This window comes from Micromonospora sp. bgisy143 (assembly GCF_057708145.1).
Genome location: NZ_JBYIRN010000001.1, coordinates 1 through 56,687 on the forward strand (window position 1 = coordinate 1; position 56,687 = coordinate 56,687).

Below are 56,687 nucleotides of genomic sequence, written 5' to 3' on the forward strand. Positions count from 1 at the left end.
ACCTACCGCCGGGGAGACCTACCGCCGGGGAGACCTACCGCCGGGGAGACCTACCGCCGGGGAGGCCTACCGCCGGGGAGGCCTACCGCCGGGGAGGCCTACGCTGGGGACCGCCGGCGGACGCCTACCGCCGGGGCGCTACGAGGAGCCGGTCCATATCCGGGGCAGCTCGACAGCGCTCGCACAACCCCCGCCAGCCCGGCGCCCGCCGGCCGCTGAGCCGGCCCTCGCGCAGGCTCTCAGACGGGGACAGCGTTGTCCGACGCACGAGACGCCCGACGCAGGCCGTAGAGGGTCAGGGTTGCGGCGGCCAGCAGCGGGGCGCCGTCGCGGACCAGGCCGTCCAGGCCCAGCAGCCACCAGCACAGCGGCAGGTCCACCGCGAGTACGCCGAGCGTGACGACGACCAGCAGACCGCGTGCCCAGTCCTTGCCGCGCATCAGGAACGCGGTGCAGAACAGCACGGCGTAGCTGGCCGCGATGCCGGCGCCGAACCAGAACAGCACGGCCGGCACGGCGGAGAGGCGGTCGTCCAGGATCGCGCCACCGGCCACCAGCGCCGGCACCAGCATCAGTGGGCTGTAGGTGAACGCCGCCACCCGGCTGGTCAACAACCAGGCGCTCGCCTGTGGACGACGTGGCGGCGTCTCCCGCCACGAGATGCCGGTCCTGTCGATGACCAGGCGGGGCCGATGCCGGACCAGATGCTCGGCGAGCGCCGACGAGCGGTAGAGCAGCCAGACCACCGCCACACACAGTGCGGTGAGGACGGCGAAGCCGAGCAGTCCCGGCAGCGGCGGCACCCCCTGCCGGGGCACGATCAGCCGGCCGACGGCGAAGATCGTGGTGACCGCGAGGATCAGCCCGAACGGGCGGGCCGCAGTCCGGCCCCGGCGCACGTGCCCGATCAGCAGCAGAAAGCCGAACGAGCGCAACATGGCCCAACCGGTGCGTACCGCCAGACCGAAGCCCTGCTCCGGGGCGTACCACCAATTGAGCAGCTCGACCACGACGGTGGCCGCCGCCGTGGTCGCGAGCAGAAGGGTGAGCGCCCGGACGGCGGACGGCCGCCGGACCTCGGTCTCGGCGGCCGTCCTCATGGGATCCGTTGTTGCCCGCGGCGGGCGAGGTTCACACCTACCGCTGGGGCTGCGCCGCGTCCAGTCGGGCGCGCAGCGCGTCCAGCTCGGCCCACAGCACGCCGGGCAGCTTGTCACCGAACTTCTCGAACCACTCGGTGATCATCGGCAGCTCGTTGCGCCACTCATCCGGGTCGACCTTCAGCGCGATCCGGACGTCCTCCGGGGTCATGTCCAGCCCCTCGACGTCGAGCGCGTCCTGCGCCGGGACCATGCCGACCGGGGTCTCGACCGCGTCGGCCGTCCCCTCGATCCGCTCCACGATCCACTTGAGCACCCGGGAGTTCTCGCCGAAGCCCGGCCACAGGAACGAGCCGTCCGGGTCCTTGCGGAACCAGTTGACGTAGTAAATCTTCGGCAGCTTGGCCTCGTCGCCGTCGGCGCCCTTGCCCATCTCGATCCAGTGCCGGAAGTAGTCGCCCGCGTGGTAGCCGATGAACGGCAGCATCGCCATCGGGTCGCGGCGGACCACGCCGACCGCGCCGGACGCGGCGGCGGTCGTCTCGGACGAGAGCGTCGCGCCCATGTAGACGCCGTGCACCCAGTCGCGGGCCTCGGTCACCAGCGGAATGGTGTCCTTGCGGCGACCACCGAAGAGGATCGCGTCGATCGGTACGCCGTTCGGGTCGAAGTACTCGTCGGCGAGGATCGGGCACTGCGTGATCGGGGTGCAGAACCGGCTGTTCGCGTGCGAGGAGAGGCTGTCGCTCTCCGGCGTCCAGTCGTTGCCCTTCCAGTCGATGAGGTGCGCCGGAGGCTCGCCCATGCCCTCCCACCAGATGTCACCGTCGTCGGTGAGGCCCACGTTGGTGAAGATCGAGTTGCCCCGGTCCAGCGTGCGCATGGCGTTCGCGTTGGTCTTCCAGTCGGTGCCGGGCGCGACGCCGAAGAGGCCGTACTCCGGGTTGACCGCGTAGAGGCGACCGTCCGGGCCGAATCGCATCCAGGCGATGTCGTCGCCGATGGTCTCGACCTTCCAGCCCGGGATGGTCGGCTCCACCATGGCCAGGTTGGTCTTGCCGCAGGCCGACGGGAACGCGCCGGCGATGTGGTGGACCTTGCCCTCCGGCGAAGTGATCTTGAGGATGAGCATGTGCTCGGCGAGCCAACCCTCGTCCCGACCCATCACGCTGGCGATCCGCAAGGAGTAGCACTTCTTGCCGAGCAGCGAGTTGCCGCCGTACCCGGAGCCGTACGACCAGATCTCCCGGGTCTCCGGGAAGTGCGAGATGTACTTGGTCTCGTTACAGGGCCACGGCACGTCCTGCTGACCCGGGGCGAGCGGAGCGCCGATCGAGTGCAGCGCGTGCACGAAGTCCGCGTCGTCGCCCATCGCCTCGAGGATCGCCGCGCCCATCCGGGTCATGATGCGCATCGAGGCCACCACGTACGGGCTGTCGGTGATCTCGACACCGAACATCGGGCTCTCGGCCTCGACCGGGCCCATCACGAACGGGATGACGTACATGGTGCGACCGCGCATCGAGCCCCGGTACAGCTCGGTCATCGTCCGCTTCATCTCGGCCGGCGCCATCCAGTTGTTGGTGGGGCCGGCGTCCGCCTCGTCGACGGAGCAGATGAAGGTGCGCTCCTCGACCCGGGCGACGTCGGACGGGTCGGTGCGCGCGTAGAACGAGTTCGGCTTCTTCTCCGGGTTCAGCCGGATGAGGGTGCCGGACTCGACCAGTTCATCGGTGAGGCGACGCCACTCCTCGTCGGACCCGTCCACCCAGACGACCCGCTCGGGGGTGGTCAGTTCCGCGACCTCACGGACCCAGGCAAGCAGTTTCGGATGGGACGTCGGGGCCTGATCGATACCCCGCACTACAGCCGGAGCAACCATGACACATCTCCTTGTGGTCGACGCTGACCGATCTATGGGATGCACGAGTCTCAGCGACGCGATGCGCCGCCTTCGTGGAAACCTGGGATTGGGCTCAGCGTAAACCGGGCAGCCTTCCGAGTCAGTGGGACTGGTTGTGAAGAACTGCACAAGGTACGGCCACGCTGCGGCATCACGATCTGATACCCGCTTTCCTGCGCAGTTTCACGCAAATCTTGTTGTGCACCCCGGTCGACGCGCGTTGCGGTCGGGCCGTCAACCCACCCCGCCGACCGGTTGGGGGATTCCCGTTCCGAGGCGCGTCAGTCCTCCCGACTGGTTACGCTGCGTTCAACAGCGGCACACCGACTGAATGGGCCGCGATGGGCGACGATGTCCCCCTCGCCGTTGCTCCCCCGCCGACACCTTCACAGCCGGTAGGCTCGCCCCGTGGCCGCCACGATGACCGGGGAGCAACCGGGCCCCCGGCAGACCCGACCGGGTCTGGTCCGCGCACTGATCGACCGCTTCGGTCACCTCGTGCGCGAGCTGAGCAAGTTCGCCACCGTGGGCGGGATCGCCTTCCTCATCGACTTCGCGCTGTTCAACTACCTGACCACCGCGCGGGGCATGGAGCAGGTCACGGCCAAGACGATCTCGACCGTGATCGCCGCGACGTTCGCCTTCCTGGGTAACCGCTTCTGGACCTGGCGGCACCGCCAGCGCAGCAACCCGGCTCGGGAGTATGCGCTGTTCTTCTTCTTCAACGCCGTCGGCCTCGGGATCGCGGTGGCCTGCCTCGCGATCAGCCGGTACGGGCTCGGCAGCATCTGGCCGGGCGTGTTCCAGACGCAGCTCGCCGACAACATCGCCAGCTTCGTCGTGGGCACCGGCCTCGGGACGCTGTTCCGATTCTGGTCCTACCGGCGGTTCGTCTTCGTCGAAGCGGGAACTCCGATCGTTCCGCAGGTGGAGCGCGACCGGGATCACGGGGCGTGACCCGTCGCCCACTTCGTCCGGCCGGTGACCGCCGGCTTCACCGACTGCCCTAAGGTGTTTCGCATGCGTCTTGTCCGTCTGCTGCCTGAGCGCTGGCAGAAGTTCATCCACGAGGCGCTCAAATTCGGCATCGTCGGCGGCATCAACACCGTCATCAATTACGCGGTGTTCAATGTCCTTGCACTTACCGTTTTCGTCAACGGTCAGTTGAAGGCGACCGTGATCGCGACCATCGTCGCCACGATCACGTCGTATCTGATGAATCGCCACTGGACGTACCGGGATCGCCCGAAATCGGCGCTTCGCCGGGAGTACGTCCTGTTCTTCCTGTTCAACGGCGCCGGCCTGCTCATCGAACTGGGCGCGGTGGCCGCGGCCAAGTACGGGCTCGGCGTCCACGGCCTGCTGGCGCTGAACGTGGCGAAGACCGCCGGTGTCCTGCTGGCCACGCTGTTCCGCTTCTGGTCGTACCGGACCTTCGTCTTCCAGCCCGTCACGCCGGCCGAGGACGCCACCAGGACCGAACCCACCTGGCACGACATCCCGCGCGACGAGTGGGACACCATGGCCGAGATGGACCCGGTCGCCGAGCTGGCCGAATCGGTCTCCGAGCTGGAGGAGGCTCAGTCCGCCGACCGGCCCAAGCCGACGCCCGGCCCGACCGGCGCCGCTCCCGTGCAGGGACGGCCGTTGACCGCCGGTCTCCCCGCCGACCTGGAGGCGGAACTCGCCGCGGAACTGCACGCCGGCACTCGTCGCGCACCCCGCCGGTGACCGCTCCCGCCCTCCGCTCCGGCACCGGAGCGCCCGCCGAGCTGTTCTTCGAGGACCTCGTCCCGGGACTCACCGTCGACCTCGGGACGGTGACCGTGGACGGCGACGAGATGCGGGCCTTCGCCCGGCGCTTCGACCCGCAGTGGTACCACGTCGACCAGGAGCTGGCCGAGGCCAGTCGGCACGGCGGCGTCATCGCCAGCGGCTTCTACACGGTCAGCCTGTTCATGCGGGCGTACGTCGACCACCTGCTGTCCCGCGCGGCGGCGGACGCCTCCCCCGGTCTGGAGGAGCTGCGGTGGCTCGCCCCGGTCCGCGCCGGCGACCGCCTCGCCGTCCGGGTCGACGTGATGGGCGCGCGCCCGTCGGACGCTCGCCCGGGGCTCGGCACCGTCATCCTCACCGGCACCATGCTTCGCCTCGGCCCGGACAACCAGCCCGAGCAGGAGGTGCTGCGGACGCGCTTCCGCGGCTGGTTCGCGCTCCGGCCGGTCCCGCCGAGCACCGGCTCCGGGCCGTCCCCGACCGACCCGGCCTCGGCAGGGTCCGTGGTTGGGGAGCAGCCCTCCACAGGAGCGGCCTCGCCCGGCCCGACGCAGGCCGGGCCGGCGCAGAACGGCCCGGCGCAGGCTGGCCCTGCGCAGAACGGGCCGGCACAGAACGGCCCGACGCAGGCTGGCCCTGCGCAGAACGGGCCGGCGCAGAACGGGCCGGCGCAGAACGGGCTGTCCGAGGCGGGGCCGGTGCAGGCCGCTCCGGTGCAAGCCGGGCCAACCCAGCCGGGACCGGCACAAGCCGCTCCGGGGCAGGCCGGCCCATCTCAGGCTGGGCCATCTCAGGCCGATCCGGTGCAGGCCGGGCCGGCGGCGGCCGGGGCCGGGGCCGGACAACAGTCCTGACCACCCCGGCCCGGTGCTCGGGCCGGGGCGGTCAGCGCCGATCCGGGATCAGCTCGTGGTGTCGCGCAGCGGCTTGCCCTCGCGCATGTCGGCGAGGATCTCGCGCATCTCCCCGTCGCCCAGCGAGTGCTTGTCGTGCTGCGCCTCGACCAGCTCGTAAAGGGTGGTCTGCACCCGGCCGACCCCCGGCACGTCCTTCAGCACGGACTGGCCTCGTTCGCCGGCGGACTCGATGGTGAGGGTGCCGCAGCCGAGCAGCCGCTCGAAGAAGTGCTGGTTCATCGAGTGGTCGTTGATCCGGGTGAGCGGAAGGTCCCGCCGGTCCCGGGAGAACACCCCCTGCTGCAACAGCACGCGCTCGTTGGTGAACAGGTAATGGGTGGTACGCCAGACCAGGAACGGCCACAGACCGAGCCAGAGGACCGCGACCAGGCCGATCCCGCCGATCACGGCCAACGCGATCGAACCGCCGGAACTCTCGGGCAGCAGGAGCACGCCGACCACCACCGCGGCGATGGCGAGGACCAGCACCAGGATCGGCCGGACCAGAGCCTTCCAGTGCGGGTGCAGGTGCAGCACGACGTGCTCGTCCTTCGTGAGCACGTCTTCGGGGAACGCCACGACAACCTCCAACGCCTTTATTTTGTCGCGCCGACGGTAATCCCCAGAAGCCCTCCCACAACATCCGCCACGCGGCCCGACCCCACCTTCCGCGATCTTGCACTTTCGGTTGCCGTTACGCGGCCTTGAGCCCGATACGGCACCACAGAAAGTGCAAGATCGCCGCTGGGAAGGGGGCGGGGCGCGAGGGAAGGCGCTCAGCGGAGGTGGAGGACGTCTCCTGCTGCTATGGCTTGGGTTTGGGTGGGGGTGGTCAGTTGGAGTTGGCCGTCGTTGTCGATGCCGGTTGCGGTGCCGGTGCGGGTCTCGCCGTTGGGGAGCAGGACCCGTACCTCGCGGCCGATCGTCGCGCAGGAGGCCAGGTAGGCGTCCCGCAGGCCGCTCGCCTGGGCGTCCCCGCCGGCGGTGCGCCACCGGTCGTACCAGTCCGCCACCGAGCGCAGCAGCGCCCGCAGCAGCGGGTCCCGGTCGGTGGCCGCCGCGCCGGCCAGTTGCAGCGAGGTGGCCGGCAGTCCGGTCGGGTTCACCGGCAACTCGTCGGCGCGCAGGGTCACGTTGAGGCCGATGCCGAGGACGATGGCGGGCGGTTGGCCTCCGGAGCGCCCCGGCACCGCCTCGGCCAGCACACCGGCACACTTCGCGTCGCCGATGAGCAGGTCGTTGGGCCACTTCAGCGCGGCGTCCAGCTCGGCCAGCCGGGCCACCGCCTCGACCAGCGCGACGCCGGCGAGCAGCGGCAGCCAGCCGTACCCCGTGGGTGGGACGGCCGACCAACCGCGGTCCGGCACGGCGTCGCCGGGCCGCAGCAGGACGCTTGTCGCGATGCCCGCGCGCGGCGGCGACTGCCAGACGCGGCCGCGCCGACCGCGCCCGGCGGTCTGCCGCTCCGCGACCACGACCAGGCCCTCCGGCTCGCCCGCGACGGCGGCCTCGGACACGTCCGCGTTGGTGGAGCCGGTCTCGGCGTACAGCTCCAGGCGGGTCCACGGTCCGTGCGGCGCGACCAGCGCGCGCCGCAGCCGGGCCGCCGACAGCGGCGGTCGGTCCAGATCGGTGTACGGGGAGCCTGGCATCCCGTCAGCCTACGGCGGCGACCGGCCGGGGCGTTGAGGCGTACTGCACAGCCGCCGCGACCTGAACCATCGTTATATTCCCTGGGTGACTACCGAGACCGGGACCAACATCCACAGCACTGCCGGCAAGCTGGCGGACCTGGAGCGCCGGGTCGACGAGGCGGTGCACGCCGGGTCGGCGCGCGCGGTCGAGAAGCAGCACGCCCGGGGCAAGAAGACCGCCCGCGAGCGGATCGAGATGCTGCTCGACGAGGGCTCCTTCGTCGAGCTGGACGAACTGGCCCGGCACCGGTCCACGGCCTTCGGGCTGGAGCGCAACCGCCCGTACGGCGACGGCGTGGTGACCGGCTACGGCACTGTCGACGGCCGGCAGGTGTGCGTCTTCGCGCAGGACTTCACCGTCTTCGGCGGCTCGCTCGGCGAGGTCTTCGGCGAGAAGATCGTCAAGGTGATGGACCTGGCCATGAAGATCGGCTGCCCGGTGATCGGCATCAACGACTCCGGCGGCGCCCGCATCCAGGAGGGCGTGGTGTCGCTCGGCCTGTACGGGGAGATCTTCTTCCGGAACGTGCGGGCGTCCGGGGTCATCCCGCAGATCTCACTGGTGATGGGGCCCTGCGCCGGCGGCGCGGTCTACTCCCCCGCGGTCACCGACTTCACCGTGATGGTCGACCAGACCTCGCACATGTTCATCACCGGTCCTGACGTGATCAAGACGGTGACCGGCGAGGACGTCGGCATGGAGGAGCTGGGCGGGGCCCGCACGCACAACACCCGCAGCGGCAACGCGCACTACCTCGCCAGCGACGAGGAGGACGCGGTCGACTACGTCAAGGCGCTGCTGTCGTACCTGCCGTCGAACAACCTCGACGAGCCGGTCGTCCTCGAGGCCCCGGCCGAGCTGGAGGTCACCGACGAGGACCGCGAGCTGGACACGCTCATCCCGGACTCGGCCAACCAGCCGTACGACATCCACACCGTCATCGAGCACGTCCTCGACGACGGGGAGTTCCTGGAGGTCCAGCCGCTCTACGCGCAGAACATCGTCATCGGCTACGGCCGGGTGGAGGGTCGCCCGGTCGGCGTGGTCGCCAACCAGCCGATGCACTTCGCCGGCACCCTGGACATCGCCGCCTCGGAGAAGGCCGCCCGGTTCGTGCGCACCTGCGACGCGTTCAACATCCCGGTGCTGACCTTCGTCGACGTGCCCGGGTTCCTTCCCGGGACCGGCCAGGAGTGGGACGGCATCATCCGCCGGGGCGCCAAGCTCATCTACGCGTATGCCGAGGCGACCGTTCCCAAGGTCACCGTGATCACCCGCAAGGCGTACGGCGGGGCGTACGACGTGATGGGCTCGAAGCACCTCGGCGCGGACCTCAACTTCGCCTGGCCGACCGCACAGATCGCGGTGATGGGCGCGCAGGGCGCGGTGAACATCCTCTACCGCTCCGAACTGGCCGGCGCCGAGGACCCGGCGGCGGTCCGGGCCGAGAAGATCGCCGAGTACGAGGACACGCTGGCCAACCCGTACGTGGCGGCCGAGCGCGGGTACGTCGACTCGGTGATCGCGCCGCACGAGACGCGTACCCAGATCGTCCGGGCGCTGCGCGTCCTGCGCACGAAGCGCGAGACCCTGCCCCCCAAGAAGCACGGCAACATCCCGCTCTGACCCCGGCACCCGGTCGCGGTCGCGCGTTGGCGCGGTCGCGCCTCGCGCTTGATCCGCGCAACTTCGGGGAAACTGCTGCTTCCCGGCGCCGGGAGGCAGCAACATCCCTGAAGTTGCGCGGAGTCAGCGGATCAAGCAGGGTCAGCAGGCCGGGTTGGCGGCGGCGCACAGTCGTCGGGCAGCCACCCGGCCCAGCGCCTCCAGATCCGCTTCGCGCAGTCCGAGGTCCGGGCTGGGTTCCAGCACCGTCACCAGGTCGCCGACCCGGACCACCACGGTCATCCCGACCGGGCTGGAACGCTGGAGCGTCCTTCCGGAGGGCGGACCACCGGGGGCGAACGGGACGTGCCGCACCAGAATCGACTCGTCACCGGCGAAGTTGCTCGCCGCCGTCTCCCAGGCGTGCCTGCTCTCGTTCGGCGTCGTCTCGCCGGTCTCCACGACCGACTCGGAGAGATGCCACTCGGGGCAGGCGTCGAGCAGCGCCCTCAGGTGGGTGAAGAGTCGCGCTCCGACCAGCGGATCGAGTCGATAGACGTCCTGACTGAGTTCGACCCGCACCGGAGCGCGGCCATCCTTCGTGGGTGACAACAGGGTCTGCGAGCGCGAGTACCGGGAGTACGCGGGAACCGCCGGCACGCCCCGGTCGTCGCCGCACCTCTGCAATGTCGGATCCAACCGGACGGCCTCGCCGAGGCCGGCTTCACCGAGCGGCACGGCGCTGCTCACCGGCACCTCGGAGACCGGCAGCAGGGAGTCGAGTGGGATCTCCGCCCGGGCAGGGCTCTGCGTCGACGTAGGCGCGGCGGCGTCGGGCGGAGCCGACGTGCGCTCCCTCAGCGCATATGCGGGCCCGGTCACCGCCGCGAGCACGGCGACGGTCGCCAGCGCTATCGTCCGACGACTGCGCCGGCGGGCCCGGGCCCGGATCTCCCGCGGCTCCGGCCACTGCACGTCACTCAGGTCGCGCTGGATCCGATCGATGAACGTCGGGTCGTCACGCATCGGTGGCCTCCTCCAGGTCAGCGACGGCGAGCAGGCCGGCGAGCGCGGCACGCCCCCGGGAGAGGCGGGCCTTGACCGTGCCGACCGGGGCGGCGGTCTCCCGCGCCACCTCGGCGACCGGCATGCCCACCAGGTAGTACAGCGCGATGGCGACACGCTGCTCCTCGGGCAGCCGACGCAGGGCGGCGACCACCTCGACGGTGTCGGTGCCCGGCCCGGGGACGGTCTCGGTCGCCCCGTGCCGCAGGTACGCGCGGGCGCGACTGCGCAGGCTGCGCCACCGACTGACGGCGATACGGCTGGCCACCACCCGTACCCACGCTTCCGGATCGTCGTACCCGCTGATCGTCGACCACCGCTGCCAGGCCCGGATGTACGCCTCCTGCACCGCGTCCTGGGCCTCGATGCGATCGCCGGTGAGGGCGTAGACGAAACCGAGCAGCCGTTGTCGGCTCCCCCGGTAGAACTCGTCGAACCCGTCGACGTCCGGCACCCGCTACCTCCCCGTGTCGGTCGCAGGGAACACGCACCGGGCGGGGCGGTCGGTTGCCCGGTTCAGGCGATCATCTTCTCCAGCTCGGCGAGCGGGAACGTGCCGGCCGCGATCCGTTTGCGGGCGGCCTGCCGGACGGCCCGCTGCACGGCCACGTTGGCCGGCGTCGGTACGCCGTGCAGCCGGCCGAGCAGCGCGACCTCCCCGTTGAGGTGGTCGACCTCGGTCGCGCCGGTGCCCCGGGCGAGGCTCTGCCAGGTGGAGCCGCCGGATCGGTCCGCACCGCCCACCGGGCGCTGCTGGACCAGGTCGCCGCGTTCGGCCCGCTCCTCCTGCGGGGAGGTGTGTCCGATGCCGGCGGCGGCGAGCACGGCGACGCCCTCGGCGCGTACCCGTTCGAGGAGGGCGTCCGGGATGTCCTCCCCGAGCAGCGCCTGGAGGCCGTTGCCGAGGTTGCTGAGCAGCTTGCCGTACTTCCAGCGCAGCACGTCCGCACGGACCGGCGCGACGAAACCGGCGGCGGTCAGGTCGGCGGCGATCTCCCGGTCGGTGTCGTCGGCGCCGCCCGGGTAGCGGCCGATGTGGAGCATCCCGGGATGCGGGTACCCGTTCGCCACCACCACGCCCGGCTCCAGGTGGGTGGCCGGCAGCCAGACGCAGACCGGGTGCACGTCGGCGAAGAGCCGCAGGGCGGCCCGCTCGTTCGCCACTCCGTTCTGCGCGGTGACCAGCGGCAGCCGCTCGCCGGCCGTACCACCGCCGACGACCGGCGCGTCCACCCACGCCGCCAGCGCGGCCTCGGTGTCCTGCGACTTGACGGTGAGCACCAGCACCGTGTCGGCGGGCAGCGGCCGGTCGCCCGGACCGTCGACGGCGGCGAGCCGGGCGGTCACGTCGCCGTCGGGCTGGCGCAGCGTCAGGCCGCGCTCCCGGATCGCGTCCAGGTGCGCCCCGCGGGCCACCAGGGTCACGTCCCGGTCGGCCTGCGCCAGCCGCACGCCGATGGTCCCGCCGACCGCGCCCGCCCCGATGATCACGTATCGCATGTGCCCATTCTGCCCGGGTGGGATCAGAGGGTCAGGCCGGCGTCGGTGAGGATGGGGCCGGTCAGCAGGAGGGCGCCGGCCACCAGGGCGACCAGGTTGACCAGGGCGAAGAAGACCACCCAGAAGAACGCCGGGAACGGGGTCAGCCCGGCGAGCTGGTCGGCGTCCGAGGCGGGCATCCGGCCACGCGAGCGCAGGCGTTGCAGCTCCACCACCGGCCGCACCCCGCCGAGCAGCAGGAACCACACCCCGGTGTACGCGAAAGCGGCCTGCACCTGCGGCGTCGCGTACCACGAGACGGCGAATACCACCGCCCCGGTGACCAGCAGCGACACCACACCGAACGCGTTGCGGATCATCACCAGCATGGCCAGCAGCAGCGCCACCGCGACCCAGAGCAGCAGGGTGATCCGGTTACCGCCGAGCAGCCAGGCGCCGGCCAACCCGATCAGCGGCGGGGCGACGTACCCGGCGAGCAGGGTCAGGATCATGCCGGGTCCGGTCGGTCGGCCTGCGGAGAGCGTCAGACCCGAGGTGTCCGAGTGCAGCCGGATACCGCGCAGCTTGCGACCGGTGAGCAGGGCGACGAGCGCGTGCCCGCCCTCGTGGGCGATGGTGATGGCGTTCCGGGCGATCCGCCACGGCAGCCGGGTGGAGACGACCACCAGCGCGACTGCCGCGGTGATCAGCACCAGCAGCGGGGGCGGGTCCGGCTGCGCGCCGAACAGCGTGTCCCACATGTCGCCCAGTCCGTCGATCGACATCATGGGGCGCGAGCCTACCGGCGGCGTTCCGTGTCGCTGCCGAGGCACCGGCTGATGACGCGTCAGGCCGTTTGAACGAGGAGGGGATCGCGGGTGAGACCTGTGTCCGTGGAGCATCACGTCGGCCCGTGGACCGAGGTCGACTACTTCGCCCTGGGTGAGACCCCGGACCGGATCGAACTGCTCGACGGGAGCCTGCTTCTGAGCCCGGTCCCGACCAAGCGGCACCAGTTGGTGTCACGGCGGCTGGCCGACCACATCGCGAGTGCCGTCAGCGATTTTGCGGTCTTCAACGCGGTGAACGTCCGTCTCACGGTGGACCGGATAGTCATCCCGGACGTCGTCGTCGCAGACACCGACGACGAGGGCACGGCGGCGGAGGCCGCCGAGGTGGTGCTGGTGGGCGAGGTCGTCTCGCCAGGCAATGCCGCTGCGGACCGCCTGCTCAAGATGCAGCTCTACGCCATCGCACGGATCCCCTGGTACCTGCTGGTCGAGCAGGATGGTGACGGTCACTCGTTGCGCCTGTACCGGCTCGACGGCGAGCACTACGTCGAGGACCAGGTCGCCAAGGCCGGCGAGACGTTGAGCATCGCGGAGCCGTTCCGCTGGCAGCTCGACCCGGCCACGCTGCGCTGATCCGTTCGACTTCCGCCACCGGGGCGATCGTAGCCCGTCGATGAAAGTTTTCTCTACAACTCTTGCGATCAAGGGCACTTAGCTCCAAAGATGGGCGTCAATAGACCGGCGTCCCTGGAGGCACTCATGGCCCGTACCCGATCATCGCTGCGCCGCGCGCTCGCGGCCGGCCTCACCGTCCTCGCCACCGCGGCGGCGACCCTGGTCACGACCGCCGGCCCGGCGGCGGCGGCCACCACCGCCGGCGTCGACGTGTCCCGCTACCAGGGCAGCATCAACTGGACCAGCGTCCGGAACGCCGGCATCGAGTTCGCCTTCATCAAGGCGACCGAGGGCACCAGCTACAAGGACCCGAACTTCAACACGAACTACGTCAACGCCTACAACGCCGGGGTGATCCGCGGGGCGTATCACTTCGCCCGGCCCAACATCTCCGCCGGCTCGACCCAGGCCGCCTACCTGGCCTCCAACGGCGGCGCCTGGTCGGCGGACAGCCGTACCCTGCCGGCCGCGTTGGACATCGAGGGGAACCCGTACAGCGGCGGCTACTGCTACGGCCTCAGCACCACCGGGATGCGCAACTGGATCCAGGACTTCCTGAACACCTACCGCTCGCGCACCGGCCGGTACGCGGTCATCTACACCACCACGAGCTGGTGGAACCAGTGCACCGGCAGTTGGACCGGCCCGTGGGCCAACCACCCGCTCTGGCTGGCCCGCTGGGCGAGCGCGCCGGGCACGCTGCCGGCGGGCGCGTCGGTGTGGAGCTTCTGGCAGTACACCAGCACGGGCGCCGTGTCCGGGATCAGCGGCAACGTGGACCGCAACTACTGGAACGGCGACCGGAGTCGCCTGATCGCCCTCGCGAACAACACCTGATCGGGCCGTTGGCGGCAGCGGGATCGACTATCACCTTCACGGTGCACAATCGGTCCGGCTGCCGCCACACCACCGGTTACGGGTCAGGCCCGCCGTCGGCTCAGGGCCGGCACCTGGCTCTCCTCGGAGGCCAGTGCGCCCCGCCGGGTCAGCCGCCACGCGCCGACCCCGCCGACGGCAACGGTCACGACGCTGAGCAGTGCGATGAACGCCGGCATGCCCATGGCGATCAGCAGCAGGACCGCGTCGCCGAAGGCGACGAGCATCCACAGTGCCAGCCGGGGCCGGGCGTCCCTCCGTCGGTAACCCATGTCGTACCTCCTTCCGTCGTCGAAGGTCAATTACCCACGACGACGGAAAGTCATGCGAATGAGTTTCAGTCCTGGCGGTCGGGCACGAAGCCCTTGGCGATCCGGTCGAAGTTCGGCAGGTTGGCCTGCCAGTCCTTGTCCGCGACCTCCCACCGCAGGGCGTACCCCCGGTTGCTGGCCGTCACGAACCCCCGGTTGCGAACGTGGATCCGCTGCCCGTCACGCGTCTCCAGCCACTCCCAGTCGCCGCAGGTCTTCCAGAAGTCGCACGGCTTGATGCTGAGGTACTGGTAGTTCTTGACGATCTTCTTGCGGTCCGGTTCGATGCGCTGCCAGTCCTTGACGGCGTCATCCTTCGGCGTCGACGTCCACTGCACCAGCAGTTCGCCCGGTCCGTTCGACTGGTCGAAGACGACCGTGAAGCTGTCGGGTTGGCTACGCACCCACCCGTCGGGAATCGGCAGTGTGAAGCCGGCCGGATCCTTGTGCAGCTTCCAGCCCGCCGGCAGCGCGTTCGGGTCCACCGACGGCGTGGCCGAGGGTGTCTGGCTGGCAGCGGCGCTCGTTGGCGGGGGCGCTGCCGGGGCGGAGGACTGCGGTGCCGCGGAGGTGGCGGCGGCGGTCGTCGGATCGGCCTGCGGGGTGTCGTTGTCGTCGCCCTTGGTCAGCATCGGCACGATCACCACGAGGCCGACAAGCAGCAGGGCCACCAGCGCGCCGATCAGCACGTTCCGGCGGGTGTTGTTCGGCTTCGTACCGTCGAACTGCGGAACCGCCGCGCGCCCCGCCGGACCCACCGGTGGCATCACCGACGTGGGCGTCGAGGGTTTGCGCTGCTCCGGCGTCACCGGCGGCGGCCCGTCGACGGCCGTCGGCTCGTCGTCGGCGCTTGCCGTCGTACCGTCATCGGGTTTGTCGCCGGCGGCCGGCACCGTCGCGGTCGGCTCAGCCTCGGACGGGCGGTCGATCTTCGCCGTCGGCTCGGCCGGCACCGCCGCCGTCGGGTCCGCGGCGGGCGGCACGACCTCCGTCGGCGTCGCGTCGACCGCCGCCGGCCCTGCCGCCGCTGCGGCTACCGGCCCCGGGGTACGCGGCGCAGGCGGCGACACCGGACGGGCGGCGCTCTCCTCGGCCGGCCGTGGCGCCGGCACGAGCGGCGGGCGCGGCTCACGCGGACCGTTCGGCCCCGGCCGGCGTACGCCGTCGAGCAGCGAGATGGCCCGCGTCCGCTTGCCACCCGCACGACGCAGCATCCGTTCCGCCACCTCGGCGGTGATGCGCTCCTTCGGGTCCTTCTGGAGCAGCCCGTTGAGCACCGGCCTGAGCGGGCCGGCGTTCTTCGGCGGCGGCATCGGCTCGGTGGCCAACGCGGCAAGCGTGGCGATGGCGGACGGTCGCGCGTACGGCGACTTGCCCTCCACCGCCGCGTACAGCGTCGCGCCCAGCGACCACAGGTCGGCCTCCGGACCGGCGGTGCCCTCCCGGGCCCGCTCCGGCGAGATGTACGCGGGCGAACCGAGCACCATGCCGGTACGGGTGACGTTCGGGTCACCGGGGATCGTGGCGAGGCCGAAATCGGTCAACACCACCCGGCCGTCCTCGCCCAGCAGCACGTTGCCCGGCTTGACGTCGCGGTGCATGACGCCCGCCTTGTGTGCGGCGTTCAGCGCGCCGAGCACGCCCAGGCCGATCTCGACCGCGCGGGCCGGCGACACCGGACCGTCCTCGGCGAGGGTGTCCTGCAACGACCTCGACGCCACGTACTCCATGACGATCCACGGGTCACCATCGGTCCGCAGGACGTCGAAGATGCGTACCACGTTGACGTGGTTGAGTCGGGCGATGGCCCGCGCCTCGCGCAGCGACCGTTCGCGCATCTCGCGGCGTTCCTCGTCGGTGAGGCCGGGCGGCGGCACCAACTCCTTGATGGCGACGTCCCGGTGCAGCACCTCGTCGCGCGCCTTCCACACCCGACCCATGCCGCCCTGGCCGAGCGGCGACAGAAGCCGGTATCGGTCAGCGACGAGTTGGGGAAGCGCGTTCGACATCGCTGAGACGGTACCCGGACCCGCCGACGCTCACACCGCCGGCACGCCACTGTGCGCTTCACGTGACTTCGGGCCGCGTACCCTGTGGGCATGTCTGCCGAAGAGCCGCTGTTCCGGGTCGTGCGTGGCGTGCCCACCGCCGAGGAGCTGGCTGCCCTGGTCGGGGCGGTCATCGTCCGGTCCCGGCCGACCACCGCACCCGCGCCGGCGACCGCTTCCGCCTGGGCGCGCAGCGGCCGCCCGGCGCGCCCCGACAGCTGGCGCGCGTCCGGCCTTCCTCGCTGATCCCGGCTCTCAGCCTTGCGGGGCTGCCGGGATCGCGGCGCAGCCGTTAACCTCACTGAGGGAAACGGTGTGGTGACGGAAAGGGAGGGCCGATGATCCCCGAAGAGGACCAGCCGGCGCCCTGGCTGCACGGCTACGGCGGCATCGAGGCCGACATCCGTCAACTCCGCGACTTCGCCGACCGACTCGCCGCCGAGGTCGAGAGCAACTACGCGCCCCACCTGTCGTACATCGCCGACGACATGTCCGCGAAGGTGCCCAACCCCTGCGACGCGTTCGTCGAGCTGGTCACCTTCCTGCACGCCCACCACGAGACGCAGCAGGCCACGACCGACATGGTGTACGCCGTCCGCGGCGCCACCGGCCACCTGGCCGCCGTCGCCGACCGGGTCGCCACCCAGTACGCCGACAGCGACGCCTTCTCCGCCGCCCGGGCCGTGGACGTCCACCGCGCCCTCGCCGACCCGGGGACCGTCCTGTCCGGCGGCCGAACGCCGACACTGAGCGACCCCACCGGCCCCGACAGCGAAAGGCCGGTGGTCCTGCCGTGATCGAGCGTGGCGGTGGCCGCACCTCCGGCCAGACCGACTGGCACCTGATGGACCTCAACAGCATGTGGGCATGCCTCCAGGACCACGACACCACCAACCACTGGAAACAGGTCGCCGGCTGGCGCAAGGTCTGCGACCTGGCCCAGATCCACCTCGGCCGACTCCAGGAGTACCGGCGAGGCCTCGCCGAAGCATGGCCGCCCGAGACCAGCGCCGCCTCCGGCACGTACCTCGCCCAACTCGACGACCTCATCGCCAAGGTGCGCCACACCCACGACGCCGCCGCCGCCAACTACACCGCGCTGTCCGCCGCCACCCAGGCCATCGGCACCACCCGCGCCGAGCTTCGCAAGCTCCACGAGGAGTACGCGACCAAGCTCCAACAGAAGCGGGCGTACGAGGCCACCGCCGCCGACCCCAAGGCGATCATGGGCAATCGGGTCGTGGACGCGCCCGTGACGGACAGCGACCTGGAACGGCTGAACGTGCAGGCACGGGCGATGATGTTCAACCTCAGTGGCGAACTACAACAAGCCCAAGCCACCCTCCGTCAACCCCCACCGAGACCGGCCCCTCGGGTTGATGACCAAGTTCCCGGGACGGCCTGGGATACAGCACCTGTGATTCCTCCGATAGTTTCCGCGCCTATTGGTGTATCGCGAACACTGCCGGTGGTACAGCGATTCGAGGATAGCTTTCAGGCTGGGCGGTTGCCCATAGAGGCAGGCATTGGTCCCGTGCTCGGCGGCAGCAGCACTCCAAATACCCCACCAATCCAGGAGTCGCCGCGGACTTCACAGCCCGTTGCTACTTCAACCCCCACTGTCGGAGGGATACCAACGCCAGGGCCCATATCTACAGCGCCCCTAGGCACACCTCAATCGCCAATCGGCAACGGTAGGGCTGTCGGCGCACCGGTATCCGGACTAGCCAAGGGCAGCCCTTCCTCATCCCCCCGAGCGATGCCTCCGGGCGGTTTGATTGGAGCGCCACCTGGTGTCGGCCTCGGCCAACCTAGTGCAAACGCTAGCCCTATCCGCCGGGTCAATCCGGTCGGAGGCGTTATTGGGGGTGGTGGAGCCGGCACCGCGCCAGCCGGAGGCGCGGGTTCTAGGCCAGATGCTCGGCGCGGTCTGACCAGCCTGAACGGCGTCCCTCCATTCAGTCCACCCGCCAACAACAGCAATCAGGGCACAGGCTCCAATTCCAGTGGACCGGCCCGTCGAGGCTTCACCGACACCAGTAATCGAACGACAAAACGGGATCCGGATCATCCCTGGGAGACTGATCGAGGCGTTTCACCAATCGTGCTTCCGTCAGAAGAGAAGGGGCCAATCGACCCTGGTCCCGCCATTGGTTTCCATCGGTGATTATCAAATCGACTCTTCAACTACTGGCAGCGGTGGCCCTTTCGGGGATCATTCAAGCACCACCCGGCCAGGCGCGTAAGAACCACGACGGGCAATGGCATATTTCAAGTCTGAGGGTTGAGGCTGCACAGCAGATCACCCAAGGCGACGGCGTTATCGTGGCGGTGCCCGACAGCGGGGTCAGCCCTCATCCAGATTTACAGGGAAGCGTTCTTCCAGGTGCGGACGTAATCACAGGTGCCGGCAATGGTTACGCCGATAAGGACGGCCACGGAACTGGGATGGCCGGTCTAATCGCAGCCCACGGCAGCGGCGCCGAGGGTGCGCTCGGCATAGCCCCGAAGGCGAAGATCCTACCGATCCTCTGTTCGCCGGCGGGCCAGGATGGCGAAACAGACGCACTGGCGGCAGCAATCGAGTTCGCTGTGAACAATCGCGCTAATGTAATCAGCATTTCAATTGTCAGCGGCGCTAGCGCACGCCTTCAAAGAGCGATCGAAATGGCCTTAGCGGCGGATATTTTAGTGGTAGCGGCAGCAGGAAACGCGCCCAGATCGGATATTGTGGGTTATCCCGCGCGCCATCCCGGAGTGGTAGCGGTTGGCGGGATCGATCGAGACGGAAGCCATGCAGCGTTCTCAGTGACTGGGTCGGAGATTGACGTCGTTGCACCAGCAGTAGACATCTACAGCACGAGTATTGACGGCAAGTATCGAAGGGGCACCGGCACTTCTGATGCGACGGCGATTGTGGCCGGAGCGGCGGCGTTAATCAGGTCCAAGTATCCCTACCTGCCAGCGCAGGAGGTGGCCCACCGGCTTACGGCCACGGCCGTTGACAAGGGTCCGCCCGGCCGGGACGACGAGTACGGCTACGGCGTGATCGATCTTGTGGCTGCACTGACGGCAGACGTACCCCCGCTGGGGTTTGAATCGGTGAGCGCGCCAGCCACCACGGCCGATGCTCGACCAGACGACGACGCCGGCTCGACGGTTCGTGGCCTTGCCACCCTCGGTGTGATTGTCGCCGTCGGCGTCGGGTGGGCGTTCGTGGCGCGGCGACGGCGGCGCGGTGACGATCCACCGCCCCGCATCAGTCGCTAGGCGGGCCGGGCGCCTCGATCCACTCGGGTTCCTTGAGATCGGGGGGTCCAGCGGCGTGGGAGGCCCCGGTTTGCAGGAAGCCGAGTGGATCACGGCAGCGGGCGGCCCTTGATTGACTCCACGTCGCCGATGTGGGGGTTTTCGTGCGGGTTGATAGCGCGACATCGGCGATGTGGAGTGGATCAAGCGCGCGGACGCGGACCAAGCGCGCGGACCCGGGCACAGGCGCGGGCGCGGACCAAGCGTGCGGACCCGGGCACGGGCGCGGACGCGGACCAAGCGCGCGGACCCGGGCACGGGCGCGGGCGCAGACTCGGACGCGGGGCACCGGCGCGGGGCGCTGATGGGTGTCAGGTCTGGCGGGCCGGTAACGTCGGGCTGGTGTCTGAGACTCTGCCGCTGCGCCTCGTGCTGGCCTCTGCCAGTCCTGCTCGTCGAAAGTCGCTCCGAGCCGCCGGCATCGAGCCGGACGTGCTGGTCAGCGGGGTGGACGAATCCCTGGTGGTGACCGATCGGGCCGAGGATCTGTGCCTGGAGTTGGCGCGGCTGAAGGCAGAGGCGGTGTTCACCCGGCTGAATCTCGCCACCACGTCGCACGGCCCGAGCGCCACCACGCCGCACACCCCAAGCGCCACCACACCGCACGGCCCGAACGCCACCAGCAGCCCGAACCCCAGCAGCACCAGCCCGAGCCCCACCAGCACGAGCACCAGCACCAGCACCAGCACCAGCACCAAAACGGACCAGCGAACCCTGGTCATCGGATGTGACTCGGTGCTCGAGTTCGACGGGGAGATTCTTGGTAAGCCGGCCGATCCGGAGGACGCCACCCAGCGCTGGTTGCGGATGCGGGGGCGCAGTGGAGTCCTGCACAGCGGGCACTGTCTGATCGACGGTGTAACCGGGCGACGGGCGGAGGCGGTCGCCTCGACGGTCGTCCACTTCGCGGACATCAGTGACGACGAGATCGCCGCGTACGTCGCCACGGGCGAGCCGTTGGCGGTGGCGGGCGCGTTCACCATCGACGGATTGGGCGGGCCGTTCGTGGAGCGGATCGAGGGTGACCCGGGGACCGTCGTCGGGTTGTCGATGCCGTTGCTGCGCCGGCTCCTCGCCGAACTGGGTCTGCAGATCACGGACCTGTGGACAAAGGTCGCGCCGGGCGGCCAATCGGTCGAGCCGCTCGGTAACGTCCGCTCATGACCACGAAGTCGATCCCGCTCACCGACGAGTTGCACGCGTACCTGGTCGCGCACGGCGCGCCGCCCGACGAGATCATCCGAGATCTGGCCGAGGAGACCCGGTCGGTGCTGCCGGAGCACGCCAGCATGCAGGTGGCGCCGGAGCAGGCCGCGTTCCTGACGTTCCTGACCCGGCTGCTCGGCGTACGGCAGGCCGTCGAGGTCGGCACGTTCACCGGCCTGTCGGCGCTGGCCATCGCCCGGGGCCTGCCCGAGGGTGGACGGCTGACCTGCTTCGACATCTCGGAGGAGTACACCGGAATCGCCCGGCGTTACTGGGCCCGCGCCGAGGTGCAGGACCGCATCGAGCTGCGTATCGGTCCGGCCGGCGACACGCTGCGGGAGTTGCCGCAGGAACGCCACCTGGACTTCGCGTTCATCGACGCCGACAAGACCGGGTACCCGGTCTACTGGGCCGAGTTGGTGCCTCGGATGCGCCCGGGCGGGGTGATCGCCGTCGACAACGTGCTGCGCGGCGGTCGGGTGATCGCGCCGCAGGACGTGAACGACCGGGCGATCGCGGCGTTCAACGACGAGGTGCTGGCCGACGTACGGGTGGACCTGGTGATGCTGCCCATCGCCGACGGCCTCACCCTCGCCCGGGTGCGCTGAGCGTCGCTCTGATCGACTCGGGTTCCTGGAAATCGCGGCATCCCCGGCGGTGGAACACCCCAACTTCCAGGAACCCGAGTCGATCAAGCCGGACCCGGGCCCGTGCCAGGCCGGGCTCGCCCGTGCCAAGCCCGGGCCGGGCCCCGGGCCAGCCCGGCCCCGGGGGCGGGCGTCAGCGGACGCTGCGGGCGAACTGGCGGGCGGCCCAGAAGACGCCCAGCGCGGCGAGGACCGCGGTGATGGTCAGGCCCTGCCAGACCTTGTCGCTGGCCAGGTCGCCGGCGAACAGCGCCCGGGTGCCGTCGACCGCCCAGGAGAACGGGTTCCAGTCGGCGATGCCCTGCAACCAGCCCGGCGCGTAGTACAGCGGCAGCAGGATGCCGGAGAGCAGCAGCACCGGCTGCGCCACGGTGTTCATCAGGGGGGCCAGCGCGTCCTCGCTCTTCACCTTGAGCGCGACGCCGTAGGAGACGGCCGAGGTCATCAGCGCGATGAGGGCCAGCATCAGGTACGCCAGCAGCAGGTCACCGATGAACACCCGCAGGTCGAACAGGAGCGCGAGCAGGGTGATGATGATCGCCTGCACGATGAGCGACACCACGTCGCGCAGCGAACGGCCGAGCAGCAGGGCGAGCCGGCTGATCGGGGTGACCCGGGAGCGCTCGATGACGCCGGCGCGCAGTTCGGCGATGAGACCGAAGCCCTGGAACAGGCCGCCGAAGATGGCCAGCAGCACCAGCAGGCCGGGTACGAAAATCTTGTAGGCGGCGGCCTGGGTGGGCGCGTTCAGGGCCGGCTTGAGCAGGGGGGCGAAGAGCAGCAGGTACATCACCGGCTGGAAGACGCCGACGAAAACCCAGACGGGGTTGCGCAGCAGGAGCAGGATCTGCCGCTGGAAGATCAGCCACGTGTCGCGGGCGAGTTTCATGAGTCGTCTCTCCGGGGGTCAGGACTCGCGCAGCGAGCGGCCGGTCTTGGTCAGGAAGACGTCGTCCAGGCTGGGCCGGTGCAGCTCGATCGAGCGCAGCTCGAGCCCGGCGTGGTCGAGTCGGCGCAGCACCTGGGGAATGGCGGTGGCGCCCTCGTCGACGTAGAGGCGTAGGCCGCCCTCGTCGGCGGTCTCCAGCTTGTTGACGTACGCCTCGCCGTCGAGCGCCTTGGTGGCCTGCGGAATGGCGGCCGGGTCGAGGCCGACGAGCACCACGTCGCCGGAGATCTCCCGCTTGAGCTCGGCCGGCGTGCCCTCGGCGACGACCTCGCCGTTGTCCATGATCGCGATGCGGTCGCAGAGGGCGTCGGCCTCGTCCAGGTAGTGCGTGGTGATGAAGACGGTCATCCCGTCGCTGCGCAGTCGCCGGATCTCGTCCCACATGTGGGCGCGGCTCTGTGGGTCGAGGCCGGTGGTCGGCTCGTCCAGGAAGACGATCTTCGGCTCGTGAATGATGCCGAGCGCGATCTCGACCCGTCGGCGCTGGCCGCCGGAGTAGGTCTTGCACTTGCGGTCGGCGTACTCGGTGAGCTGGAAGGCCTCCAGCGCGCGGACCGCGCGCTGCTGCGCGTCGGCCTTGCCGATGCCGTACATCCGGGCATGCAGGACCAGCTCCTCGCGGGCGGTCGACTCGTCCCAGGTGCTGCCGCCCTGCGGCACGTACCCGATCCGGCGGCGGACCTCGGCCGGGTCCTTGCGCAGGTCGGCCCCCGCGATGGTGGCCTCGCCGCCGTCGGGCTCGATCAACGTGGCGAGCATCCGCAGCGTGGTGGTCTTGCCGGCGCCGTTGGGGCCGAGGAAGCCGAAGATCTCGCCCTCGGCGACCTCGAGGTTGACGCCGCGCACGGCGTCCACCGTCTTCGTCTCTCGACCCGCGCGGGAGCGGAACGACTTCCGCAGCCCCCTGGTCTCGATCATTTCTGCTCCTGGTCGGTCGGTTGGGCCGGCCGGGCCGGCCGTCGAATATCCGGGCCGGTGGGGCCGGCCGTCGAGTGGGACGACGCCGGACGGCGCACTCCCCCGCTGTGCCGACAGCAGGCTAACGCGATATAGCGTTTGTAGTCAACGTTGATTATTTCGCGTTAGGGTCGGGCCTCTCCTCGCCATCCCGCCACCCCGGCCAACCATCCGCGTTCTCCAGCTCAGCAGGCAGGTACGACACTCCGGACTCGACACGTTCCGCGATCCGGTCACACCAGGCGATCTCTGCCTCCGCGCGTGCGGACCAGAGTTCCACCATCCAACTGACGTGCGCCGGCTTGGCGTTACGGATCCAGTCCGACTCCAGCGAGGCACGCATTGACGCCACGTTGGCGCGCAGCAGGTTGGCGCGGTTGCGCAGCGCTGCCACCGCCTCCGAACGGGGCATCGCCGGCAGAAAGGAGAACGCCGCCGCGAACGGGTCCAACGGCTCCGACAGTCCCCACCAGAGGCCCCGGAGCAGCGTCTCGAACTCGTCGTCCCCCTTCGGCGTGACCTCGTAGGTGGTACGCGCCGGACGGGCGCCGACCTGCTCGGTGGCGACGGCGCGCAGCAGTCCCTCCTCGGTGAGCTTGCGCAGCGCGTGGTAGATCGAGCCGGGCTGCACGTTCGCCCACTTGTCGGCGCTCCAGCTCAGCAGCTCGCGGCGCACGTCGTAACCGTGCACGGGCTGCATCCAGCGCACCAGGCCGAGGATCATCATCCGAGTCGCAGACACCAGACAAGCGTAATAGCCAAGTTTGACTAAGCTCAGTGCCCCATCCCACACTGAGCGATCGTTAGGGGCCGACCGGGGTGGCCGATACACTCCCCGTCAGTAACCTGCCGGGAGGAGCCACGAAGGTGCGCAAGGTACTGATCGCCAACCGCGGCGAGATCGCCGTCCGGGTCATCCGCGCCTGTCGTGACGCCGGCCTCGGCAGCGTCGCCGTCTACGCGGACTCCGACCGCGACGCCCTGCACGCCACGTTCGCCGACGAGGCGTACGCGCTCGGCGGGGACAGCGCGACCGACACGTACCTGCGCATCGACAAGCTGCTCGACATCGCCGCCCGGGCCGACGCCGACGCCGTACACCCTGGTTATGGCTTTCTCAGTGAGAACGCCGACTTCGCCCAGGCCGTCATCGACGCCGGGCTGACCTGGATCGGCCCGACCCCGCAGGCGATCCGCGACCTGGGCGACAAGGTGACCGCGCGGCACATCGCGCAGCGCGCCGGCGCGCCGCTGGTCCCCGGCACCCCCGACCCGGTGGGCAGCCCGGACGAGGTGATGGCGTTCGCCGTCGACCACGGCCTGCCGGTCGCCATCAAGGCGGCCTTCGGCGGCGGCGGTCGGGGCCTGAAGGTCGCCCGCACCATGGAGGAGATCCCCCAGCTCTTCGAGTCGGCCACCCGCGAGGCCGTCGCCGCGTTCGGTCGGGGCGAGTGCTTCGTCGAGCGTTACCTGGACCAGCCCCGGCACGTCGAGGCGCAGGTCCTCGCCGACCAGCACGGCAACGTGATCGTGGTGGGCACCCGGGACTGCTCGTTGCAGCGCCGGCACCAGAAGCTCGTGGAGGAGGCCCCCGCGCCGTTCCTCACCGACGCCCAGCGCGCGCAGATCCACGAGAGCGCCAAGGCGATCTGCCGCGAGGCCGGCTACCACGGCGCCGGCACCGTGGAGTACCTGGTCGGCAAGGACGGCACGATCTCCTTCCTGGAGGTCAACACGCGGCTTCAGGTCGAGCACCCGGTCACCGAGGAGACCGCCGGCATCGACCTGGTCCGCGAGCAGTTCCGGATCGCCGACGGCGAGAAGCTGCGGATCACCGAGGACCCGACGCCGCGCGGACACGCGATCGAGTTCCGGATCAACGGCGAGGACCCGGGTCGCAACTTCCTCCCCGCACCGGGCACCGTCACCGCGCTGCGCCTGCCCAGCGGCCCGGGCGTGCGGGTGGACACCGGCATCTCGGCCGGTGACGTGATCGGCGGCAACTTCGACTCGCTGCTCGCGAAGGTGATCATCACGGGTGAGACGCGGACCGAGGCGCTGGAGCGCGCCCGCCGTGCCCTCGACGAGATGGTCGTCGACGGGATGGCCACCGCGCTGCCGTTCCACCGGCTCGTGGTGCGGGACGAGGCGTTCACCGCCGAACCGTTCACCGTGCACACCCGGTGGATCGAGACCGAGTTCCACAACACCGTGCCGCCGTTCGCCGCCGCCGCCGGCATCGCCGACGCGCCGGCGGAACGCGACACCGTCGTGGTCGAGGTCGGCGGCAAGCGCATCGAGGTCAGCCTCCCCGCCGGCTTGGGCGGGAGTACGACCACAGCCGCACCCGCCTCCCGCAAGCCGACCCGACGCGGGGGCGGCGCGAAGGCCGGCGTACCGGTCGGCGGGGACGCGCTCACCTCCCCGATGCAGGGCACCATCGTCAAGATCGCGGTCGCCGACGGCGACACCGTGGCCGAGGGCGACCTGGTGGTGGTGCTCGAGGCGATGAAGATGGAGCAGCCGCTGCACGCACACAAGGCGGGTACGGTCAGCGGGCTCGCCGCCGAGGTCGGTGCCGTGATCACGGCGGGCGCGCCCATCTGCACGATCTCCTGACCGGCAAGGGGTCGGGCACGGCCGGTCGCGGGGGTGGTTTGCGGCACCGACGTGGGCACGGGTGGCCGGGGCCGGCAATGATGGCCGGGTGCGGTTTCTTAACGGCGCGGCCCCCGCGCACGACCTGACCTACACCGACGTCTTCATGGCGCCGGCCCGTTCCGACCTCGGCTCCCGCCTCGACGTGGACCTGTCCACCGGCGACGGCACGGGCACCACCATCCCGCTGGTGGTGTCGAACATGACGGCGGTCGCCGGCCGGCGGATGGCCGAGACGGTGGCCCGGCGGGGCGCGATCACCGTGATCCCGCAGGACATCCCGATCGAGGTCGTGGCGAACGTCGTCGCCTGGGTCAAGCAGCGGCACCTCGTCTACGACACGCCCATCACGCTGGGCCCGACCGAGACCGTCGGCGACGCCATCCACCTGCTGCCGAAGCGGTCGCACGGCGCGGTGATCGTGGTCGACGAGGCCGGCCGCCCGATGGGGGTGGTGACCGAGGCGGACACCATGGGCGTGGACCGCTTCGCCCAACTGCGCCACGTCATGTCGACCGAGCTGCACACGGTGCCGGCGGACGCGGATCCGCGTACGGGCTTCGACCGGCTCTCCGCCGGGCGGCGTCGGCTCGCCCCGGTGGTGGACGCCGACGGCCGACTCGTCGGGGTCCTCACCCGGCAGGGCGCGCTGCGGGCCACCCTCTACACGCCCGCTGTGGACGACCGGGGTCGGTTGCGCATCGCGGCGGCGGTCGGCATCAACGGCGACGTCACCGGCAAGGCCGCCGCGCTGCTCGAAGCCGGGGTGGACACCCTCGTCGTGGACACCGCGCACGGCCACCAGGCACGCATGATCTCGGCGTTGCAGGCGGTCCGCAAGCTGGACCCGGGCGTGCCGGTGGCGGCCGGCAACGTGGTCACCGCCGAGGGGGTACGCGACCTCGTCGAGGCCGGCGCGGACATCATCAAGGTCGGCGTCGGCCCGGGCGCGATGTGCACCACCCGGATGATGACCGGCGTGGGCCGGCCGCAGTTCTCCGCCGTCCTCGACTGCTCGACGGCCGCCCGGCAGCTGGGCCGGCACGTCTGGGCCGACGGCGGCGTACGTCACCCGCGGGACGTGGCGCTCGCGCTCGCCGCCGGCGCGTCGAACGTGATGATCGGCTCCTGGTTCGCCGGCACCTACGAGTCGCCCGGCGACCTCTACACCGAACCGGACGGGCGGCGGTACAAGGAGAGCTTCGGGATGGCGTCGGCGCGGGCGGTCAGCGCCCGTACCGCCGACGACAGCCCGTACGACCGGGCCCGCAAGGCGGTGTTCGAGGAGGGCATCTCCTCGGCCCGGATGTACCTGGACCCGAACCGACCCGGCGTCGAGGACCTGATCGACGAGATCATCGCCGGGGTGCGCAGCGCCTTCACCTACGCCGGCGCTCGCAACCTGACGCAGTTCCACGAGCGAGCGATCGTCGGCGTCCAGAGCGCAGCCGGCTACACCGAAGGAATGCCCCTCCCCACCAGCTGGTAACCCCCCTCCCCCACCCACCCACCCACCCACCCGGGTTGATCATGAAGTTATTGCCATGACACGCCGACGCGGGCAGCAATAACTTCATGATCAACCGGGGAAGGGCGGGGGCAGGGCGGGGTGGGTTAGGGGGTTAGGGGTTCAGCCGGGCCAGGACTTCCCGGGCGGCCTTGCGGGGGTCGTCGCCTATCCGGTCCGGTAGGGCGCCGGACAGCCAGAGGGTGGCGAAGCCGTGGGCGATCGACCAGGCGGCGAGCGAGTCCCGGCCGATGTCGCCGGATGCTGCACGGGCGGCCACCCCTGAGCGGAGGGCCGATCCGGCGCGCTCGCGTGCGGCGGTCAGCTCGGGATCGTCGGGCCGGTGCAGTTCGGGGCGGAACATCACCTCGAAGTACGCGCGGTGCGCCACGGCGAAGTCCACGTACGCGACACCGGCCGCCAGCAGGTCGTCGCCGGCCGCTACCAGTGCCTGGGCCAGCCGGTCGAAGCCCTGGGTGGCGAGGGCGGTGAGCAGGCCCGCCTTGTCGCCGAAGTGATGGGCGGGCGCGGCGTGCGAGACGCCGGCCCGGCGGGCGAGGTCGCGCAGGCTCAACGCGGCAGGTCCGACCTCCCCGATGGCCTCCAGCGCCGCGTCGAGGAGGGCGCGACGGAGGTCGCCGTGATGGTACGCACGCGTCTCGGTCATGCCCGAATCCTAATCTTGTCATTGACAAGATGCCATCGGCGACCGCAATCTTGTCACCGACAAGTTTCGTGCGAGGAGGATTCCGATGGCACCCCTGATCGCCCTGATCGTCGGCACCACGCTTGCCCGACTGACCGGCCTGGCCGGTGTCACCGCACTCGACGGTTGGCACCCCGCACTGCGGGTGGGACTGGCCCTGATGTTCGTGGTGACCGGCATCGCGCACTTCGTCGGCCGACGCCGCGCCGACCTGATCGCGATGGTCCCGCCGCAGCTGCCCCGACCGGATCTGCTGGTCACGCTCACCGGCGTGCTGGAACTGGCCGGCGCGGCGGGGCTGCTGATCCCGGCGACCGCCCGCCTCGCCGCAGCCGGGCTCGGCCTGCTCATGGTCGTGATGTTCCCGGCCAACGTCTCGGCCGTACGCCGCGGACTGACCCTCGCCGGACGTCCGGTCACCCCACTGGGGAGGCGCACAGTCCTGCAACTCGTGTTCGTCGCCACCGCTGCGGTTATTTCGTTTGGCCCCTGACTATCAGGGGGCTAATCTGCTTCCGTGGAACTCATCACCCTCCAGGATGTGCCGCTCGGCCGGCTGCTGGTGGTGGCCGGGCACCTCGTCGGGCAGCGGTGGAACCGCTACCTCGCCGAGGAGCACGGCCTCACCCAGGCCGGCATGATCACCCTGATGACGCTCGCCCGGCACGGCGAGCTGCCCCACCGCCAGGTCGCCGAGAAGGGCTTCGTCCGTCCGGCCACCCTGACCGGCATCGTCGACACCCTCGAACGCGACGGCCTGGTCGAGCGCCAGCGCGACGACAGTGACCGGCGCAGCATCAAACTCGCCATCACCCCCGCCGGCCGGGAGCGGGTCGCCGCCCTCGGCGCCCTCATGCACTCCGGACGCCCGCTCACCTCGGTCGACGCCGACCCGGCGAAGGCCCAGGTGATCCGGGAGTTCCTACTCGAAGTCATCGGCAGCGGAGACGACCCGCGGCTGACCGGACGACCCACCGACGCGGAGGAACCGTCGTGCTGATCCGACTGTTACGCGGCCAACTGCGCCCGTACTCCAGACCGCTGTTGGCGGTGGTGCTGCTCCAGTTCGTGGGCACCATGGCCTCGCTCTACCTGCCCAGCCTCAACGCGGACATCATCGACAAGGGGGTGGCCCGGGGCGACACCGGCTACATCGTGCACACCGGCGGCTGGATGCTGCTGGTCAGCCTGATCCAGATCGTCTGCTCGATCGCGGCCGTCTACCTGGGCGCGCGGGTCGCCATGGGTTTCGGTCGGGACGTCCGGGCCCGACTGTTCGGGCACGTCAACAGCTTCTCCGCCCGCGAGGTGGCCCGGTTCGGCGCACCGTCGCTGATCACCCGCAACACCAACGACGTCCAACAGGTGCAGATGCTCGTGCTGATGAGCTGCACCATGCTGGTCGCCGCACCGATCATGAGCGTCGGTGGGGTGGTCATGGCGCTGCGCGAGGACATCGGGCTCTCCTGGCTGATGCTGGTCAGCGTGCCGGTGCTGGCCGTCGCGTTGAGCGCGATCATCCGCCGGATGGTGCCGGGCTTCCGGCTGATGCAGACCCGGATCGACACGGTCAACCGGGTGCTGCGCGAGCAGATCACCGGCATCCGGGTGGTCCGCGCGTTCGTCCGCGAGCCGTACGAGACGCAGCGTTTCGGCGTCGCCAACGCCGACCTGACCGCCACCGCCCTGCGTACCGGCCGGTTGTTGGCGTTGATCTTCCCGGTGGTCATGCTGGTGCTGAACGTGTCGAGCGTGGCGGTGCTCTGGTTCGGCGCGCAGCGGGTCGACTCCGGGGCGATCCAGATCGGCGCGCTCACCGCGTTCCTGGCCTACCTGATGCAGATCCTGATGGCCGTGATGATGGCCACCTTCATGCTGATGATGGTGCCCCGGGCGGCGGTCTGCGCCGAACGCATCGTCGAGGTGCTGGACACCGACTCCTCGGTGGTTCCGGCCGCCGCGCCGGTCACCGAGCTGCCCAGCCGGGCCGAGTTGGAGCTGCGCGGGGTGCGCTTCCAGTACCCGGGCGCGGTCGAGCCGGTGCTGCGCGACATCTCCTTCCGGGCCACCGCCGGCACCACCACGGCGATCATCGGCAGCACCGGCGCCGGCAAGACCACCCTGCTGTCGCTCATCCCCCGCCTGGTCGACGTCACCGACGGCGCGGTGCTGGTCGACGGGGTCGACGTACGCGAGTTGGCCCCCGACGAGCTGTGGAAACGCATCGGGCTGGTGCCGCAGCGGCCGTACCTGTTCACCGGCACGGTCGCCAGCAACCTGCGCTACGGCAACCCGGACGCCACCGACGAGGAGCTATGGGCGGCGTTGGAGATCGCCCAGGCCCGCGACTTCGTGGCCCAGCTGCCCGGCGGGCTGGACGCGCCGATCGCCCAGGGCGGCAGCACCGTCTCCGGCGGTCAGCGCCAACGCCTGGCCATCGCCCGGGCACTGGTCCGGCAGCCGGAGATCTACCTGTTCGACGACTCGTTCTCCGCGTTGGACCTCGGCACCGACGCCCGGCTGCGGGCGGCGCTGCGACCCGTCACCGCCGACGCGGCGGTGGTGATCGTGGCGCAGCGGGTGTCCACCATCGTCGACGCCGACCAGATCATCGTGCTCGAGAACGGAGGGGTCGTCGGAGTGGGACGACACGCGGAGCTGTTGGAGACCTGCCCGACGTACGCCGAGATCGTGGCCTCCCAGCAGACGGCGGAGGTGGCGGCGTGAGCGAGCAGACCGAGCCGCGCGCTGCGGCCGTACCCAATCAGAAGGCCGGCGGTGACACGCCGCAGGCCGGCGGCGACGGGCGGACGCCGAAGCGGCTGCCGGCGGGCCGGCCGGGCGGCGGCCCGCCGTGGATGAGCGCGGGGATGCCCGCCGAGAAGTCGATGAACTTCGGGCCGTCGGCCCGACGCCTGCTCGGCCGGCTGCGCCCGCACCGGCTGCACCTGGCCGCGATCATCACGCTCGCCGTGGTGAGCGTCGGTTTCAGCGTGGCCGGCCCGAAGATCCTGGGCCACGCCACCGACATCATCTTCAGCGGGGTGATCGGTCGGCAACTGCCGGCGGGCACCACCGCCGACCAGGCCGTCGACGCGGCGCGGGCCGGCGGCAACGAGAGCTTCGCCGACATGCTGGCCCGGATGGACGTGGTGCCCGGGACGGGCATCGACTTCGACGCGCTGGGCCGGGTGCTGCTGCTGGCGCTCGGGCTCTACCTGGCGTCGAGTGTGCTGGCGTGGTGGCAGGGCTGGCTGCTCAACGGGGTGGTCCAGCGCACGGTGCTGCGGCTGCGCGCCGAGGTGGAGGAGAAGCTCAACCGGCTGCCGCTGCCCTACTTCGACCGGCAGCCCCGCGGTGAGCTGCTCAGCCGGGTCACCAACGACATCGACAACATCTCCACCAGCCTCCAGCAAACCCTCAGTCAGCTGCTCACCTCGCTGCTGACCGTGGTCGGCGTACTCGGCGTGATGTTCTGGATCTCGCCGCTGCTGGCCCTGGTGGCGCTGATCGCGGTGCCGCTGTCGGTGCTGGTCACCCAGCGCATCGCCAAGCGCTCGCAGAAGCAGTTCATCGCGCAGTGGACGCACACCGGCGCGTTGAACGGCCAGATCGAGGAGGCGTACACCGGGCACGAGCTGGTGAAGGTCTTCGGCCGGCAGCGTGAGGTGGAGGCCGCCTTCCACGCCAAGAACGAGGAGCTGTTCCGGGCCAGCTTCGGCGCGCAGTTCATCTCCGGGATCATCATGCCGTCGATGATGTTCATCGGGAACCTGAGCTACGTGGCGATCGCCGTGGTCGGCGGTCTGCGGGTGGCCTCCGGGGCGATGAGCCTCGGTGACGTGCAGGCGTTCATCCAGTACTCCCGCCAGTTCACCCAGCCGCTCACCCAACTCGCCTCGATGGCCAACCTGCTCCAGTCCGGGGTGGCGTCGGCCGAGCGGGTCTTCGCCGTACTCGACGCCGACGAGCAGAGCCCCGATCCGGCCCAGCCGGCCCGGGTCGTCGACCCGCACGGCCGGGTCGAGTTCGAGCACGTCTCGTTCCGGTACGCGCCGGACAAGCCGCTGATCGACGACCTGTCGCTGGTGGCCGAGCCGGGGCACACCGTGGCGATCGTCGGCCCGACCGGCGCCGGCAAGACCACCCTGGTCAACCTGATCATGCGCTTCTACGAGCTGGACGCCGGCCGGATCACGCTCGACGGGGTGGACATCACCACGCTCCGCCGCGACGACCTGCGTGGCCGGATCGGCATGGTGCTCCAGGACACCTGGCTGTTCGGCGGCACCATCCGGGACAACATCGCGTACGGCCGTCCCGACGCCACCGAGGAGGAGATCGTCGCCGCGGCCCGGGCCACCTTCGTGGACCGGTTCGTGCGCAGCCTGCCCGACGGCTACGACACCGTCATCGACGAGGAGGGCAGCAACGTCAGCGCCGGTGAGAAGCAGCTCATCACCATCGCCCGGGCGTTCCTCGCCGAGCCGTCCCTGCTCATCCTCGACGAGGCCACCAGCTCGGTGGACACCCGTACCGAGGTGCTGCTCCAGCGGGCGATGGCGGCGCTGCGCTCGGACCGGACGAGCTTCGTCATCGCGCACCGGCTCTCCACCATCCGGGACGCCGACCTGATCCTGATGATGGAGGACGGCCGGATCGTCGAGCAGGGCACCCACGAGCAACTGCTCGCCGCCCACGGCGCGTACCACCGGCTGTACCGCTCGCAGTTCACCGGCGCGGTGGTCGACGAGGAGCCGGCCACCGCGGCGCAACCGGCGTCGGTCTAGCCATGTCGGTCCGGGAGCAGATCCGCCGAGCGGGCGGCGACCTGCCCGCCGATCAGGGCGAGCGCGGCGTCCGCCGGCATCGGGTCCAGGACACGGCCGTCGCGCAGCCGGAGGGCGAGCGCGCCGACGGCGGCCTCCCGGGCGCCCAGCACCCCGAGGTACGGGACGCGGCGGCGGGCCGCGTCCCGTACCCGGGCGCCCAGCGAGCCGGCGGCGTCGACCTCGACCCGCAGTCCGGCGTCGAGGGCTCGCCGGGCCAGGTCGGCCGCCGCGTCGGCCTGCCCGCCGTCCACCGGCAGCACCACCAACTGGACGGGCGCGTACCAGGCCGGGAACGCGCCCTCGTGCGCCTCGATGAGGTACGCGAACAGCCGTTCCATGCTGCCGACCAGGCTGCGGTGCAGCAGCACCGGCCGACGCCGGCCGCCGTCGGAGTCGGTGTACGACAGGTCGAACCGCTCCGGCTTGTCGAAGTCCACCTGGATGGTGGAGATGGTCGACTCCCGGCCGGCCGCGTCGACGATCTGGATGTCGATCTTCGGGCCGTAGAAGGCGGCCTCTCCGGGGGCCTCGACGTACTCCACCCCGGCCAGCGCGCCGCGCAGCAGGTCCTCGGCGCGGGCCCACTGGGCGTCGTCGCCGACGTACTTCTCGCCCGGCCCGCGCAGCGACAGCCGGAACCCGGCCGGGCGTACGCCGAGCGCGGCGTGCGCGGCGCGGATCAGTCCGAGGATCTCGGCGACCTCCGCGCCGACCTGCTCGGGGGCGCAGAAGGTGTGTGCGTCGTTGAGGGAGATGGCGCGTACCCGGGACAGCCCGCCGAGCACCCCGGAACGCTCCGCGCGGTACATCCCGCCCAGCTCCGCGACCCGCAGCGGCAGCTCCCGGTAGGAGCGGCCTCGGGCCCGGAAGACCAGCGCGTGGTGCGGGCAGAGCGCCGGCCGGAGCACGAACTCGTCGTCGGCGCTCAGCCGCAGCGGCGGGAACATGTCGTCGGCGAAGTAGCCGAGGTGGCCGGAGAGTTCGAAGAGTTCCCGCTTACCCAGCGGCGGCGAGTACACGTGCTGGTGGCCGGAGCGGCGCTCCAACTCCCGGACGTACTCCTCGACGGCGTGCCGGGCGGCGGCGCCCGCCGGCAGCCAGATGGGCAGGCCGGCGCCGGCCAGCGGATCGGAGACGAACAGGTCCAGCTCGCGGCCGAGCCTACGGTGGTCGATCATGTCGGGCTCCTGGATCGGGTACGACCCGGAGGCGACCTGGACACCGAACGCCGAACGGCCCCCGGGGGCGGATCGCCCCGGGCCTGGTCGACGGTGGTTACGTCAGCGCGGCACGCCGGGGACACCCGGCGTCGTCGTCATCACTACCGCGCTGCGCATGCCGCGACGCTACCCGTCGGGCGGTCGGGGACGCACCCGGATTTGCGGCGGCGGGAAGGGAGGCGGGCCGCCGGCGCGGGACCCGCCGGCGGCCCTGAGCGGCCCGCATCGTCAGGAACGGGGGACCCGGCGTGCTGGGCCGCGCCGACCACGGTACGCCGACAGGGGCCGATCCGGCGACCGTCCCGGGCCGGGTCGGGGCCGTCACCAGGGGGTGCCTGCCTCGTTGGAGCAGGGTGGCTCTGTGGTGTCGGCGGTCACGACGCCGCGGGGCCGTCCACGGTGACGCCGGCCATGCCGTCAGGCTCAAGACACCCAATCGGCCGCATCCGGCGAGGTGGCAGGCGTGCCCGAACTACTGACTGACGTCGCGTCTCCGACGTGGGCGTATCTGGTGCTGCTCGGGCTACTCATCGCCGACGCCTTCGTACCCGTCATCCCCACCCAGCTCGTCATGATCACCAGCGGCGCGCTGACCGTGTACGGCGGACTCAGCCTGCCGGTCACCATCGCCGTCGGCGCGCTCGGCGTGTTCGCCGGTGACCTCGCCTGCTACCTGCTCGGCCGGCTCGCCCCGGACCGGCGGGCGCCCCGGCACAGCGAGCCCAGCCGCGCCCGCCGCGTGGCCAGCCGGGTCACCCAGGGACTCCGACAACCCGGTCCACTCGTTATCCTGCTGTGCCGGTTCGTGCCCGGCGGGCGGATGGCCGCCTGCTTCACGGCCGGCCGCAGCCGCTACCCGTACCGACTGTTCGCGCTCTACGAGACGATCGCCGCGCTGGGCTGGGCCAGCTACGGCGCGCTCATCGGGCACCTGGGCGGTGCCGCGCTCACCGAGTCGGCCTGGCGGCTGGCCATCATCGCCGCCGCGGCGGCGGCCGGTTTCGCCGCCGCCGGATGGGCGATGACGGTGGTCAGCGCCCGCCACGCCCGTACCGCCACCCAGGTCCCCGTGGACTGAAGGCGCACCCTCCGCGCTCCGCGATCTTGCACTTCCTGTCCGGACAAATTGGGTCGGATAACCGCATAACGTCGACCGAAAGTGCAAGATCGCGGGGGCCAGGGTCAGGACCAGGACCTGCCTCTAGGGGTGGGTTTTGGGGGCGAAGTCGGTGGCGGTCCCGGATCTGGCTGGGGTGCTCACGGCGACAGGCTGAGGCATGCCTGGAACCCGGAGCACCGGCCTGCTCGCCCTCGGCGGGATCGCCGTGGCGGCGCTGCTCACCGTGATCGGCCATCTGGAAGTCAACGACGACCTCAACCCGTGGGCGCTGACCATCAGCGACTTCGCCGTCTCCGACCGGGGCGGCGTCATCGACGTCGCCATGGTGGTGCTGGCCCTCGCCACCGTGGCACTGATGTACGGGCTGCGCCGTACCGGCCCGCCTCCCGGACGGGCAGTGGAGCTGCTGCTCGGCGCGTGGGTGGTGGGGCTGCTGCTGGCTGCCGTGGTGCCGACGAACGAGCCGGGCACCGCCATGACCGCGTCCGCTTACGTGCACCGGTACGCGTCGGTGGTCGCCTTCCTGGCCCTGCCGATCGGCGGTTGGCTGCTCGCCCGGCGCCCGGACCTGACGTCCGCCGCCGCCAGGCTCCGTACCCTCGTCGTGCTGAGCCTGGTCCTGGCGGCGGGGATGGTCTGGTCCGCCTACCCCGGCGACCGGATGCTGATCGGTCTGGCCGAACGCCTCCTGATCCTCACCGAGGTAGCGGTCCTGGCGACGGTGGCGGTGACCCAGACCCGGCGTGCACCCGTCGATCATGGAGTCGTGGTGTCGCCCAAAGGGGGTGTGGTGGCGCAGAACGGCCACCACAAGTCCATGATCGACGAGAACGACTACTCCAGCTCGTGGAGCATGAGCTGGCGGGCGGACTCGGTGATGGAGCCGGAGAGGCTGGGGTAGATGGTGATCGTCTGGGCCAGCTCGTTGACCGTCAGATTGTTCTCCACGGCCATGGTGATGGGCAGGATCAGCTCGCTGGCCTTCGGCGCGACCACCACGCCGCCGATCACCTGACCGCTGGCGGGCCGGCAGAACAACTTCACGAAACCGTCGGAGAGGTCGTCCATCTTGGCGCGGGCGTTGCCGGAGAGCGGCAGCATCACCTGCCGGGCCGGCACCTTGCCCGCGTCGACCTCGTCCTGCGAGACGCCGACGGTGGCCAGCTCCGGGTCGGTGAAGACGTTCGCGGCGACGGTCCGCAGCCGCAGTGGGCGGACGGCCTCACCGAGGGCGTGCCACATGGCGATCCGACCCTGCATGGCGGCGACGCTCGCCAGCAGCAGCACCCCGGTGCAGTCACCGGCGGCGTAGATGCCGGGCACGTTCGTCCGGGAGACCCGGTCGACCGTGACGTAACCGCCCCGGCCCAGCTCCACGCCGTACTCGGCCAGGCCCAGATCGGCGGTGTTCGGGATCGAGCCGACCGCGATGAGGGCGTGCGAACCGGTGACCCTGCGCCCGTCGGAGAGCTCCACCTCGACCCCGTCGGCGGTACGGCGCACCGCGTCGGCCCGGGAGTTGTTGAGGATGTTCATCCCCCGGTTGCGGAACACCCGCTCGATGGCTGATGCCGCGTCGGCGTCCTCGTGCGGCATCACCCGGTCGCGGCTGGAGACGAGGGTGACCTCCACCCCCATCGCGAGGTACGCGCTGGCGAACTCGGCGCCGGTCACGCCCGAGCCGACCACGATCAGGTGCTCCGGCAACTCCGACAGGTCGTACACCTGACGCCAGGTCAGGATGCGCTCGCCGTCGGGTACGGCGGTGGGCAGTTGCCGGGGCGTCGAGCCGGTGGCCACCAGCACGGTGGACGCGTCGATCGGGTACTCCTCGCCACCGTCGGCGGGCGTGACGATGACCCGGTGGGTGTGCCCGAGCGCGTCGTCGCCGAGGCGGGCGGTACCGGCCACGAAGGTGACACCCGCCTTGAGCAGCTTGGCGTGGATGTCGGCGGACTGCGCCAGCGCCAGCCGCTTCACCCGCGCGTGCACGGCCTGCGCGTCGACGGTCACCGCCTCCAGGCCGTCCGAGTGCACCCCGAACTCCTCGGTGTCCCGGTAGCCGGTGACCACCTGGGAGCTGGCGATGAAGGTCTTCGACGGGACGCAGTCGGAGAGCACGCACGCCCCGCCCGCGCCATCGGCCTCGACGACGGTGACATCGGCGTCCAGTTGGGCGGCGACCAGTGCCGCCTCGTACCCGGCCGGCCCACCGCCGATGATCACGATCCGGCTCACAGAGCCATCCTTTCGCTCGCGACTGCGGGGCTCCGCTGCGCTGCACTCCTCGCGCTCACCACGTTCGCCCCTCGTTGATGCTCACAGTGACTTTCTTCTCCCGAGCGCATCCGACACGCACAGTCGTATTCTCCCCCACCCGTCCGCCGGGCTATCGTCATCGCCGTGGGTCATCACGCCGCCTACGGCTCAAACCTCGATCCGTCCCGAATGCGGGCCTACTGCCCGCACTCGCCGATGGTGGGCACCGGCTGGCTGGAAGGGTGGCGGCTGACCTTCGCCGGGGAGGACGTGATCGGCTGGGAGGGTGCGGTGAGCACCGTCGTCGAGTCCCCCGGCGACCGGGTATTCGTGGCGATCTACGACATCCACCCGTACGACGCGGCCCAGCTCGACGAGATCGAGGGTGTGACCGCCGGCACCTACCGCAAGCTGCACGTACGGATCTCCACCCTTGACGGCGACGTCACGGCGTGGATCTACGTGTTCGACGGGTACGAGGGCGGCCTGCCGACGTCGTGGTACCTGTCCGAGATCGCGAACGCCGCCGAGAAGGCGGGCGCGCCGGACGACTACGTCACCGAGCTGCGGTCCCGCCCCACCGGCACCGCGTCCCCGTAGCGCGTATCCCACGCCCCCAGTCTGCAACCGTCACCGGCCCGGACGCCCGTCGGGCCCGGTCGGGGTCGTCAATCACACACCGGCGGCCGGGACGACCCGCTCGTACATGTCGGTCCACTCCGTCTCCCGCAGGCCCACCGAGCGGTAGAGCGACAGCGGGGCGGTCGGGTTGGTGAGGTCCACGCCGAGGCCGGCGAACTGCCGGCCCTTGTCGGCGTAGCGGGCGAACGCGCGGCGCAGCAGCGCCGCGCCGACACCCCGGCGACGGTACGCGGGCAGCACCGACAGGCTCTTCACCCAGCCCTCCTGCCGGTCCAACGCCTGGTCCGAAGACTGCAACGCGCCGGCGAGCACCCCGTCGACCTCGGCGACGAACCACTCGTCCCAGGCGGTCACGTCACCGATGCGGGCCCGCCACCTGTCGTACGACAGCGGCTCGTGGTCCGGGGTGTCGCCGAAGGCGATGTCGTGGATCCGGTGGAACTCCCGCAGCTCGGCATCATCGTCCGGCCGGACCGGTCGCACCGTGACACCGGTCGGCGTGGCCGGCTCGGCGGGCCGGTCGGTCAACGGGCAACGCATCCGGACGTACCGTTTGACCAGGGTGAAACCGGCGGCCCGCAGGTCCCGGTCCCATTCGCGTTCCGGGGCGAACACCGCGCAGCGAACGGTGAGCGCCGGCAGTCGCCGTTCCGCGGCGCGCTCGGCGACCCGGTCGAGCTGGCGGGCGAGCAGCGGCGCACGGAGGGTGGCACCCCGCTCGGGGTCGACGTAGACCTCCACGAACTCCCGGCCGACCCCGGTCGGGTTGTCCACCGTCGCCCAGCCGACGACGGTGCCGTCCGGGTCGAGCGCCAACCAGGAGTCCCGGGCCGGGTCGAAGTGGGGCGCGGTCAGCGCCTCCTCGACGTCCTCGGCGTCGAAGTCGGGGTAGCCGATGGCGAAGGTGTCGGCGGCGTGCACCACCGCGAGGATCGCCGGTACGTCGTCGAGAGTGGGCCGGCGCGCGGTCCAGCCGGCGGGAAGTGTCACGGCAGGAGATCCTGGCAGCCGTCGGCCGGGAGCGCCGCCCATTTTCCGGCGGGCGGGCGCGTCAGGCCAAGCCGGCGCGGGTGTGGTGCAGCAACTCCACCAGCTCGGCGCCGTCGGCGGGGCCGAGCGCCGCGAACGCGGGCGCCGCCAGCCGGTTGGTCACCGCCTCCGCCCACAGCCGCCGACGCACCAACGGCCCGACCGCCGGGTACGGCGGCGGCCACCCGCACGCCACCGCACCGGCCTCGCCCTCCGGCCCGGCCAGCACCGCCTCCAGCGGGGTCATGCCGGCGGCCCGTACCGCCAGCAGGTAGGCGCCGGTGAAGTGTTCCCGCAGCAGTCGCAGCCCGGCGGCGCTGCGGGCCCCCGGCGAGTGATCCGGCAGCGGCATGGCCCGCCACGCGGCGAAGAGCGGCATGCCGCTGGTGTCGGCGGCGGCGACCGCCCGCTCGACCAGGTCGGCCAGGCGCTCGACCCCGGGAAGCACGCCCAGCATCTCGGTCCCCCACCGGCAGCACTCGGCGAGACTCGCGGCGGCCACCTCGACGGGCGGCAGCACCCGGGCGGCGGCGTCCCAGCCGTCGGCGACGGCGTCCGGCGCGACGAAGCCGATCGCCGCGGCGGCCGTCTCCGCGCGTACGTCGCCGAGCGCGCCGGCCCGACCGCTGATGTAGAAGGCCCAGCCGGAGATGCCGAGCAGCCGGGCCCGACGCAGCGTGCTCGGGCACCTGCTGAATCCGTCGCCAAGGTCGAGGACGGCGGGTTTGCTGGCGGCGGCGAGCTGCTCCGGCGTCATCCGGACGCCGTCCGCGCGCGCCGCTCGGGGGCGGCCGGCCGCAGACGGCTCATCCGCTCGTCGTCGTCCATCGATGTCAGTCTGCCGCGCCACCGCCCGCGTCCGCATCCCCCTCTTCGGCCACCAACGCCTCGACGGCCGCCTCGACCTCGCCCGCCCGGCGGCGGGCCGCGGTGACCGCCCGCTCGGCCGCCCGCCGGGCCAGCTTGGCCCGACTGAGGTCCTGTTCCGCCACCGCGCGTCGGCGTTCCAACTCGGCCAGCTCGGTTTCGATCTCGTCGAGTACGGCGACGCCGTCGCGCTCCTGCCCGGCCGCCTCGGCCAACTCGTCCTCGGCCCGCTGCTGGTCGGCGCGCGCACGGTCCAACTCGCGGTCCAGGGCCCGACGGCGGCGGGCGCGCTCGGCCCGGGCCGCCCGCTGCGCCGCCCGCTCGGCCTGCGCGGCACGCTCCCCGGCCCGGTCGGTACGGCGGGTCGGCTGCGGGCTCTCCCGCTGGACGCCCGGTCGTCGGGCCGGTGGCTCCTCCTCGTCGCCGGTGACCAGCCGCAACTGCGGTCGGGGCACCTCGCCGAAGCCGGCGTAGGTGGCCGCGCGGAGCAGCCGTCCCGCCCGCACCTGCTCGGCGACGTCGGCGTCGGAGAGCGCCGCGTTCAGGGTCGCCTCCACCTCGGCCAGCGGCAGCCGGCCGGCCGGTGGCGCGTCGGGTTCCGCCCTGGCGAGCGTACGGACTTCGGCGACCAGTGCCGCGACCACCGCGCGACGCTGGGCCGACAACTCCCGCAGTCGGGCGCCGCGCAGCTCCCGCTGGGCCGCCCGGAGCGCGTCGGCGAGATTGACCAGGTCGGCGACCAGCTCGGGACGCTCGATGGCGAGCAGGTTGACCAGCCAGGCGGCGACGGTGGGGCGGCGCAGCCGGGCCAGTTGCCGGGCCCCGGTCGTGTCGCCGGCTCGCCGGGCCTCGGCCACCGCGGCGTCCCGGGCGGCCACGAACCGGTCCGGTGGGGTGCGGTAGAGCTGCCGGACCAGCTCCACGGAGGGGCCGGGCATCGCGTCAGACGTCCACCCGGGTACCGGGCTCCAGACGCTGGTACTCGGTGCCGGACAGGGCCGCGTACTGCCGGTTGAGGACGCCCAGCCCGTTGCCGTTGAGCAGGGCGTCGTGCAGGGCGTACGCGCGGCGCGGGGCGACCGCCCGGATGAAGTCGAGCACCTCGGAGAACTTCGACCAGGGGGCGTGGATCGGCGCGAAGAGCGTGTCGACGGGCGTCTCCTGCGGTACGACGAGCGAGTCGCCGGGGTGGTAGACCACGTCGTTGATCAGGTAGCCGAGGTTGTCGATCACCGGGATGTCCGGGTGGATGACCGCGTGCCGTCCCCCGTACGCGCGGACCGCGACCCCGGCGGCGGTGAACGACTCGCCGGGCTCGACGGGGCACAGTGCCTCGGCCGCGTCGCCCAGGGCGTCGGCGAGCGAGGCGGGCCCGTAGATCGGGAACGGCTGCCGGTCGAGCTGGAGCCGCACCGCGGCCGGGTCCAGGTGGTCCGGGTGCTCGTGGGTGACGAGCACCGCGTCCGCGCCGTCCAGCGCCGTCGCCGGGTCGCTGAACACTCCGGGATCGACCACGAGCACTCCCCCGTCGTGTTCCACCCGGAGACAGGAGTGGGCGTACTTGGTGAGCCGCATCGTGACTCCTCGACTATCGAATCGTGATGTCCTCAGCGCAGTCTGCCGGAACCAGCCGGTGGACGCGGCGCGTCCGAACTATCGCCACTGAGGCTGACGACGATGGGAGCGGGGATGGACGGACGGAGAGGACGACGCCGCGGCGCACTCCTGGCGGCGGGAACACTGCTGGCGGCGCTGGCCCTCGCGGGGTGCAGCGCCGGTGACAGCGGATCCGATTCGGCGGGTACGGCGGCCGAGGCCCCGCAGGGTGCGCAGGGCGCGCTCGACAAGGGCAGCGACGCGGACGCGGCCGAGGCCGGGGCGGGGGCCGGTGCTCCGGATCTGCGGGTCGACCAGCGGGCGATCATCTACACCGGATCGATGCGGGTGCAGGTGACTGATGTGGACGCCGCGGCCCGCGAGGTCAGCGCGGTGGTCACCCGGGCGGGTGGCTTCATCGGCGGCGACCAGCGGCGCAGCGCCGAGGCCGACGCGGTGGCCGAGTTGCAGTTGCGGGTGCCGGCGGCCAAGTTCGCTCAGGTGGTGGAGGAGGTCGCGAAGCTCGGCCGCCAGCAGAGCCGCGAGATCAACACCCAGGACGTCACGGAGGAGACCGTCGACCTGGAGGCCCGGATCGTCACGCAGCGAGCGCGCGTGGACAGCGCGCGACGACTGCTCGCCCGCGCCAACTCGATCGCCGACCTGGTGTCGCTGGAGAACGAGTTGGGTCGCCGGGAGGCGGACCTGGCCTCGCTGGAGGCCAAGAAGCGCCGGCTGGCCGACCTGACCGCGCTCTCCACGATCACGGTGTCGCTGGCCGGGCCGGCGGCGAAGACCGATGAGGAGAAGGCCGAGACCGGCTTCCTGGTCGGGCTCAAGGGCGGCTGGGAGGCGTTCGTCACCTCGATGACCGTCCTGCTCACCGTCCTCGGCGCGCTGCTGCCCTGGCTGGTGGCCTTCGGCGTACCCCTGACGGTTCTGCTGCTGGTGCTGCGCCGGCGTCGGCGGACGCCGGCGCAGGTCGCCCAGGTCAGCGCGCCGCCGCAAGTGCCCGCAGCGCGGTCTGCACCATGACGCGGACGCCGGCCGGGATGGCCCGCTCGTCCACGTCGAAGGACGCGCGGTGCAGGTCGACGTTGGGCCCGATCCGGCCCACGCCGAGGCGGGCGAGCGCGCCGGGGACGTACTCCAGGTACCAGGAGAAGTCCTCGCCGCCCATGCTCTGCGGCGTCTCGGCGATGCCCTCCGGCCCGAGCGCCGCGCCGGTGGCGGCGGTCAGCACCTGGATGGCCCGCGAGTCGTTGCTCACCGGCGGTCGACCGCGCAGGTACTCCAGGTCGACGGTCGCGCCGGTGGGGGCGATCACGTCCCGCACCACCTGAGCCACGATCTTGGGAGCCTGCTCCCAGGTGTCGCGGTCCATCACCCGCAGGGTGCCCGAGGCGGACGCCTCGGAGGGGATGACGTTGTAACGGGTGCCGGCCGAGGCGTGGCCGAACACCAGCAGCAGCCCGCTGTTGGCCGGCACCCGGCGGCTCACCAGGGCCGGGACCTCGGTGATCAGCCGGCCGAGGGCGTCGACCAGGTCGACGGTCAGGTGCGGCCGGGCGGTGTGCCCGCCCGGCCCGGACAGCCGGACGGTGACGTTGTCGGCGGCCGCCGTGATCGGGCCGACCCGCAGGCCCACCTGGCCCACCGGCAGGTTCGGGTCGCAGTGCAGCGCGAAGATCTGCACCACGTCGTCCAGGCCGCCGGCCTCGATGACCTCCAACGAGCCGCAGGGCAGGATCTCCTCGGCCGGCTGGAAGATCAGCCGGACCCGGCCGTCCAGCTCACCGAGGTCGGCGAGCTGGGCCAGCAGCATGCCGACGCCGAGCAGGATCGAGGTGTGCACGTCGTGGCCGCAGGCGTGGCAGACGCCCTCGACGGTGGAGCGGTACGGCACGTCCTTGGGGTCGTCGAGCGGCAGGGCGTCGATGTCGGCGCGCAGCGCGACGACCGGCCCGTCCGGGCGGCCGTTGACGTCACAGATCACGCCGTTGCCCTTGGGCAGCAGTCGCGGGCTCAGGCCGGCCAGGGAGAGCTCCCGGGCGATCAGGGCCGCCGTCTCGAACTCCGTACCGGACAACTCGGGGTGCGAGTGGAGGTGACGGCGCGTGGCGATGAGCCCGGGTACCCGGAGCGCGAGCAGGTGGTCCAGGTCGCGGGGAAGGGGCTGGGACCCGGGCGGAGTCTCCAGCCAGGACGACGCCAGCTGGCCGCCGGTGGGCAGCGTCAACGCACTCGTCACGTCGAATTCTCGATCACTAGAGATGGATGGATCATCGGGGACAGCAGACAGCCTAGACCTCCGACGGTGACGCTGCGCAACCTCGTTACGGTGATGATCAGACCGCGTAGCGTCACGTATGCCCTGCTGAGCGCGCTCGTCGAGGTGCGGGACCGCAGGTAGATCGCGCTCGAACGCCGCCATCTGCCCCCTCACCTCCTACAACGCGTAACCGACCCGAGGGGCCACGAGCTGCGTCGCCGCCCCTGGACCCACGCTGCGAATTGTCGCATTAGTCGGGGTGATGAACTGACACTCCGACAATAAGGCGACCACGCTCCGCAACCGGCCGGACAAGGACGCTCACATAATCTCGCCGACCCCGACCGCACACCGTGTGCGTTCCGGCCCACCTGTCGGCGTACCCCGGGCGCCGGGCGGACACACCCGACGCCGGTCGCGTCAGAACCGGTCGGTGGGCCGGTACTGCCCCCACACCTCGCGCAGCGTCCCGCAGACCTCACCGACCGTGGCCCGGGCCCGCAGCGCCTCACGCATCGGGTAGAGCACGTTGTCCGAGCCCTCGGCGGCGGCCCGCAGATCGGCCAGCGTCCGCGTCACCGCGTCGGCATCCCGTCCGGCGCGCAGCCGGGCCAACCGCTCGGCCTGCGCCGCCTCGATGGCCGGGTCGACCCGCAACGGCTCGTACGGCTCCTCCTCGTCGACCGTGAACCGGTTGAGCCCCACCACCACCCGCTCACTGGAGTCGATCTCCTGGGCGATCCGGTACGCGGACTGCTCGATCTCCCGCTTCTGGAACCCGGCCTCGATGGCGTCCACCGCCGAACCGTGATCGGCCACCCGCTCCATCAACTCCACGGCGGCGGCCTCGATCTCGGCGGTCATCGCCTCCACCACGTACGAGCCGGCGAACGGGTCGACGGTGGTGGTCAGGTCCGTCTCGTACGCCAGCACCTGCTGGGTGCGCAGCGCCAGCCGGGCGGCCTTCTCGGTGGGCAGCGCGATCGCCTCGTCGAAGCTGTTGGTGTGCAGCGACTGCGTGCCGCCGAGCACCGCGGCCAGGCCCTGCACCGCGACCCGGACCAGGTTCACCTCCGGCTGCTGAGCGGTGAGCTGCACACCGGCGGTCTGCGTGTGAAAGCGCAGCATCATCGACTTCGGATCCTTGGCGCCGAAGTCGTCACGCATCAGCCGGGCCCAGATCCGCCGGGCGGCGCGGAACTTCGCCACCTCCTCCAGCAGCGTGGTGCGGGCCACGAAGAAGAACGACAGCCGGGGCGCGAAGTCGTCCACCGCGAGCCCGGCGGCCAGCGCCGCCCGGACGTACTCCACACCGTTGGCCAGGGTGAACGCGATCTCCTGCGCGGGCGTCGCACCGGCCTCGGCCATGTGGTAGCCGGAGATGGAGATGGTGTTCCACTTCGGCACCTCCTTGCGGCAGTACGCGAACGTGTCGGCCACCAGGCGCAGCGAGGGCTTCGGCGGGAAGATGTACGTCCCCCGGGCGATGTACTCCTTGAGGATGTCGTTCTGGATGGTGCCGTTGAGCGCCGCGCCGGCGACCCCGTTCTCCTCCGCGACGAGCTGGTAGAGCAGCAGCAGCACCGAGCCGGGAGCGTTGATCGTCATCGAGGTGGAGACCTTGTCCAGCGGGATGTCGGCGAAGAGCAGCCGCATGTCCTCGATGGAGTCGATGGCCACGCCCACCTTGCCGACCTCGCCGTGCGCGATCGGGTCGTCGGAGTCGTACCCCATCTGGGTCGGCAGGTCGAAGGCGACCGAGAGTCCGGTCGTGCCGGCCCGCAACAGTTGGTGGTATCGCGCGTTGGACTCGGTGGCGGTGCCGAAGCCGGCGTACTGGCGCATGGTCCACGGACGGGAGGTGTACATCGTGGGGTAGACCCCCCGGGTGTACGGGAACTCGCCGGGGCCGCCCAGCCGGGAGTCCAGGTCCTCCGGAAGGTCGGCCGCCGTGTAGACGCCCTTGATCGGGAAACCGGACTCGCTTGACCGCCGTTCGCTCATCCCCGGATGGTAGGACGCCCTGGCCCGAGGCCGGGTGAGGGATACCGCACAGTGCGTCTCGACCGGTCGACGGGAGGTGAACGGTCGGGCACGATCTGTCGACTTCACCAAACGTCCGCCGCGTCGGCTTTCGCATCGGGCGTCGGAACCAGCAAGATAGGGGGGTTGTGTCCCAGCCCCCCTCGATTTCCCCCGGTGGCTTTTCTGTGACTCAGATCCCGACGTGGAGCGGCGGACAGGTAAGTCCCGCCAGCGGACGAGCAGCGCCCGGCACCACCATCGGTGACCGGTACTCGCTGCGGTCCGCGGTGGGCAACGGCGGCATGGGCACGGTGTGGCGCGCCACAGACACCCTGCTGCGCCGCGACGTGGCGGTGAAGGAGGTCGTCCTCCCGCCGGGGCTGGCGCCCAGCGACCGCGACGCCATGTACGAGCGGACGCTGCGCGAGGCCCGCGCGGCCGCCGCCATCCAGCACCCTGCCGTGGTGCAGGTGTACGACGTGGTCACCGAGGCCGGTCGGCCGTGGATCGTCATGGAGCTGCTGGACGCCCGCAGCCTCGCCGACATGGTCATCGAGGACGGCCCGGTCGCGCCCCGGGCGGTCGCCAAGATCGGCATCGCGCTGCTCGGCGCGCTGGAGGTCGCGCACGCCATCGGCGTCCTGCACCGCGACGTCAAGCCGGCCAACGTGCTGATCTGCTCCGACGGCCGCTGCGTGCTGACCGACTTCGGTGTGGCCCGGATGCCCACCGACGTGCAGCTCACCACGCCCGGCATGGTGCTCGGCTCCCCGCACTTCATCTCGCCCGAGCGGGCCATGGGCCAGGAGTTCGGTCCGCCCAGCGACCTCTTCTCGCTGGGTGTGACGCTCTACACGGCCGTGGAGGGGCGCCCGCCCTTCGACAAGGGCGACCCGATCGAGACCATGCACGCCGTCGTCGAGGACCCGCCGGCACCGCCGCAGCGCAGCGGACCGCTGACCCGGGTGCTGATGGGCCTGCTGGAGAAGGACCCGGCCCGCCGGCTGGACGTGCACACCTCCCGGGGCATGCTGCGTGAACTGCTCGCCGGGCCGTTGGGCAGCACGGCCACCGCCGTGCACTCGGTCACCGACCCGTACGCCGTGGTGCCGGTGCAGCAGCGTCCGGCCCCCGTGCACGCGCCGGCCCAGCCGGAGTCGAAGCCGGACGCGCAGATCGGTGGTCGGGCCATGCTCGCCCCCGGCGAGTCGCTGACCGACCGGTTGGCCGCGCTGCGCCGGGGTGAACGCCCGCAGCCGGCCGGTGCGGCCGCCGCCGCGGCCCTCGACGAGACCAGCGCCGACGCACTGGCGGGCCCGCTGCACACGCCCACCGGTGCGATGCCCACCTCGGGTCGCCCCACCGCGGGGCGTACCTACGGCGGCGGCGCGGACGCCACCCAGCGGGTGGACGCCGGTGCCCACCCCGACGCCACCCAGCGGGTCACCTACGGCAGCCGGCCCGACGCGACGCAGCCGGTGGGCTACGGCGCGCCCGAGGCCACCCAGCGCATCGGCGGCACGTACGGCGGCGGCAACCAGTGGTCGGTCCCGGGCACCGGTCAGCCCTGGACGACGACGCCGCCCCCGGCAGCCGGCGGCGGCAGCGCCCTGGACAAGGTCCGCGCGACCGGTGGTCAACTCGTGACCACGGTGAAGGGCTGGCCGCGCAAGGTCCAGCTCGCCGCGGCCGGTGGCCTGGCCGTGGTGCTGCTGATCAGCATCGTGGCGCTCTCCGGCGGGGACGACCCCGCGCCGACCGCCCCGCAGGCGCAGCCCAGCCCGTCCGCCGCGGCGGGCCCCGGCATCGAAATGCAGGAGCACGCGGCCCGCGGCATCCAGGTCATGGTGCCGAAGGGTTGGAAGAAGTCCACCGGCGGTTCGTACACCGACTACGTCGACCCGGAGGACAGCGGCCGCAAGGTGCGCATCATCACCGAGAAGTGGTCCAGCAGCTCCACCCGGTGGGCCGAGACCGCCGAGAACGGCCTCAAGACCAGGAGCACCTCCTGCGTCAAGCCGTACGAGCAGGTGACCTCGACGGAGACCACGCTGGCCGACAAGCCGGCTGCCGAGTTCGAGTACACCTGCGGCCAGGGCGACACCATGCGGCACGGCATCTGGCGCGGCGTGGCGCAGGACGGCAAGGCGTACTCGTTCTACCTGACCGCGAACGACGCCAAGTTCGCCGAGAGCAAGCCGATCTTCGACGAGATGGTGCGCACGTTCCAGCTCACCGGAAACGGCTGAGCCGAGGGAACCGGCAGCGGTGATCCGCCGTCGTGCTATCAAGGGGCATGGCGGCGGACACCTCTGACATTGACGACATTCGCGAGCAGGCTCGGCGCTGGCTGGCCGACGACCCCGACCCGGCGAGCCGGGACGAGCTGACGGCGGTGCTCGACGGGCTGCCGGCGAGCGCCGCGGAACTGGCCGACCGGTTCGCCGGCCCGCTGACCTTCGGCACGGCGGGCCTGCGCGGCCCGCTGCGCGCCGGCCCGAACGGCATGAACCTCGCCGTGGTCACCCAGGCCGCCGCCGGCCTGGTCACCTGGCTCGCGGCCCAGGGTGGCACCGGTCCGCTGGTGATCGGGTACGACGCCCGGCACGGCTCCCGCCAGTTCGCCGAACGCACCGCCCAGGTGGCGACCGGGGCCGGTCGGGCGGCGCTGCTGCTTCCCCGCCCGCTGCCCACCCCGGTCCTCGCGTACGCGGTACGTCAACTGGGCGCGGTGGCCGGCGTGATGGTCACCGCCAGCCACAACCCGCCCCAGGACAACGGCTACAAGGTCTACCTCGGCGCGGAGCTGGGCGGTGAGCTGGGGGCCGGGGCGCAGATCGTGCCGCCGGCCGATGCCGGCATCGAGGCCGCCATCCGGGCGATCGGCCCGCTGACCCAGGTGCCGCTGGGCCGCCCCGGTGAGGTGCTCGGTGACGACCTCGTCGCCGCGTACGTCGAGCGGGCCACCGCCGTGATCGACCCGGACGGGCCGCGGGACCTGTCCGTGGCGTACACCCCGCTGCACGGGGTGGGCGCGGCGGTGCTCACCGCCGCGTTCGCCCGGGCCGGTTTCCCGGTCCCCGGCGTGGTGCCCGACCAGGCGGAGCCGGACCCGGCGTTCCCGACCGTCTCGTTCCCCAATCCGGAGGAGCCGGGGGCCGTCGACCGGCTGATCGCGCTGGCCGACGCCACCGGCGCGGACCTCGCCATCGCCAACGACCCGGACGCGGACCGTTGCGCGGTGGTCGTCAGGGACAGCTCTGGCGGTTGGCGGATGCTGCGCGGCGACGAGGTGGGCGTGCTGCTCGCCGACCATTTGATGCGGCGCGGCGTGACCGGCCTCTACGCCACCACCATCGTGTCGTCGTCGCTGCTCCGGGCGATGTGCGCGGCCCGGGGCCTGCCCTACGACGAGACGCTGACCGGCTTCAAGTGGATCGTGCGGGCCGGCGGCGGCAGCGCGCCGCTGGTCTTCGGCTACGAGGAGGCGCTCGGTTACTGCGTCGCCCCGGAGCACGTCCGGGACAAGGACGGCATCACGGCCGCGCTGACGGTGGCCGAGCTGGCCGCCGGCCTGAAGGCGCAGGGGCGCAACCTGACCGACCGGTTGGACGAGCTGGCCGCCGAGTTCGGCGTGCACCAGACCGACCAGCTCTCCGTGCGGGTGGACGACCTGCGGGAGATCGCCGACGCGATGACCCGGATCCGGACGGCCACCCCGGACATGCTGCTGGACCAGCCGGTCGACAGTGTCCGGGACCTGCTGCCCGAGTCGGACGTGGTGATCCTGCGTACCGCCAAGGCCCGGGTGGTGATCCGTCCCTCCGGCACCGAGCCGAAGCTCAAGGCGTACCTCGAAGTGGTGGAGCCGGTGGCCGACGGCGATGTCGCCGCCGCCCGAAGCCGGGCCGGTGCGGCGGTCGCGCGGCTGCGGGCCGACGTCGCCGCCGCCCTCGGCATCTGACCGCGACCGACCCCCCGGGATCGACCCCACCCACCCGTCACGGTCCCTTTGCTCTGCTTCAACGGAGGCAACACTCGGCGGCCGAAAGTGTTGCGCGGGTTGAAGCAGAGCAAAGGGGGCGGCGGAGGTGGGTTGGCCCCGGCGGTCAGGCGCGCTTGCCGAGCGCCGCGTCGACCGCGCTGGCCAGGGCGGCGACGACCAGGCCGACCGAGGGGCGGACCACCGAGTCGTCGGTGCTCACCTGACCGGAGAAGCCGGCGCCGGTGGCGATCTCCTCCAACCGCCGGCGGGCGGTGGCGGCCTCCTCGCCGCTCACCCCCAGCGCGGACTCCATCCGCAGCACGACGACCAGGGTGGCGAGGGCGGCGGTCCGTTCGTCCGGGGCCGCAGCGCCGGCCAGCGCCTCGGCCAGCCGTCGGCGGGTGTCCGCCTCGACGGAACTGTCCACCACCGGATAACGGTGTACGTGGATGAAGCCGAGTTCGGTCTCGTCGACGTCGCGGACGACCCCCTGGGCGCAGAGGTCACCGAGGATCTTGTCGCGCAGGCCGTGCCGCAGGCGCTGCACCCACGAGGCCGGCGTGTGCGGGGTGTCGGCGGCGATCCGGGCGAGCACCTCGTCGGTGACCGGCTCGCCGGTGGGCGTCGGGTCGACCACGGTCAACGACCCGTCGCCGTACGCGATCCGGCCGGCCAGGGCCAGCTCGACCAGCACCGCGGCGGCCATGCCCAGGTCCAGGCTGATCCGCGGCATGGTCGCCTTGCCGGTCGAGTCGTCGTAGGCGAGGAGCAGCAGCTCCTCGGCGAGCGCAACACCAGTCATGGCCGGAGACGGTAGCGGGTCCGCGCACCACCGCGCGCGGACCCGCCGGACCCGGCACCGACCGGGTGTCACGCTCAGAACCGGGGCATGCCACCGAACTGGCGGTCGCCGGCGTCGCCGAGCCCGGGGACGATGAACATCTTGTCGTTCAGGCCCTCGTCGATCGACGCGGTGACCAGGCGCAGCGGCAGGCCGGAGCGCTCCAGCCGCTCGATGCCGACCGGCGCGGCGAGCACGCAGAGCACGGTGATGTCGGTGCAGCCCCGGTCGGCCAGCAGCCGACAGGAGTGCTCCAACGAGCCGCCGGTGGCGAGCATCGGGTCGAGGACCAGCACCGGCAGACCGGTCAGGTCCCTTGGCAGCGACTCCATGTAGGCGCGCGGCTCGTAGGTCTCCTCGTCGCGGGCCAGGCCGACAAAGCCCATCGAGGACTCGGGCAGCAGGCCGAGTGCGGCGTCCGCCATGCCGAGGCCGGCCCGCAGCACGGGTACCAGCAGCGGCGGGTTCGCCAGCCGGGTGCCCTCGGTGCCGGTGACCGGCGTCTGCACCGGGTACCGCTCGACGGGGAAGGTGCGCGCCGCCTCGTACACCAGCATGGTGGTCAGTTCGTGCAGCGCCGCCCGGAACGTCGAGGAATCGGTGCGCGCGTCCCGCATGGCGGTCAGCCGGGACTGGGCCAGCGGGTGGTCAATGACGTGTACGTCCACGATCGCTCAACCTACCCGTCCGGTCGGCGGCCCGGTGGGGGTGCGGGCGGACCGGCGACCTCGCTCACGCCGGGCACCCGCCGTGACCAAGATCACTCAGCGGTTCCGTGCGTAGACTTCTCGGCATGACGGCGACAACGACGTCGGCCCGGTCGGACCTCTCCGAGCTGGGACGATCCGAGACCGCTCTGCGGACCTTCCTGCACGGCCTGCCCGGCGTGGACCAGGTCGGCGCGGAGCAGCGGGCGGCACAGCTCGGCACCCGCTCCATCAAGACCACCGCCAAGGCCCAGGCGATCGACCTGGCGATCCGGATGGTCGACCTGACCACGCTCGAAGGGGCCGACACCCCGGGCAAGGTACGCGCGCTGGCCGCCAAGGCGCTGCGCCCGGACCCGGCCGACCCGTCGTGCCCGCACGTCGGCGCGGTCTGCGTCTACCCGGCCATGGTCCCGTACGTCGCCGAGGTGCTCCGCGGGTCGGGTGTCCACCTGGCGAGCGTGGCGACCGCGTTCCCGTCCGGCCAGGCGCCGCTGGAGATCAAGCTCGCCGACACCCGGGCCGCCGTCGAGGCGGGCGCCGACGAGATCGACATGGTGATCAACCGGGGCGCGTTCCTGGCCGGGCGGTACCAGGAGGTCTACGACGAGATCGTGGCAACCAAGGAGGCGTGCGGGGACGCGCACCTCAAGGTGATCCTGGAGACCGGCGAGCTGGCCACCTACGACAACGTCCGGCGGGCGTCCTGGCTGGCCATGCTGGCCGGCGGCGACTTCATCAAGACCTCCACCGGCAAGGTCCCGGTCGCCGCGACACTGCCGGTGACGCTGGTCATGCTGGAGGCCGTCCGCGACTTCCGGGCGGCGACCGGGCGGCAGGTGGGCGTGAAGCCGGCCGGCGGCATCAAGACCACCAAGGACGCGATCAAGTACCTGGTGATGGTCAACGAGACCGTCGGCGCGGACTGGCTCGACCCGGACTGGTTCCGCTTCGGCGCGTCCAGCCTGCTCAACGACCTGCTGATGCAGCGCACCAAGCTGACGACCGGCGTTTACTCCGGTCCCGACTACTTCACCCTGGACTGATAGCCGATGTTCGAATACGCCCCCGCCCCCGAGTCCCGCTCGGTGGTGGACCTCAAGCCCTCGTACGGGCTGTTCATCGACGGCGCGTTCGTCGACCCGACCAGCGGCGGCAGCTTCAAGTCGATCAACCCCGCCTCCGAGGAGGTGCTGGCCGAGGTCGCCGAGGCCGACGCCGAGGACGTGGAGCGCGCGGTCCGGGCCGCCCGCAAGGCGTACGACAAGGTCTGGGGTCCGATGCCCGGCCGTGACCGGGCGAAGTACCTGTTCCGGATCGCCCGGCTCATCCAGGAGCGCTCCCGCGAGCTGGCCGTGCTGGAGTCGCTGGACAACGGCAAGCCGATCAAGGAGTCCCGCGACGTCGACCTGCCGCTGGTCGCCGCGCACTTCTTCTACTACGCGGGCTGGGCCGACAAGCTCGGTCACGCCGGCTTCGGGCCGAACCCGCAGCCGATCGGGGTGGCCGCGCAGGTCATCCCGTGGAACTTCCCGCTGCTCATGCTGGCCTGGAAGATCGCCCCGGCCCTCGCCGCGGGTAACACGGTGGTACTCAAGCCCGCCGAGACCACCCCGCTGACCGCGCTGCTGTTCGCCGAGATCTGCCAGCAGGCCGACCTGCCGGCCGGCGTGGTCAACATCGTCACCGGGGCGGGCGACACCGGCCGGGCGCTCGTCGAGCACCCCGGCGTGGACAAGGTCGCCTTCACCGGCTCCACCGAGGTCGGCCGGGCCATCGCCCGGTCGGTCGCCGGCACCCGCAAAAAGCTCACCCTGGAGTTGGGCGGCAAGGCCGCCAACATCGTCTTTGACGACGCGCCCATCGACCAGGCCGTCGAGGGCATCGTCAACGGCATCTTCTTCAACCAGGGGCACGTCTGCTGCGCCGGCTCCCGCCTCCTGGTCCAGGAGAACGTCGCCGACCGCGTACTGGAGTCCCTCAAGCGGCGGATGGCCCAGCTCCGCGTCGGGGACCCGCTGGACAAGAACACCGACGTCGGCGCCATCAACTCGGCCGCCCAACTGGAGCGCATCCGCGAGCTGTCCGACGCCGGCTCCGCCGAGGGCGCCGAGCGGTGGTCCGCGCCGTGCGAGCTGCCCGGCCGGGGTTTCTGGTTCGCGCCCACCATCTTCACCGGCGTCACCCAGGCACACCGCATCGCCCGCGAGGAGATCTTCGGCCCGGTGCTGTCGGTGCTCACCTTCCGCACGCCGGCCGAGGCCGTCGAGAAGGCCAACAACACGCCGTACGGGCTGTCGGCCGGCATCTGGACCGACAAGGGCTCCCGCATCCTGTGGATGGCCGACCGGCTGCGCGCCGGAGTGGTCTGGGCCAACACGTTCAACAAGTTCGACCCCACCTCGCCGTTCGGCGGCTACAAGGAGTCGGGCTACGGTCGCGAGGGCGGCCGGCACGGGCTGGAGGGGTACCTCAATGTCTGAGCGGGTCGCGGTACGCAAGACGTACAAGCTCTTCATCGGCGGGAAGTTCCCGCGCAGCGAGTCGGGACGGTCGTATCTCGTGCAGTCCTCGAATGTGTCACTGGCCTCCCGCAAGGACGCCCGGGACGCGGTGGTCGCCGCCCGCGCCGCCGTGAAGGGCTGGGCCGGTGCGACCGCGTACAACCGGGGTCAGATCCTCTACCGGGCCGCCGAGATGCTGGAGGGTCGCCGGGAGCAGTTCGTCGCCCTGGGCATCGGAGGCGACGAAGTGGACGCCGCGGTGGACCGCTGGGTCTGGTACGCCGGCTGGGCCGACAAGCTCGCCCAGGTGTACGGCGGCGCCAACCCGGTCGCCGGCCCCTACTTCAACCTCTCCGCGCCCGAGCCGACCGGCGTGGTCGCGGTGGTCGCCCCGGAGCGTCCGGCGCTGCTGGGCCTGGTCAGCGTGATCGCACCGGCGATCGTCACGGGTAACACGGTGGTGGTGGCGGCGTCGCCGTCCGAGCCACTGGCGGCGGTGACGCTGGCCGAGGTGCTGGCGACGTCCGACCTGCCCGGCGGCGTGGTCAACATCCTGACCGGCGCGATCACCGAGACCGCGCCCACGTTGGCCTCGCACCTGGACGTCAACGCGATCGACCTGACCGGGGTGACCGACGCGTCGCTCGCCACCGAGCTGGAGGTCAAGGCGGCTGAGAACCTCAAGCGGGTGCTCCGGCCGGCCCCGGCCGACCACGACTGGACCGCCGACCCGGGCCTGACCCGGATGACGACGCTGCTGGAGACGAAGACGGTGTGGCATCCCAAGGGGGTGTGATCGTCGTGTCTCGGCCTTGGGGGTTTTCCGGGGGGAGCCCGCCCACTCCGGGCGGTCAGGCTTGATCCCTGCGTGGGCGGGCTCCCCCCGGAAACCCTGACCCGCGCCGGGTCCGTCGGGCGGGTCAGCTTGCGGGTTCTGCCCGACATTGGGTTGCCGGTCAGCGGGGCATACGCGGTGCGGGCTGCGCTCCGGTTTCTGGGTCTGCCGCTGTCCGCCTTGCTCGCGCTCCCGCCAAGATCACGCAGTTTCCTTGATGTAGTGGCCTCGTGGCGGACAGAGGCCACTACATCCCTGTTCTTGTGGGGATCTTGCGGCGGCTTCCTGCGTCTGGCCTGACCGGTGGCGGATCTACTACCGGGGGTAGGATTGGGGCGTGACTCGGCTGGGCGATCTTGAGCGTGCGGTGATGGACGTGCTGTGGGACGTGGTCCCGGGCACGTCGGACGGTGTGACCGTGCGCGAGGTCGCCGACGCGCTCGACGGCCGCGAACTGGCGTACACGACGGTGATGACCGTCCTCGACCGGCTCGCCGGCAAGGGCATGGTGCAGCGCGAGCGCGAGGGTCGTGCCTGGCGGTACCGGCCGGCGGCCAGCCGCGAGGCGCACATCGCCCAGCTCATGCTCGACGCCCTCGACCTGGGCGGCAGCCGGGACGCCGCGCTGGTGCGCTTCGCCCGCTCGGTGACCGGCACCGAGGCCGAGGTGCTGCGGGCGGCCCTGGGCAGCGAGGCCGGCCTGACGGGGCCGGGTACGACCGGCAGGGAGGCGGGGCTGACCGACCGGGTGGATCCGCCGGCGGGCCGACGGCCGGCCGACGAGGCAGCGGAGCGGTAGGCGCGCCATGGCCTACGCCGTGCACTTCGCCGCCACCATGCTGGCCTGCTATCTGACCGCGCAGGTGCTGGCCCGCTCCACCTGGACGTGGCGCAGCCCGCGGGTGGCGATCGTCTGCTGGCAGGCCGTCGGGTTGGCGTTGGGCCTCTCCGCGATGGGGCTGCCGATGGCGCTCGGACTGGCCGCGTACGACCGGCCCACCGGGAGCGCCCTGCTCGCCCTGACCAACGATCTCGTCCACGGCACCCTGCCGGTCGGCGTGACGGCGCTGCACCTGGGCGGTGTCGGGGTGGGCTTCGGTATCGGGGCGGTGCTCGTCACCACGACCGTGCGCAGCATCCACGGCACCATCCGCGCCCAGCGCCGGCACCGGGACCTGCTGACCCTGGTGGCCCGGAACGACCCGGCCGCTCCGGGGGCACTCGTGCTGGATCATCCGAGCGCCGCGGCGTACTGCCTTCCCGGCGTGAAGCCGCAGGTGGTGGTCAGCGCGGGCACGCTGAGCCTGCTGGACCGGGCCGAACTGGCGGCCGTGCTCTCGCACGAACGTGCCCACGCCCACGAGCGGCACGACCTGGTGCTGCTGCCGTTCACCGCGCTGTGCCGGGCGCTGCCGTGGTTCGGCTGGGTCCGCGACGCGCACGAGCGGGTCGCCCTGCTGGTCGAGATGCGCGCCGACGACAAGGCACGCGAGCTGCACGCCGAGGCCCCGTTGGCGGGCGCGCTGCGCCGCTTCGCCGCCGCCGGGCACCGGGTCACCCCGGCGGGAGCGCTGGGCCTGGGCGACCGCGACCTGGACGTACGGGTCCAGCGCCTGCTGGTCGCCGGCCGCCCTCCCCACGCCCTCGGCGCCACCGCCCTGGCAGTAGCCGCCACCCTGGTGTCCCTCCCCATAACCCTCTTCCTCACCTAACCCCCCCACCCCACCCCACCCCACCCCAACCCGGGGCGCGGTGATCAAGAGGTTCGCGTCAGAAATCGCGCGCTTCCTGACG

The 56,687-nt window shown here is 71.4% G+C and carries 52 protein-coding genes; 28 read left to right on the plus strand and 24 right to left on the minus strand.

Annotated elements, in window-relative coordinates; translation table 11 throughout:
- Positions 1-239: 239 nt before the first annotated feature.
- Entirely contained in the window at positions 240-1,100 is an 861-nt protein-coding gene (locus AC3EN4_RS00005) for a hypothetical protein (protein WP_435203930.1), read from the minus strand.
- 37 nt (positions 1,101-1,137) lie between these two features.
- Positions 1,138-2,982, minus strand: coding sequence for a phosphoenolpyruvate carboxykinase (GTP) (locus AC3EN4_RS00010; protein WP_422738304.1), 1,845 nt, complete (start codon positions 2,980-2,982; stop codon positions 1,138-1,140).
- 441 nt (positions 2,983-3,423) lie between these two features.
- On the opposite strand from AC3EN4_RS00010, the gene AC3EN4_RS00015 reads away from it, so the two are divergent.
- The 3 genes from AC3EN4_RS00015 (at position 3,424) to AC3EN4_RS00025 (ending at position 5,633) form a co-directional block, all read left to right on the plus strand.
- Positions 3,424-3,960 carry a GtrA family protein gene (locus AC3EN4_RS00015; RefSeq protein WP_422740582.1) on the plus strand — a complete coding sequence of 179 codons (537 nt, stop codon included), beginning with the start codon at positions 3,424-3,426 and terminating at the stop codon, positions 3,958-3,960.
- Positions 3,961-4,023: 63 nt separating this feature from the next.
- A complete protein-coding gene (locus tag AC3EN4_RS00020; protein ID WP_422740581.1) occupies positions 4,024-4,734 on the plus strand; it encodes a GtrA family protein in 711 nt (236 codons plus the stop codon).
- Positions 4,731-5,633 (plus strand): MaoC/PaaZ C-terminal domain-containing protein, encoded by a 903-nt coding sequence (locus AC3EN4_RS00025; protein WP_435203931.1) that lies wholly within the window; start codon positions 4,731-4,733, stop codon positions 5,631-5,633. The genes AC3EN4_RS00020 and AC3EN4_RS00025 overlap by 4 nt, the downstream gene beginning before the upstream one ends.
- A gap of 48 nt (positions 5,634-5,681) precedes the next feature.
- Here AC3EN4_RS00025 and AC3EN4_RS00030 read toward each other — a convergent pair whose 3' ends face one another.
- Both AC3EN4_RS00030 and AC3EN4_RS00035 read right to left on the minus strand, forming a co-directional pair.
- Complete coding sequence (locus AC3EN4_RS00030) at positions 5,682-6,254, minus strand: PH domain-containing protein (RefSeq protein WP_435203932.1); 573 nt, start codon at positions 6,252-6,254, stop codon at positions 5,682-5,684.
- Between the two features lie 197 nt (positions 6,255-6,451).
- Complete coding sequence (locus AC3EN4_RS00035) at positions 6,452-7,327, minus strand: biotin--[acetyl-CoA-carboxylase] ligase (protein WP_435203933.1); 876 nt, start codon at positions 7,325-7,327, stop codon at positions 6,452-6,454.
- Positions 7,328-7,412: 85 nt separating this feature from the next.
- Between AC3EN4_RS00035 and AC3EN4_RS00040 the strand changes: the two genes are divergently transcribed.
- Positions 7,413-8,996 carry an acyl-CoA carboxylase subunit beta gene (locus tag AC3EN4_RS00040; protein ID WP_435203934.1) on the plus strand — a complete coding sequence of 528 codons (1,584 nt, stop codon included), beginning with the start codon at positions 7,413-7,415 and terminating at the stop codon, positions 8,994-8,996.
- A gap of 141 nt (positions 8,997-9,137) precedes the next feature.
- On the opposite strand, the gene AC3EN4_RS00045 is transcribed toward AC3EN4_RS00040, so the two are convergent.
- The 4 genes from AC3EN4_RS00045 to AC3EN4_RS00060 form a co-directional block, all read right to left on the minus strand.
- The gene (locus AC3EN4_RS00045) at positions 9,138-10,001 is read right to left on the minus strand and encodes a hypothetical protein (RefSeq protein WP_435203935.1); all 864 of its coding nucleotides are present in this window, start codon (positions 9,999-10,001) and stop codon (positions 9,138-9,140) included.
- Positions 9,994-10,494, minus strand: coding sequence for a SigE family RNA polymerase sigma factor (locus AC3EN4_RS00050; RefSeq protein WP_422738299.1), 501 nt, complete (start codon positions 10,492-10,494; stop codon positions 9,994-9,996). Before AC3EN4_RS00050 ends, AC3EN4_RS00045 begins: the two co-directional genes overlap by 8 nt.
- Positions 10,495-10,556: 62 nt before the next feature.
- Positions 10,557-11,540: a ketopantoate reductase family protein gene (locus AC3EN4_RS00055; RefSeq protein ID WP_435203936.1), complete on the minus strand. Its 984-nt coding sequence runs from the start codon at positions 11,538-11,540 to the stop codon at positions 10,557-10,559.
- 23 nt (positions 11,541-11,563) lie between these two features.
- The gene (locus AC3EN4_RS00060) at positions 11,564-12,307 is read right to left on the minus strand and encodes a M50 family metallopeptidase (protein WP_435203937.1); all 744 of its coding nucleotides are present in this window, start codon (positions 12,305-12,307) and stop codon (positions 11,564-11,566) included.
- 90 nt (positions 12,308-12,397) lie between these two features.
- On the opposite strand from AC3EN4_RS00060, the gene AC3EN4_RS00065 reads away from it, so the two are divergent.
- Both AC3EN4_RS00065 and AC3EN4_RS00070 read left to right on the plus strand, forming a co-directional pair.
- The gene (locus tag AC3EN4_RS00065) at positions 12,398-12,943 is read left to right on the plus strand and encodes a Uma2 family endonuclease (RefSeq protein ID WP_435203938.1); all 546 of its coding nucleotides are present in this window, start codon (positions 12,398-12,400) and stop codon (positions 12,941-12,943) included.
- A gap of 126 nt (positions 12,944-13,069) precedes the next feature.
- Positions 13,070-13,822 carry a GH25 family lysozyme gene (locus AC3EN4_RS00070; RefSeq protein ID WP_435203939.1) on the plus strand — a complete coding sequence of 251 codons (753 nt, stop codon included), beginning with the start codon at positions 13,070-13,072 and terminating at the stop codon, positions 13,820-13,822.
- 83 nt (positions 13,823-13,905) lie between these two features.
- On the opposite strand, the gene AC3EN4_RS00075 is transcribed toward AC3EN4_RS00070, so the two are convergent.
- Together AC3EN4_RS00075 and AC3EN4_RS00080 are read right to left on the minus strand one after the other, a co-directional pair.
- Positions 13,906-14,133: a hypothetical protein gene (locus AC3EN4_RS00075; protein WP_422738294.1), complete on the minus strand. Its 228-nt coding sequence runs from the start codon at positions 14,131-14,133 to the stop codon at positions 13,906-13,908.
- A 65-nt stretch (positions 14,134-14,198) separates the two neighbouring features.
- The gene (locus AC3EN4_RS00080; RefSeq protein WP_435203940.1) at positions 14,199-16,181 is read right to left on the minus strand and encodes a serine/threonine-protein kinase; all 1,983 of its coding nucleotides are present in this window, start codon (positions 16,179-16,181) and stop codon (positions 14,199-14,201) included.
- 90 nt (positions 16,182-16,271) lie between these two features.
- Between AC3EN4_RS00080 and AC3EN4_RS00085 the strand changes: the two genes are divergently transcribed.
- From AC3EN4_RS00085 to AC3EN4_RS00105, 5 genes are all read left to right on the plus strand, one after another.
- Complete coding sequence (locus AC3EN4_RS00085; RefSeq protein WP_422738292.1) at positions 16,272-16,466, plus strand: acyl-CoA carboxylase epsilon subunit; 195 nt, start codon at positions 16,272-16,274, stop codon at positions 16,464-16,466.
- A gap of 92 nt (positions 16,467-16,558) precedes the next feature.
- Complete coding sequence (locus AC3EN4_RS00090) at positions 16,559-17,017, plus strand: hypothetical protein (RefSeq protein ID WP_422738291.1); 459 nt, start codon at positions 16,559-16,561, stop codon at positions 17,015-17,017.
- 1,366 nt (positions 17,018-18,383) lie between these two features.
- Entirely contained in the window at positions 18,384-19,490 is a 1,107-nt protein-coding gene (locus tag AC3EN4_RS00095) for a S8 family serine peptidase (protein WP_435203941.1), read from the plus strand.
- Positions 19,491-19,871: 381 nt separating this feature from the next.
- The gene (locus AC3EN4_RS00100; protein ID WP_435203942.1) at positions 19,872-20,693 is read left to right on the plus strand and encodes a Maf family protein; all 822 of its coding nucleotides are present in this window, start codon (positions 19,872-19,874) and stop codon (positions 20,691-20,693) included.
- Positions 20,690-21,343 carry an O-methyltransferase gene (locus AC3EN4_RS00105; RefSeq protein WP_435203943.1) on the plus strand — a complete coding sequence of 218 codons (654 nt, stop codon included), beginning with the start codon at positions 20,690-20,692 and terminating at the stop codon, positions 21,341-21,343. Before AC3EN4_RS00100 ends, AC3EN4_RS00105 begins: the two co-directional genes overlap by 4 nt.
- 172 nt (positions 21,344-21,515) lie before the next feature.
- Here AC3EN4_RS00105 and AC3EN4_RS00110 read toward each other — a convergent pair whose 3' ends face one another.
- The 3 genes from AC3EN4_RS00110 to AC3EN4_RS00120 all read right to left on the minus strand — a co-directional run bounded on the left by AC3EN4_RS00110 (position 21,516) and on the right by AC3EN4_RS00120 (position 24,015).
- Positions 21,516-22,271, minus strand: a complete 756-nt coding sequence (locus AC3EN4_RS00110) for an ABC transporter permease (protein WP_435203944.1) — start codon at positions 22,269-22,271, stop codon at positions 21,516-21,518.
- A gap of 18 nt (positions 22,272-22,289) precedes the next feature.
- The gene (locus AC3EN4_RS00115) at positions 22,290-23,249 is read right to left on the minus strand and encodes an ATP-binding cassette domain-containing protein (protein WP_435203945.1); all 960 of its coding nucleotides are present in this window, start codon (positions 23,247-23,249) and stop codon (positions 22,290-22,292) included.
- A gap of 154 nt (positions 23,250-23,403) precedes the next feature.
- Positions 23,404-24,015, minus strand: a complete 612-nt coding sequence (locus AC3EN4_RS00120) for a PadR family transcriptional regulator (RefSeq protein ID WP_435204371.1) — start codon at positions 24,013-24,015, stop codon at positions 23,404-23,406.
- A 140-nt stretch (positions 24,016-24,155) separates the two neighbouring features.
- On the opposite strand from AC3EN4_RS00120, the gene AC3EN4_RS00125 reads away from it, so the two are divergent.
- Both AC3EN4_RS00125 and AC3EN4_RS00130 read left to right on the plus strand, forming a co-directional pair.
- Positions 24,156-25,907, plus strand: a complete 1,752-nt coding sequence (locus tag AC3EN4_RS00125; protein ID WP_435203946.1) for an acetyl/propionyl/methylcrotonyl-CoA carboxylase subunit alpha — start codon at positions 24,156-24,158, stop codon at positions 25,905-25,907.
- A gap of 88 nt (positions 25,908-25,995) precedes the next feature.
- Complete coding sequence (locus AC3EN4_RS00130) at positions 25,996-27,435, plus strand: GuaB1 family IMP dehydrogenase-related protein (protein WP_435203947.1); 1,440 nt, start codon at positions 25,996-25,998, stop codon at positions 27,433-27,435.
- A gap of 133 nt (positions 27,436-27,568) precedes the next feature.
- On the opposite strand, the gene AC3EN4_RS00135 is transcribed toward AC3EN4_RS00130, so the two are convergent.
- The gene (locus AC3EN4_RS00135) at positions 27,569-28,120 is read right to left on the minus strand and encodes a TetR/AcrR family transcriptional regulator (RefSeq protein ID WP_435203948.1); all 552 of its coding nucleotides are present in this window, start codon (positions 28,118-28,120) and stop codon (positions 27,569-27,571) included.
- 85 nt (positions 28,121-28,205) lie between these two features.
- On the opposite strand from AC3EN4_RS00135, the gene AC3EN4_RS00140 reads away from it, so the two are divergent.
- The 4 genes from AC3EN4_RS00140 (at position 28,206) to AC3EN4_RS00155 (ending at position 32,949) form a co-directional block, all read left to right on the plus strand.
- Complete coding sequence (locus AC3EN4_RS00140; protein WP_435203949.1) at positions 28,206-28,652, plus strand: DoxX family protein; 447 nt, start codon at positions 28,206-28,208, stop codon at positions 28,650-28,652.
- A gap of 24 nt (positions 28,653-28,676) precedes the next feature.
- Positions 28,677-29,159: a MarR family winged helix-turn-helix transcriptional regulator gene (locus tag AC3EN4_RS00145; protein ID WP_435203950.1), complete on the plus strand. Its 483-nt coding sequence runs from the start codon at positions 28,677-28,679 to the stop codon at positions 29,157-29,159.
- Positions 29,153-30,886, plus strand: coding sequence for an ABC transporter ATP-binding protein (locus tag AC3EN4_RS00150; RefSeq protein WP_435203951.1), 1,734 nt, complete (start codon positions 29,153-29,155; stop codon positions 30,884-30,886). The genes AC3EN4_RS00145 and AC3EN4_RS00150 overlap by 7 nt, the downstream gene beginning before the upstream one ends.
- 131 nt (positions 30,887-31,017) lie before the next feature.
- Entirely contained in the window at positions 31,018-32,949 is a 1,932-nt protein-coding gene (locus AC3EN4_RS00155) for an ABC transporter ATP-binding protein (RefSeq protein ID WP_435204372.1), read from the plus strand.
- Here AC3EN4_RS00155 and thrS read toward each other — a convergent pair.
- The gene (gene thrS, locus AC3EN4_RS00160; RefSeq protein WP_435203952.1) at positions 32,946-34,169 is read right to left on the minus strand and encodes a threonine--tRNA ligase; all 1,224 of its coding nucleotides are present in this window, start codon (positions 34,167-34,169) and stop codon (positions 32,946-32,948) included. The genes AC3EN4_RS00155 and thrS overlap by 4 nt on opposite strands.
- Positions 34,170-34,674: 505 nt before the next feature.
- Between thrS and AC3EN4_RS00165 the strand changes: the two genes are divergently transcribed.
- Positions 34,675-35,289 (plus strand): DedA family protein, encoded by a 615-nt coding sequence (locus AC3EN4_RS00165; RefSeq protein ID WP_435203953.1) that lies wholly within the window; start codon positions 34,675-34,677, stop codon positions 35,287-35,289.
- A gap of 199 nt (positions 35,290-35,488) precedes the next feature.
- A complete protein-coding gene (locus tag AC3EN4_RS00170) occupies positions 35,489-36,232 on the plus strand; it encodes a DUF998 domain-containing protein (protein ID WP_435203954.1) in 744 nt (247 codons plus the stop codon).
- Here AC3EN4_RS00170 and AC3EN4_RS00175 read toward each other — a convergent pair.
- Positions 36,166-37,569 carry an NAD(P)H-quinone dehydrogenase gene (locus tag AC3EN4_RS00175; RefSeq protein WP_435203955.1) on the minus strand — a complete coding sequence of 468 codons (1,404 nt, stop codon included), beginning with the start codon at positions 37,567-37,569 and terminating at the stop codon, positions 36,166-36,168. The genes AC3EN4_RS00170 and AC3EN4_RS00175 overlap by 67 nt on opposite strands.
- Positions 37,570-37,734: 165 nt before the next feature.
- Here AC3EN4_RS00175 and AC3EN4_RS00180 point away from each other — a divergent pair, with 165 nt between their 5' ends.
- Positions 37,735-38,190: a gamma-glutamylcyclotransferase family protein gene (locus AC3EN4_RS00180; RefSeq protein WP_355048912.1), complete on the plus strand. Its 456-nt coding sequence runs from the start codon at positions 37,735-37,737 to the stop codon at positions 38,188-38,190.
- 72 nt (positions 38,191-38,262) lie between these two features.
- On the opposite strand, the gene AC3EN4_RS00185 is transcribed toward AC3EN4_RS00180, so the two are convergent.
- The 4 genes from AC3EN4_RS00185 to AC3EN4_RS00200 all read right to left on the minus strand — a co-directional run bounded on the left by AC3EN4_RS00185 (position 38,263) and on the right by AC3EN4_RS00200 (position 41,703).
- Complete coding sequence (locus tag AC3EN4_RS00185; RefSeq protein WP_435203956.1) at positions 38,263-39,222, minus strand: GNAT family N-acetyltransferase; 960 nt, start codon at positions 39,220-39,222, stop codon at positions 38,263-38,265.
- 61 nt (positions 39,223-39,283) lie between these two features.
- The gene (locus AC3EN4_RS00190; protein WP_422738273.1) at positions 39,284-40,018 is read right to left on the minus strand and encodes an SCO6745 family protein; all 735 of its coding nucleotides are present in this window, start codon (positions 40,016-40,018) and stop codon (positions 39,284-39,286) included.
- A 76-nt stretch (positions 40,019-40,094) separates the two neighbouring features.
- Positions 40,095-41,066, minus strand: coding sequence for a hypothetical protein (locus tag AC3EN4_RS00195; RefSeq protein ID WP_435203957.1), 972 nt, complete (start codon positions 41,064-41,066; stop codon positions 40,095-40,097).
- A 4-nt stretch (positions 41,067-41,070) separates the two neighbouring features.
- Positions 41,071-41,703, minus strand: coding sequence for an MBL fold metallo-hydrolase (locus AC3EN4_RS00200; protein ID WP_435203958.1), 633 nt, complete (start codon positions 41,701-41,703; stop codon positions 41,071-41,073).
- A 93-nt stretch (positions 41,704-41,796) separates the two neighbouring features.
- Between AC3EN4_RS00200 and AC3EN4_RS00205 the strand changes: the two genes are divergently transcribed.
- Positions 41,797-42,759, plus strand: a complete 963-nt coding sequence (locus AC3EN4_RS00205; protein ID WP_435204373.1) for a DUF4349 domain-containing protein — start codon at positions 41,797-41,799, stop codon at positions 42,757-42,759.
- On the opposite strand, the gene AC3EN4_RS00210 is transcribed toward AC3EN4_RS00205, so the two are convergent.
- Both AC3EN4_RS00210 and AC3EN4_RS00215 read right to left on the minus strand, forming a co-directional pair.
- Positions 42,716-43,975, minus strand: a complete 1,260-nt coding sequence (locus AC3EN4_RS00210) for an amidohydrolase (protein ID WP_435203959.1) — start codon at positions 43,973-43,975, stop codon at positions 42,716-42,718. The genes AC3EN4_RS00205 and AC3EN4_RS00210 overlap by 44 nt on opposite strands.
- A 441-nt stretch (positions 43,976-44,416) precedes the next feature.
- Positions 44,417-46,000, minus strand: coding sequence for an acyl-CoA mutase large subunit family protein (locus AC3EN4_RS00215; RefSeq protein ID WP_422738269.1), 1,584 nt, complete (start codon positions 45,998-46,000; stop codon positions 44,417-44,419).
- Between the two features lie 206 nt (positions 46,001-46,206).
- Between AC3EN4_RS00215 and AC3EN4_RS00220 the strand changes: the two genes are divergently transcribed.
- The gene (locus tag AC3EN4_RS00220) at positions 46,207-48,270 is read left to right on the plus strand and encodes a serine/threonine-protein kinase (protein WP_435203960.1); all 2,064 of its coding nucleotides are present in this window, start codon (positions 46,207-46,209) and stop codon (positions 48,268-48,270) included.
- A 47-nt stretch (positions 48,271-48,317) separates the two neighbouring features.
- Entirely contained in the window at positions 48,318-49,985 is a 1,668-nt protein-coding gene (locus AC3EN4_RS00225; protein ID WP_435203961.1) for a phospho-sugar mutase, read from the plus strand.
- 145 nt (positions 49,986-50,130) lie between these two features.
- On the opposite strand, the gene AC3EN4_RS00230 is transcribed toward AC3EN4_RS00225, so the two are convergent.
- Both AC3EN4_RS00230 and upp read right to left on the minus strand, forming a co-directional pair.
- Positions 50,131-50,808 carry a GOLPH3/VPS74 family protein gene (locus AC3EN4_RS00230; protein WP_435203962.1) on the minus strand — a complete coding sequence of 226 codons (678 nt, stop codon included), beginning with the start codon at positions 50,806-50,808 and terminating at the stop codon, positions 50,131-50,133.
- 74 nt (positions 50,809-50,882) lie between these two features.
- Positions 50,883-51,515 (minus strand): uracil phosphoribosyltransferase, encoded by a 633-nt coding sequence (gene upp / locus AC3EN4_RS00235; RefSeq protein ID WP_422738265.1) that lies wholly within the window; start codon positions 51,513-51,515, stop codon positions 50,883-50,885.
- 125 nt (positions 51,516-51,640) lie between these two features.
- On the opposite strand from upp, the gene deoC reads away from it, so the two are divergent.
- From deoC to AC3EN4_RS00260, 5 genes are all read left to right on the plus strand, one after another.
- The gene (deoC, locus tag AC3EN4_RS00240) at positions 51,641-52,600 is read left to right on the plus strand and encodes a deoxyribose-phosphate aldolase (RefSeq protein WP_435203963.1); all 960 of its coding nucleotides are present in this window, start codon (positions 51,641-51,643) and stop codon (positions 52,598-52,600) included.
- A 6-nt stretch (positions 52,601-52,606) separates the two neighbouring features.
- On the plus strand, positions 52,607-54,037 hold the full coding sequence (locus AC3EN4_RS00245; protein WP_435203964.1) for an aldehyde dehydrogenase family protein: 1,431 nt from the start codon (positions 52,607-52,609) through the stop codon (positions 54,035-54,037).
- Positions 54,030-54,854, plus strand: a complete 825-nt coding sequence (locus tag AC3EN4_RS00250) for an aldehyde dehydrogenase family protein (protein WP_435203965.1) — start codon at positions 54,030-54,032, stop codon at positions 54,852-54,854. Before AC3EN4_RS00245 ends, AC3EN4_RS00250 begins: the two co-directional genes overlap by 8 nt.
- A 376-nt stretch (positions 54,855-55,230) precedes the next feature.
- Positions 55,231-55,692, plus strand: coding sequence for a BlaI/MecI/CopY family transcriptional regulator (locus tag AC3EN4_RS00255; protein ID WP_435203966.1), 462 nt, complete (start codon positions 55,231-55,233; stop codon positions 55,690-55,692).
- Between the two features lie 7 nt (positions 55,693-55,699).
- Positions 55,700-56,605, plus strand: coding sequence for a M56 family metallopeptidase (locus tag AC3EN4_RS00260; RefSeq protein ID WP_435203967.1), 906 nt, complete (start codon positions 55,700-55,702; stop codon positions 56,603-56,605).
- Positions 56,606-56,687 lie beyond the last annotated feature (82 nt).

Excerpts from the sequence above, each read along its gene's own strand:
- AC3EN4_RS00170 (WP_435203954.1), top strand. The coding sequence starts at position 35,489 with ATGCCTGGAACCCGGAGCACCGGCCTGCTCGCCCTCGGCGGGATCGCC.
- AC3EN4_RS00250 (WP_435203965.1), top strand. The coding sequence starts at position 54,030 with ATGTCTGAGCGGGTCGCGGTACGCAAGACGTACAAGCTCTTCATCGGC.
- AC3EN4_RS00060 (WP_435203937.1), bottom strand. The coding sequence starts at position 12,307 with ATGATGTCGATCGACGGACTGGGCGACATGTGGGACACGCTGTTCGGC.
- AC3EN4_RS00120 (WP_435204371.1), bottom strand. The coding sequence starts at position 24,015 with ATGATGATCCTCGGCCTGGTGCGCTGGATGCAGCCCGTGCACGGTTAC.
- AC3EN4_RS00110 (WP_435203944.1), bottom strand. The coding sequence starts at position 22,271 with ATGAAACTCGCCCGCGACACGTGGCTGATCTTCCAGCGGCAGATCCTG.
- AC3EN4_RS00035 (WP_435203933.1), bottom strand. The coding sequence starts at position 7,327 with ATGCCAGGCTCCCCGTACACCGATCTGGACCGACCGCCGCTGTCGGCG.
- AC3EN4_RS00135 (WP_435203948.1), bottom strand. The coding sequence starts at position 28,120 with ATGACCGAGACGCGTGCGTACCATCACGGCGACCTCCGTCGCGCCCTC.
- AC3EN4_RS00140 (WP_435203949.1), top strand. The coding sequence starts at position 28,206 with ATGGCACCCCTGATCGCCCTGATCGTCGGCACCACGCTTGCCCGACTG.
- AC3EN4_RS00245 (WP_435203964.1), top strand. The coding sequence starts at position 52,607 with ATGTTCGAATACGCCCCCGCCCCCGAGTCCCGCTCGGTGGTGGACCTC.
- AC3EN4_RS00085 (WP_422738292.1), top strand. The coding sequence starts at position 16,272 with ATGTCTGCCGAAGAGCCGCTGTTCCGGGTCGTGCGTGGCGTGCCCACC.
- AC3EN4_RS00190 (WP_422738273.1), bottom strand. The coding sequence starts at position 40,018 with ATGACGCCGGAGCAGCTCGCCGCCGCCAGCAAACCCGCCGTCCTCGAC.
- AC3EN4_RS00010 (WP_422738304.1), bottom strand. The coding sequence starts at position 2,982 with ATGGTTGCTCCGGCTGTAGTGCGGGGTATCGATCAGGCCCCGACGTCC.
- AC3EN4_RS00005 (WP_435203930.1), bottom strand. The coding sequence starts at position 1,100 with ATGAGGACGGCCGCCGAGACCGAGGTCCGGCGGCCGTCCGCCGTCCGG.
- AC3EN4_RS00020 (WP_422740581.1), top strand. The coding sequence starts at position 4,024 with ATGCGTCTTGTCCGTCTGCTGCCTGAGCGCTGGCAGAAGTTCATCCAC.
- thrS (WP_435203952.1), bottom strand. The coding sequence starts at position 34,169 with ATGATCGACCACCGTAGGCTCGGCCGCGAGCTGGACCTGTTCGTCTCC.
- AC3EN4_RS00260 (WP_435203967.1), top strand. The coding sequence starts at position 55,700 with ATGGCCTACGCCGTGCACTTCGCCGCCACCATGCTGGCCTGCTATCTG.
- AC3EN4_RS00115 (WP_435203945.1), bottom strand. The coding sequence starts at position 23,249 with ATGATCGAGACCAGGGGGCTGCGGAAGTCGTTCCGCTCCCGCGCGGGT.
- AC3EN4_RS00045 (WP_435203935.1), bottom strand. The coding sequence starts at position 10,001 with ATGCGTGACGACCCGACGTTCATCGATCGGATCCAGCGCGACCTGAGT.
- deoC (WP_435203963.1), top strand. The coding sequence starts at position 51,641 with ATGACGGCGACAACGACGTCGGCCCGGTCGGACCTCTCCGAGCTGGGA.
- AC3EN4_RS00090 (WP_422738291.1), top strand. The coding sequence starts at position 16,559 with ATGATCCCCGAAGAGGACCAGCCGGCGCCCTGGCTGCACGGCTACGGC.
- AC3EN4_RS00155 (WP_435204372.1), top strand. The coding sequence starts at position 31,018 with ATGAGCGCGGGGATGCCCGCCGAGAAGTCGATGAACTTCGGGCCGTCG.
- AC3EN4_RS00225 (WP_435203961.1), top strand. The coding sequence starts at position 48,318 with ATGGCGGCGGACACCTCTGACATTGACGACATTCGCGAGCAGGCTCGG.
- AC3EN4_RS00105 (WP_435203943.1), top strand. The coding sequence starts at position 20,690 with ATGACCACGAAGTCGATCCCGCTCACCGACGAGTTGCACGCGTACCTG.
- AC3EN4_RS00075 (WP_422738294.1), bottom strand. The coding sequence starts at position 14,133 with ATGGGTTACCGACGGAGGGACGCCCGGCCCCGGCTGGCACTGTGGATG.
- AC3EN4_RS00055 (WP_435203936.1), bottom strand. The coding sequence starts at position 11,540 with ATGCGATACGTGATCATCGGGGCGGGCGCGGTCGGCGGGACCATCGGC.
- AC3EN4_RS00230 (WP_435203962.1), bottom strand. The coding sequence starts at position 50,808 with ATGACTGGTGTTGCGCTCGCCGAGGAGCTGCTGCTCCTCGCCTACGAC.
- AC3EN4_RS00070 (WP_435203939.1), top strand. The coding sequence starts at position 13,070 with ATGGCCCGTACCCGATCATCGCTGCGCCGCGCGCTCGCGGCCGGCCTC.
- AC3EN4_RS00200 (WP_435203958.1), bottom strand. The coding sequence starts at position 41,703 with ATGCGGCTCACCAAGTACGCCCACTCCTGTCTCCGGGTGGAACACGAC.
- AC3EN4_RS00015 (WP_422740582.1), top strand. The coding sequence starts at position 3,424 with ATGACCGGGGAGCAACCGGGCCCCCGGCAGACCCGACCGGGTCTGGTC.
- AC3EN4_RS00080 (WP_435203940.1), bottom strand. The coding sequence starts at position 16,181 with ATGTCGAACGCGCTTCCCCAACTCGTCGCTGACCGATACCGGCTTCTG.
- AC3EN4_RS00195 (WP_435203957.1), bottom strand. The coding sequence starts at position 41,066 with ATGCCCGGCCCCTCCGTGGAGCTGGTCCGGCAGCTCTACCGCACCCCA.
- AC3EN4_RS00215 (WP_422738269.1), bottom strand. The coding sequence starts at position 46,000 with ATGAGCGAACGGCGGTCAAGCGAGTCCGGTTTCCCGATCAAGGGCGTC.